Consider the following 56,104-nt stretch of genomic DNA (forward strand, 5'->3'; position numbering starts at 1 on the left):
TGTCGCGGGGCGTGGTCATCGGGCGGCCTCTTCCAGGTGGCGCTGGACGTAGTCGTCCAGGGCGTGGGTGGGGATGCGGCCTGCGCGGCCGTGTTCGGCACTCCGTTGGGCGCGGTGGGTGCCAGCACCGGCGATGAGCTGTACGAGCAGACCATCCGCGCCATACTCCGTGCCGAATTTGGCGTATGGCAGTAAGGTCCTCGTGCGTCGCAGCCGCTCCAGCAACAGCACGACATAACTCCCGTACCGCTGACGGCAGTATCGACGGCAACACCCACGGATTCCCCCGCACAGCCACGGACAACAGCGGACCCCACAACCGCCGTTGACCTGCGACCCCTGGACGGTATTTCGTTCACTGGGGGTCAAGGGGCCGCAGGTTCAAATCCTGTCGTCCCGACCAGCGTTTTCGCAGGTCGCAGGCGGTATCGGAGAAATCCGGTGCCGCCTTTCCGTGTTTCTTGAGGACCGATTGGGGACCAGCCGGTCCAGCGGGGTCCAGCGGCGGGGTCCTGGGGCGGGCTGGACAGCGAGGGTGATGGGTGCTCGGACGGGGTTGAGGTGTGCGGTGAGGGCGTTGCCGGCGTTGGTGATCCTGGCCGGGGCGACTTCGAGTGGCGGCTCGCCGATCGCGTGCGGGCCGGCGGCGAGGTTCATATCTCCGGGCAAGGTTCATATCCGTGAAAGATCAACACGGGTCAGCCCTTAGGGTGCATATCGAGGCGTGATTAATCCGTGGACGTGCTGGGGCCCGATCGGGCGGATCGTCTTGAATGGCGCGAGGGCGCCCGACGAGGAGAGACAGCGCATCGGGCCGAGGCCGTGATCCGGCCGTTCAGGACGGGCGGGCAGCGGCGGGAGATGCCGAGGGAGTTCGGCGCCTGGCCGACCGTCCACAACCGCGTCGGGGCGGAGAAAGGAGGAGGGGTTGTGTCTGGGGAGAGACCGTTCGGGGTTGTGCTGCGTGATCTGCGGCAGCAGGCTCGTTTGACGATGGAGGAGCTGGCCGAGGCGTCCGGTGTGAGTGGCCGGGCGATCGGCGATATGGAGCGGGGGCGCAGCCGGGTTCCGCAGCGGCGTTCGGTGGTGGCGCTGGCGGAGGGGCTGGGGCTGGCGGATACGGAGCGGGAGGCTCTGCTGGCGGCTGCGCGGGCGGGGCGTTCGACGGGTGAGGTGGCGGTGGCGGGGACGGCTGTGCCGCCGCGATCCGTGGGGGACTTCACGGGACGCCACCGTGAGCTCGCGCGGTTGCGGGAGGCAGCGGACCGGTCACGTAGCGGTGTGTCGGTGTCGGTCGTCTCGGGTCCTCCGGGGTGCGGGAAGACGACGCTGGCGCTGAAGGCGGCGGCGGACCTGGCAGGGGAGTTCCCTGACGGGTGTTTTGTGGTGGACCTGCACGGGGTGGAAGGCCCTGTGGACCCGGGTGAGGCGCTGCTGAAGCTGCTGAAGGCCCTGGGGGTGTCGGACCGCAGGCTGGCGCAGGAGGACGCGCAGGGTCGTGCGGGGTTGCTGCGGGCTCAGTTGGGTGAGCGCCGGTGCCTGGTGGTGTTGGACAACGCCCGCGACGAGGGGCAGGTACGTCCGCTGCTGCCTCCGGGCGGGCGGAGTCTGGTGCTGGTCACCAGCCGGCGGCCGTTGACCGGGCTGGAGGACGTCGACCGCCTGGCGCTGTCGGAGATGGCGCAGGCTGAAGCCGTCGAGCTGCTGAGCCGAATCCTGGGCAAGGAACGGGCCGAGGCGGAAACCGGGGCCGTGGCGCGGGTGGCGGAGCTGTGCGGACGTCTGCCGTTGGCCTTGCGGGTGGCGGGGAACTGGCTGACGGTCCGGTCGGGGTGGAGCGTGGAGCACCTGGTCCGCCGCCTGACCGACGAGGAACGCCGGCTGGGCGCCCTGGCCGCGGGTGACGTGCGGGTGGAGGCGGCGTTCGAGCTCTCCTACCGCCAGCTGACTTCCCAGGCCGCCCGGATGCTGCGGCTGCTGAGCCTGGTCCCGGGGCCGGACATGACCGCCGCCTATGGCGCCGCGCTGACCGCCACCGACGTCTTCGAGGCCGAGGACGTGATGGAGGATCTGGTGGAGGCCGGGCTGCTGCAGGCATCCTTCACCGGCCGGTATCAGCTGCACGACCTGCTGCGGCTGTTCGCGCGCACCCGCCTGTCGCGCGAGGAGGAGCCCGGCGAGCAGGAAGCGGCCGAGGAGCGGCTGCGCGCCTGGCTGCTGGAGACCGCAACCGTCGCCGGCCGCCGGGTGGACGGCGCACCGCCCGCGTCCTCGCAGAGCCTGGTCCCGCTGGAGAGCCCGGAGCAGGCCCGGGCCTGGCTTGAGAGTGAAGCCCCCGCCTGGTTCGCCGCACTGCGCGGCGCGGCCGCCCGTGGCGAGCACACCCGGGTGGTGGAGACCGCCGCTGCCATGGAATGGTTTGTCGGCCTGTGGGCCCTCTGGGGGCACTGGCCCGAGGTCTTCCGCCTGTCCAGCGAGGCCGCCGCCGCACTCGACGACCCGTACCTGCAGGCCGTCCACCTCAACCTCTACTCCTGGACCCTGGCCGACTGCGAGCAGCGCTACCGCGAGGCCATCGAACGAGCCGACGAAGCGCTGGAGTGCGCCCGCCGCGCCCAGGACGCCTCCCAGCAGGCCTGGGCACTGAACTACGCGGCACTGGCCCACTATTACCTCGGTGAGAGCCAGAAGGGCTTCGACAAGGTTCGCGCCGCCGTCGACCTGTTCGAAGCCGCCGGCGACCACGAGGCCTGGCTCGCAGCCATGACCTTCCAGCGGATCTTCCCGCGCGAACTCGGCCGCGCCGAGGAAGCCCTGGTCCTGCACGAGCGCATAATCGCCTTCCTGGATGCGCCCGACTGCCCGGTACGCGGGCACGTCGCCGACCGATGCCGTGCCAAGACGATCAGCGGCCTCGGTCGCGATTACGCCGCTCTGGGGCGGTGGCGCGAGGCAGCCGACCACTTTCGCAGTGGCCTGCTCCAGATGCGGCGTATCGGCGTTCCCGATGTGGAGGGCAGCCTGCTGCTGGATCTGGGTCAGGCCCTGATCGAGCTGGGAGAGACCGCTGAGGCCCGCTCCTGCCTCCGCCAGCTCCTTGCCCTCGGCGACACGGCGGACAGCAATGACCTGAAGGCCGCGCGGAAGCTCCTGGACTCGCTTCCCGGCGAGTGAGCGACGCCTGCCACTGAGCGGCCATCTTTACGCTGCGCGCGTGCGGGCCGCGCCCGCGGGACTGCTTGGTCGGCTCGGTCAACTACTCCAGCACGACCACGTGCACACCGTGCGGCCGCGACTCGTCGACCAGCATCAAGCCGGTCGGTCCGCCGCCGACCACGATCACGCCAATCATCAAAACGCCCGGCGGCGCGCACACCCGCACTTCCGCGCCTGAGGTCGCCCAAGGGCTGTCCGCAACACCTGGCCGCAGTCGAGATCTTTCGGCATTGCCCGCCTCCACGACCCGCTCCTCGAAGCTGAGATTCTGCAGGTAGTGGCGGCTGTGGTCGGACAGACGCCGGTGACGCGGACGCGGATCACCTCAGGGCTCGAACGAGTCCTCCGTGCTGGGACTTGGAGAGCGTTGGATGCCGCTGCATGCCAGGAGCTCGGTCCCGGTGGCGTCGAAGTAGAGTGTGAAGAGCGAGAGCCGGTCTGCCGCGACGATGGTGCCGGTACGCAGTTGCTTGCCGCGGTGCCGCGCGAGGATCTCAACGGTCTCGCCGAGGCCGAGGGTTGGCAGGCCGCGGTCCAACGACCGTCTCAGCCTCGTCGCGGCGATGCCGGCGACCATCCAGTGGGGCACCTCCCTGTCCGAGACCTGTACGTCGCCGCCGGCGGCGATGGCTTCGCGTGCTGCCTTGCACGCGTTCGTCTGGTCGGTGAGCATCGCGGCGATGTCGGGCCGGCTTGGGTGCTCGTCCTTGATGGCCATGGGGTGACTGTAGAGACTGAATGCGGACGTTGCTACAGGACCCGGCCTGGCCTGCGCGGGGCGTGCGATGGAGGACGGCGGCGAAGCGGATGTCTACCACAAGTCCCACGGCGATAAGGGGATGCCGTGCGTGACGGCGACGCACTTTGCCGGTGGCGCGATGCTCGGCGTGCTTGCCCGGCTGGCGGCAGCCCTCGGAGCCTCGATCGTCCCCCAAAACGGTGGGGCACTGATCTTCCACGAGGAGGAGCGCCGTCATCTTCCTGTGGAGCTTCAGGAGGACGCGGTTGTCATCGCTCCCACGGCGGACGCGTTGCAGGCGGCGTTCAACGCGCGCTGAGCGTTTCCGCCTCCGACCAGGTTGCCAGTCCTGTCCGCCGAGTCACGGGTGGAGCCATGGGCGGATGGTCGCTGTGGTGACGGTGCCGTGGAAGACATAGGCCCGTTTGCTGTAACGGCTCGCGACGGCGCGGGAGTTCTTGAGCCGGTTGATGTCCGTTCGGCCTTGTTGCGGCGCCGATGGTGCGCACGGTCGAAGCGTGTTTCAGGATCCCGTTGAGCACCGCGCGGTGGTTGCTCCACTGGCCTCCCCGACCGCCTGACGGCGGCAGACGCGGCTCCAGAAGCGACAACTAACGATTCGTCAGATCCCTCCGAGCCATGCCCGAAGCAACGAGCAACCGGCGTGAAAGCCACATGATCCGCCGGACAGGCCAGGCGGTCGTCGCGGTGGCGAATTGACGTCTCGACATATCCATGTTCCGCACTCCAATGGAGGATCATCCGGGACTCTTCGGGATCGTCAACTACATTGCACTGCCCGGCCGGTGGGTGATGCCCACGATGTGGACGGTGCGGAGGCCGGGCCGATCCGGCGCTGTCGCTGTGGCGACCGGCGCGTGCCGCAGGAGGGCGCCTGGCTCGCGACGCCTGGCACGGGCGCTCGCCGCGTGGTCTGAACGCCCGCATACTGGATGTATTCGGGCGTTCCGGCAACGTAGCGAGGCGCCGTAGCGTCGCGCGCGCCGGGATTACGGGACAGCCCTTACGCAGCGCTGTGTCGCGGCCCGGTGGTCGCCGGGCCGGGCCGAGGAGGCGATTTCGATGGCGAAGATCCTGTTTGTTGTCACGGGAGCGAGTTACTGGACATTGAAGGACGGCCACAGGCATCCGACGGGCTTCTGGGCCGAGGAGTTCGTGGCCCCGTACACAGCGTTCACGCAGGCCGGTTACGAGGTCACGGTGGCGGTGCCCGGCGGCGTGGTGCCGCGAGTCGACACCATGAGCCTGTGGCCCGAGATGGCCGGCAGTGCGGAGGTCTCCCGCGATGAGGAGATGGTGGTCGAGCGGGCCGACGAACTGCGGCGCCCGATGCCCTTGCAGGACGTCCGCGTCGAGGACTACGACGCGGTGTTTTATCCGGGCGGCCACGGTCCCATGGAGGACCTGGCCTTCGACAAGGACTCTGCCAGGATCCTGACGGAGGCCCTCGCCTCGGGCAAGCCGCTGGGCGTGGTCTGCCACGCGCCGGCCGCGATGCTGGCCACCAAGCGGGCCGACGGTACGTCTCCGTTCGACGGATATCGGGTCACCGGCTTCACCAACGACGAGGAAGAGGCGGTGGGCTTCCGGTCCAAGGCCAAGTGGACGATGGAGGACGAGGTCAGAAAGCTTCACGTGGATTTCTCCCGCGGCCCGCTCTGGGAGCCGTACACCGTCGTCGACCGCAATCTTCACACCGGCCAGAACCCGGCCTCGGCAGGACCGGCGTCCCGGGAAATCCTCGAAGTCCTCGCGAGGTGAACCCAGGGAACGCCCGAGATGACCCACTGGACGGCGTTGGGAGGTGCCGAACACAGTGCCGGGCCCGGCGCTCAGGACCACCACGCCGGGGCGCAGGCGTTGACCGCCTCGACCAACTCGTCCCGCGTGATGGTCTCATCCAGCAGCCATTGCTTGATCGCTCCGACAAAACCGTGCGAAAGGAACTGGGCCACGATCATGTGACTGCTCTCCGGCACCGGCAAAGGAGCCGATCGCTCGATGAAGGGCAGGCTGTATTCGGCGAAGTGGTCGGCCAACGCCGCATAGACACCCTGATCGGCCGGGTCAAGAAGGGCTCGGCGATAGATCTCGGCGAAACGCAGAACGTGGTCGGCGATGTCCTGAGTGGCCAGCCGAAGCGCCTCGTCCGCCTGAGTGCTTCCCGTCCTCCGGCGGGCTTCATCCTCGTGACGGGCGGAGTCCAAATCCCTTCTCAGGACATGGACCAAGACCTCAAGCGGTGTGCCGTACCGGTTGTAGACGGTGGCACGGCTGACGCCGGCCCTGTCGGCCAGCTCGGAGACGCTGATCCGAGACGCTGAGCGCTCGCCGGCAAGTGTGATCACCGCCGCCTCCAACGCATGTGCCGTGCGGCTGATTCGCGGATCCACCATGCCGCCACTCCTCGCTTCCCTCCCCTTCGCCGATGGTGTCACGCCGACCGCCTCCGGACGGACCAGGGGTGCGGACGCGGCCTGTCCTCGGTTGAGCACGGCCGGCGTCGCGAGGTAGTCTATTTGACAGATGTCAAATAGTTGGTCGCCCCAGCGCCGCTCAGGCGCCGGCGTCCCCGCCGCATTCGCTTCTCGTTTCGCCGCACGCTCGGAGAATCACCATGGGAATTCACCACACTCTCTCTCCTCAGGAAGGGGCCGACCGCCTCGCCATCCGTGAGCTCATCGACGCTTACGCACACTGCGCGGATCGGCGTGACGCGGAAGGCCAGATGGCGCTGTTCACCAAGGACACGAGTTTCGTCGTCCACATGGACAGCCGTTCCGCGGAGCCGTCACAGCGGCTGCGCGGGAGAGAGGCGCTCGCCCCTGTCTTCGACCATCTGAATACCTATGAGACCACCACCCATTTCAACGGCCAGAGCACCGTGGTCCTCGACGGCGAACAGGCCACCGGTGAGTCGTACTGCCTTGCACACCATGTGTGGACGCTCGACGGCAGGCGCACACTCATGGTGGCCTCCATCCGCTACCTCGACACATTCACCAAACTGGACGGTCGCTGGTTCTTCGCGGAGCGGAAGCTGATGGTCGACTGGACTGAGACACGTCCCGTGGCTTCCTGAGGCCGCAGCCGCTGAAGGGAAGAGCCGGCCGCCTGTCGCCGTGACGAGGCGGCTGGTATCAGGCCGATGCGGTGATGGTGGCGGTGTCGATGACGAAGCGGTAGCGCACATCGCCACGGTCGAGCCGGTCGAGGGCGGTGTTGACCTGGTCGGCAGCGACCGTTTCCGTCTCCGCGGTGATGCCGTGCCGGGCGCAGAAGTCCAGCATCTCCTGGCACTGCCCGACGCCGCCGTTCTTTGTGGAGGCGATGATCCGGCGTTTGTCGCCGAGGAGGGGTCCGTGGAAGTCGAGTGGTTCCGTGCTGACTCCCGCGTTGACCAGGACTCCGTCCAGGCGCAAGAGGTTGAGGTAGGCGTCGAGGCCGCCGCCGGCACCCACGGTGTTGACAACCAGGTCGAAGGATTCGGCGAGTTCGGTGAAGGTGGCGGAGTCGCTGGTGGCACGGTAGTCGTCGGCTCCGAAGCGCAGTCCGTCGTCGCGCTTGGCCAGGCTGCGGCCGAGCGCGGTCACCTCGGCGCCCATCGCGTGGGCGAGTTTGATCCCGACGTGGCCCAGGCCGCCCATGCCGATGACGGCGACCTTTGTGCCGGGTCCGGCGTTCCAGCGTCGCAGCGGGTTGTACATGGTGATGCCGGCGCACAGCAGCGGTGCGGCGCCCTGGAGCGACAGGGCGTCGGGGATGTGGAGCACGTAGTTCTCGTCGACGACGATCTGCCGGCTGTAGCCGCCGTACGTGGGCCGTCCCTGGTAGTCGACGCCGCCGTAGGTGAGGACCTCGCCCTTGAGGCAGTGCTGTTCCTGTCCGGCCAGGCACGCGCCGCACTCCCGGCAGGAGTCGACGTAGCAGCCCACGCCGACCCGGTCACCCACCGCGTGGCGGGACACGTCGGTGCCGACGGCGCTGACATGTCCGGCGATCTCATGGCCGGGCACCATCGGGAAGACCATGCCCGCGCCCCACTCCTCGTGCAGCAGCGCCAGGTCGGTGTGGCAGATCCCCGTGTAGGCGATGTCGATGACCACGTCGTGCGGACCGGGAGCGCGGCGCTCGATGGCCGTGGGCCGCAAGGGAGCCTTGGCGCTGGGCGCGGCAAGCGCGGGGACCTGGGTGGTCATGGTGATCTCCAAACGGATGGAACCAGGAAACGGACGGACGGGGCGGTACCGGTGTCACAGCGCGGGTGCCGCGATCGGGTCGCGGCCCGCCTCGTACGGGACGGCCGCGCCACTGCCCAGACGACCACGCCAGGCCAGGGCTTTGAAGAGGCAAGGTGATACCGCTGAGGGTGGTACCAGCGGAGCCAGGCCGGGCCACCGGCTGGCCGGGATCGCGCCTACGGTGGAGGTATGACCGACCGCCACCCACTGGGAGAGTTCCTGAGCTCGCGCCGTGCCGCTCTCGACCCGCAGCGCGCCGGACTGCCTGCCTCCTCGCTCGCCCGAAGGGTCGCGGGGCTGCGCCGGGAGGAGGTGGCCGCGCTGGCCGGCATCAGCGCTGCCTACTACACCAAGCTGGAGCAGGGCCGCGTCGGCCAGGTGTCGGACCAGGTCCTGCGCGCCGTCGAGGACGCCCTCCAGCTCGACGGCCTGGAGCGGGAGCACTTCCGTACGCTCGTCCGGGCCGCCGCAGGCCGGCCCTCACCCGGGCCGAGAGGCGGGCCGGCGACCGGGCCGGCATCGCGGCCCGTGTCCAAACCCCGGGCGGGGCTCGTCGCGATGGTCCACGCGCTGGACACGCCCGCACTGCTGCACGGCCCACGCCTGGATGTCCTGGCCGTCAATGACGCCGCGCGGCTCCTGATCGACGACTTCGACGCGCTGCCGCTCAGGGAGCGGAATCTCGCCCGCTGGACGTTCCTGAACCCACGCGCGAAGGTCGTCTATCCCCAGTGGACACAGATCGCGCCGCAGACCGCCGCGGCACTGCGTCATCTCACCGTCAGCAGGCAGGGAGACACACTGCTGGAGCAGCTCGTCGGCGAGATCATGATCGCCTCACCCGAGTTCGCCCGGTATTGGTCCGACTACCAGCTCTACGAGCACTCCTACGGAAGCAAGAAGTTCTTCAACGAGACCGTCGGAGAGCTGGATCTGCACTACGAGACGCTGTCCCTGACAGGGGACGACGGGCAGAGCGTCATCCTCTACACGGCGGACCGGAACTCACCTTCGGAGGACAAACTGCGCCTGTTGGCAAGCTGGAACGCTCCGAGTGACACCGCCGGAGAGCCGGGCCGCCTTCCGCGCCCCGGTGCGTCCTGAACCGGTCCGGCTTGGACAGGCAAGACAAGCCGAACAAGCAAGACAGGTGAGATGGAGGCGGCTGAGCATGAGTACCAACGAGAAGGTCTGGTTCATCACCGGTACCTCACGCGGCTTCGGCCGCGAGTGGGCCGAGGCCGCGCTGGAGCGTGGCGACAAGGTCGCCGCCACCGCCCGCGACACCGGCAGCCTTCAGCCGCTCACCGACAGGTACGGCGACCTGGTGCTGCTGCCACTGGAGCTTGACGTCACCAACAAGCCGGCGGTGGACTCGGCCGTGGCCCGCGCACACGAGCACTTCGGCGGCCTCGACGTCGTGGTCAACAACGCCGGTTACGGCCTGTTCGGCACTGTCGAAGAGATCTCCGAGACCGAGGCCCGCGCCCAGATCGAGACCAATCTCTTCGGTGCGCTGTGGGTGACCAAAGCGGCGCTGCCGATCTTCCGCGCGCAGGGCAGCGGCCACTTCCTCCAGGTGTCGTCGATCGGCGGTGTGATGGCCTTCGCGAACCTGAGCATGTACCACGTCTCGAAGTGGGGGCTGGAGGCGTTCAGCCAGTCGCTGGCCCAGGAGATGGAGCCCTTCGGTGTGCACGTCACCGTTGTCGAGCCGACCAACTACGGCACGGACTGGAGCGGCAGCTCCGCGGTCCACGCCACTCCGATCGATGTCTACGAGCCGGCCCGAGCCGCCCGCGCCGCGCGGATCAAGCCGGGCATGGTCGGCGATCCCGCCGCCACTCGCGGCCCCATTCTGGAGATCGTCGACTCCGAGCGGCCACCTCTGCGGTTCCTTCTCGGCCGGGGCCAGGTGGACCGGATCGCCGCCGAGTACGAGCAGCGCATGAAGTCTGGCGCGCCTGGGAGGAGCTCTCCGAGCAGGCCCATGGCGACCCGCGGCAGTAACAGGCGGACGAGTGTGGCGACGTCTGCCGCACTCCTCATGGCTGCTCCGGCTCCGCCCGGCTTTTCACGTGGTGTGTTCCGGAGCGTCGGCAGGTGGTGCCAGTCGGCAGGCGGTGTCGGTCAGCAGGTGGTGTCAGGGACGGCAGACGCGTTGGACGAGGTCCTGCCAGGTGCGGGCGAGCCGCTGTTCCACCTGGAGCGCGGTGCTGCTGAGTTCGGTCGCTGACATATAGAGCAGGAGTGGGCCTTCGAGGGCCGCGGTGAGCTGGATGGCGAGCAGCGCGACATCGGCGGGGCCGAGGTCGATCCCTGCGAGCAGCATCCGGATGTGGGTCTGCGATGTCTGGGAGCCGGCCGGGATGGGCTGGCGGCCGTCGAGTGCCGCGCGCGCGATCTCGCGATGCTCGACGAGAAAACGAACGCGGGCCTGCCCGTAGGCGATGAGGCGCTCAATGGGCGAAGCGCCGGGACCCAGCGGCGGCGGACCGGCAAGTACCTGCTCCTGCAAGGTGCGTTCGCCGTCGTCCAGCAGTGCCTGGAAGATTCCCGCGCGCGTGCGGAAGCGGCGGTAAACGGTCCCTTTGCCGAGTCCGGACCGTTCGGCAAGCGCGTCCATGGTGAGCCGGTCCGCCCCGAGCTCCGCGAGCATCTCGCGCGCCGTGGCCAGCAGGTGCTGCCGGTTGCGTGTCGCGTCAGCACGCTCGGTGGGCGACGACGCACCCCATGTCACGACTGGCCGGTTCATGGCCTCACTCTACCGTCCTGCTGGCTAAGCGGGGTAAAGTCCGTTTATGCTCGTCGGGACGCCGTCGAGGCTGCGGTCACACCGCGGCTTCGTACTGTCCGAGCGTCCCTGGTCGACGGCGCGGCGCCGCTGACCCGGCAAGACAAGAACGGAAAGCAAGGGGCTGGCAATGACCACAATCGACACGTCGGCGCGTTTCACGACGCTGCCCGACGACGCGACGCTGTCCGCCACGGTTGCCGCTCTGCAGGAGCGCGGGTTCGGCGTGGAGGTCGTCGATGACGTCCACGCGGCCCGCCGAGCCGCCTTGGCGCGTATCCCGCACGGTTCGTCGGTGATGACGAACGCGTCGGTGACGCTGCAGGAGACCGGGATCGACGACGCGGTCAACAAGGGCGACGCGTACGAGTCGGCGCGCAACAAGATGTTCGCGCTGGATTTCACAACGCAGGCACGGGAGATGAAGGTGATCGCCGGCCAGGCGGACTACGCCTTGGGCAGTGTGCAGGCGGTCACCCGGGACGGGTCGCTCGTCATCGCGTCGGCCTCCGGCAGCCAGCTCGCCGGCTACGCCTGGGGCGCGGCGAACGTGATCTTCGTTGTCGGCGCGCACAAGCTCGTGCCGACGCTGGAAGTGGCCCGTGAGCGGGTCTATCAGCACAGCCTCAAGCTTGAGGACGTCCGCGCGCAGGCGGCGTACGGGCAGCGCAGCAGCGTCGGAAAGGTCCTGGAGATCCACCAGGAGCAGCCGGGCCGTATTCACATCATCCTGATCCGGCAGCAGGTCGGGTTCTGACCGGGCGGCCGGCCGTGGTGATGGTGCGCGCGATCGCGGCGACCGCCTGGCGCGGAGTGGATGCCATCGAGGTCATGGAGGTGGCGTCCCGGCCGCCTGGGCGGGATGAGGTCGTGGTCGCCGTGCACGCGACGGCGATCAGCCCGTTCGACCTCAAGCGCGCCGCGGGGATGATGGGCCGCGACGAGCGCGTGCTCCCGCTGCGCCTCGGGAACGAGGCCGCCGGCGTTGTCACCGCTGTCGGCGCGGACGCGGTCGGTTTCGACGGCGTGCCGCTGGCGGTCGGTGACGAGGTGCTGGGGCACTGGCTGCCCGGAGCGCAGGCGGACGAGGTCACTCTGCCCGCGGGCGTGCTGCTGCGTAAGCCGTCCTCGCTCAGCTTCGCCGAGGCGGCCGGGCTGCTCGGCAGTGGCACCGCCGCCGTGCACACGCTGGAGGCGGCCCGTGTGCACGACGGAGACGTGGTCCTTGTGCACGGTGTGTCCGGAGCGGTCGGCGGCATGGTGGCTCAGCTCGCGAGGCTCCGCGGCGCCCGTGTGATCGGCACCGCCTCACCGGGCCGCCACCAGCGACTGCGCGCCATGGGAGTACAACCGGTCGGCTATGGCGACGGCCTGAGCGAACGCGTCCGGGCACTGGCTCCCGGTGGCGTCTCGGCGGCCATCGACACCGTCGGCACCAACGAGGCGATCGCGGTGTCCCTGGAGCTCGTGGCCGACCCCAGCCGTGTCGTGACCATCGCGAACTTCCAGGCGGCGCTCGCCGCGGGAGCTCAGGCGCTCGGTCCCGGACCGGACACCGAACGCATCCGCACCGCCGCCCGGCTGGATCTCGTACGACTGGCGGCGGCCGGCCGGCTCGTCGTCACCATCGCCGCGGAGTACCCGCTGGAGCGGGCTCGCGCCGCCTATGCCGTCCTGGCCGGTGGTCATCCGGGCGGCAAGCTCGTTCTCCGTCCGACGCCATCAACACCATCACGATCCATATGAGGTCCGCACGGACAAAATCGGAGGACACCATGGCTGATCAGTACGCGGACGCCAACGCCCGAGTGATCGAACAGTTCCGCGCCAACGGCGGCGAGGTCGGCGGCCCGTTCGAAGGAAAACAACTGGTGTTGCTGCACCATGTCGGCCGTGCCACCGGCCAGGCGCGGATCACACCACTGGTCGCCGCCGGCGACGGAGACGCCTACCTGGTGTGCGGGACGGCCGGAGGCGCACCGCGGGACCCCGCGTGGGTGGCCAACATCGAGGCCGGACCCGGCTGGACCACCGTGGAAACCGGCCGCGAGACGCTCCGCGCAACAGCCACCGTCGTCCGCGCCGCTTCGCCGGACTGGCGGCGGCTCTACGGCATCTGGTCGGCGTACTGGCCCGACAGCACACAGTACGAGACCCGCACCACCCGCAAATTCCCGGTCATCCGTCTCGAACCGCTCACGCGGTCGCGGTGAATGTCGTGCCGTCCGGCCCGGGCCGTGAGGGCTGTCCGGTAATCCCTGGTGGATCAGCGCGCGACGACGATTCGGACCGCACTCCTTCTGATGGCGGCGCACGCGTCACGGCGGGATCCGCTCACTCATGGGCCGAGGGCCGGGTTACCGCGTCCCATGAGGCCGCCTCGTCATTGCCCAACGAGCGCGAATTCCCTTTCCATCATCTCTTCTTGAGCATCATGTCTCCATTGGAGCAGTCATGTCCCAAGTGATAGCGATCTTCGGCGCCGGGACCGGTCTCGGAATGTCACTCGCCCACCGGTTCGGCAGAGAGGGTTACAGAGTCGCTCTGATCGGCCGCCGCGAGGAGCGACTGCGCGGTTTTGTGTCGGATCTGGCAGCCGACAGCATCGAGGCCGCGGCCTTCACCGCAGATCTCATCGACAGCGCGGCCGTGCCGGGCCTGATCGCCGCGATCCGCGAGCGCTTCGGCCGGATCGACGTCGTGGCATACGGACCGACCGCCACCGATACCGGGTTCACCTCCGCGACGCGACTGACCAGCGAAGCGCTCAGCGACCGGCTGAAGCTGTTCCTCCTCACACCGATCGAGGTGGTGCGGGCCGTCCTGCCGGAAATGATCGAACGCGGTGACGGCGCCATCCTCGCCACCCACGGAATCACCACCCTGCGGGCGCTGCCGCATCTGAGCGGACCTGGCACCGTCACGGCCGCGACCCGAAATTATCTGCATTCTCTCAACGCGGAGCTGTCGGACACGGGCGTGTACGTCGGGAACCTCATTGTCGGCGGCTACATCGCCCGTGGCGGGAAATATCAAGCAGCGGTGGCTTCCGGCAAGCCGTCCGGCATGGCTGCGCCTCCCAAGGGCATGGCGCTGCCTGTTTTCAACCCTGACGTTCTCGCCGAGTTGTACTGGGACATGAACAGCAAGCGTGATCGTGCCGAGGAAATCGTTCCGGCATCGGATTGACCGGTGCCGCCTCCTTCCTTTCCCTCGGCGGGAGGGCGCGGCACGGTCCGGCGTCCGATCCAAACCTTTATCGCGCGATATGCCCGGGTAGGACCCGAAGGGAGAGCGGCAGGACGCTCCGTCGGGGAACCAGGGAGCCGCAATGGATGAACATGCCGATGCCATGGGCGAGCCGGGCTTTTGCTTCCCGGCTCCCGCCGTCGCGGTGCTGGACGAACACGGCAGGATCGTGGAGTGGTCGGCCGAAGCGGAGCTCCTGGTCGGTATGACCTTCGCGGAAGTGGAGGGCCGGCCGTTCGACGATCTGCTGATCGCGCCGTCGGCGCGGAAGTCCCAGCCGGTGGGCGAGGCGCGCACCGAGCCGGCCTCGGGAGAGCTGGGTGCGGCCGGCACCGGTGGTACGCGCGCGGTCCTCGCGCGCTCCGCGTCGGGCAGGGACACGGATGTCTTCCTGTGGGCATCGCCACCGATCAGCCACGGGCGCCGGCTCGTATTGTTCGTTCCGTTCGGCCAGGCACTCGGATGGGGACATGGATTCTCCTTTCTGAACGCGGTATTCGGACAGGAAATGGTCGGCATGTCATTCCATGACACCGATCTCACTGTGGTGCGGACGAACATCACCCCGGACATGTTCGGCGGTCCACCGCTCACTCCCGGTGACCGGCTGGACGCCGTCATGCCGGTGGATGACGCGGCGGCGGTCGAGGCGGTGCTGCGGCGAGTCCTGAAAACGGGCGTCCCGATTTTCGGGTACGAGTCACAGATGCGTTCCCGGAAGCCCGGTGAGCGTCAGTGGACGCTGTCCCTGAGCGTGATGCGTATGGAGAACACCCGGGGGGAGCCGGCCGGGCTCATGGTGTCGGTCCATGACGTCACCGATCAGAGCAGGATCCGGCGTCACCGAGATCTGCTGCACCGGTCCGCCGGCCGGCTCGGGATGTCTCTCGACGTCACACGGACGGCGCGCGTCCTGACCGACATCGTCACACCGGAGCTGGCGAATATCGCCACGGTCGATCTGGCCCAGCCCATCCTGTCCGGCGGCGAACCGCCTCAGGTGATCGGTGCCGCTGAATCCGACCTGGTCCGTATCGCGGTCGCCTCGACCGACGGCCCGTGGCCCGCGGAACTGCTCCAGATCGGCGGCGTCTACACCGTTCCGCCGCTGAGCCCGCAGTTGCGCGTGCTGCAGAAGAACCGTTCCGTCCGGCTGAGCCGGGACGAGGTGACCCGTGCGCTGGGGGAGAGGGCCGCACTTTTCGTCCCTCCCGATGCCCACACCTTGGCCGTAACGCCGCTGCACGCCAGGGGCCGGCTGCTCGGCACGATCGCCGCGTGGCGCACCCGGCAGCCCGGAGCCTTCGACGACGCCGAGACGGAGCTGCTCGCGGAGATCGGTTCCCGGGCCGCGCTCGCCATTGACAACGCGCGCCGTTACGCCAGGGAGCACCGTACGGCGATGGCCTTGCAGCGACGACTCCTGCCATGGGCGACCACGGACACGCCGGCGGCCGAGACCGCCGCCATCTACCGGCCGGCCCACGGCGGACACGCCATCAGCGGAGACTGGTTCGACGCCATCCCGCTGCCGTCCCTGCGGGTGGCGCTGGTCGTCGGCGACGTCTTCGGACACGGCCTGATCGCCAGTGCCACGATGGGCCGGCTGCGCACGGCCATCCAGACCTTCGCCGATCTGGAACTGGAGCCCGCGGAGGTCCTCACGCACATCGACGACCTGGTCCACCGGCTCGCCGCCGAAGCGCCACCGGCCACACGCGACGTGGTGGGAGCCACCTGTCTGTACGCGGTCTACGACCCGATCACCCGCCGCTGCACTCTGGCCAGCGCGGGACAGCCACCGCCGGTGCTGATCGGTCCCGAAGGCACTCCCCGGCTGATCGATGTCAACGCCGGTCCGCCTCTCGGAGTCGGCGGCGTCCCCTACGAGTCCGTGACCGCGGAGATCGAACCGGGCAGCATCCTCGCTCTCTACACCGACGGCGTGCTCGGTCTGGAACCGTATGCCGACGGCGACGGAATGCGGCGTCTCCAGGACGAGATCGCCGTCCAGGCGCGTACGCACATGGCGCTGGACGACATCGGCCGGGCGGTTCTCGGCGACGCTCCGGGAGAACCGTCACGCGACGACGTCACCCTGCTGCTCTCCCGTATGCGAGAACTGCCGAGCGGCAATGTGCGGAGCTGGAAATTCCCGGCCGACCCGAACGCCGTCTCCGAGGCCCGCGCTGTGACCAGGCACCAGCTCCACGAATGGAACCTGGGCGATATCGCGTTCACCGCGGAACTCGTGGTGAGTGAACTCGTCACCAACGCCATCCGCTACGCGGGCGGCGGGCCGGTGGAACTGCGCCTGATCCGGGACGGGACGCTGATCTGCGAGGTCACCGATCCGAGCAATACGCAGCCTCGGCTGGTGAGGGCCGGCGACACCGACGAAGGCGGACGCGGACTGTTCATTGTGGCGCAGTGCACCACCCGCTGGGGCTGCCGCTACGGACGCAGAGGCAAGACCATCTGGACCGAGCTGCCACTTGTCGAGGACGCGACCGACCCGCGTGCCGCGTAGATCCTGCCGGACTGCCGGAGAGACGTCAGTAATCCGTTGCCCGGAGTCATGGCCGGAGGCGATGATCGTGGGATGGTCTCCCTCGCCCACGACGGCCGCGCCGGAATCGACGCCGCACTGGTGAAACGTCTGATCGCCGCGCAGTTCCCGCGCTGGAGCGGTCTGCCCGTCACTCCGGTGGAGGTCGACGGCTGGGACAACAGGACCTATCGCCTCGGCGACGACATGACGGTCCGTCTGCCCACCGCCGCCGGTTATGTCCCGGCGGTCGACAAGGAGAACCACTGGCTGCCCCGGCTGGCACCGTCGCTGCCGGTCGCCGTGCCACCGATCCTGGCCAAGGGCGCTCCGGGCGAGGGCTATGCCTTTCCGTGGTCCGTACGCGGCTGGCTGCACGGCGAGACGGCCGACCGAGGACGCGTCGAGGACATGCCGCGATTCGCGATCTCGGTGGCCGAGTTCCTTCTCGCTCTCCAGGGCTGTGAGGCCGTCGGCGGCCCGATCGCCGGAGAGCACAGTTGGTACCGGGGAGCGTCGCCGCGCCACTACGACGAGGAGACCCGCCGCTGTCTGGCCATGCTCAAGGGCCGTGTCGACACCGATCGGGCCGCCGCCGTCTGGGATGCCGCGCTCGCCGCCGAGTGGTCCGGAGCGCCCGTGTGGTTCCACGGCGACATCGCTTCCGGCAACCTGCTGGTCGCGGACGGGCAACTGACGGCTGTCATCGACTTCGGCACGTCGGGCGTCGGCGATCCCGCCTGCGATCTGGTGATCGCGTGGGGGATGTTCTCCGGCGACAGCAGGAAGGCGTTCCGGCACGCCGTCGGCCAGGACGACGGCACCTGGGCGCGCGCCCGGGGCTGGGCGCTGTGGAAATCCCTGCTGGTTCTCTCCGAGTGCACCGAAGCGGATCAGGAACGCGCCGCCCTCAACCGGCATGTGATCAGCGAAGTCCTGGCCGACCACGACCGCTTCGCATAGGCCGGCGGCGTCGGCCCGGTCAGTTCGCCGGAGGTGTGGACGCTGTCATGATGTGGCGCCAGATCTCCATGGACGTCGCGGCCGCCTGCGCGAGTTCGTCGCCGGCGGCACACGATGCCTGGTAGAAGCTGCGCTCGGTCATCCAGCACAGCGCGCGTGCGAGCGCCGGTGCGTCCGCGGGCCCGTGTCCGTCGGGCACGCCTGCCCTCAGCAGCAGGCCCGTCATCGTCTCGGCGAAGAAGCCGACGGTCTCGTTCCACGACCGGCCGATGGCAGGGTGCACCGCCGCGTAGTCGACAGCGGCGCGCATCACGGTGCCATGTTCGCGCCATGCCTTCTCGACTCGCCCGACCGCTTTCTCCATGGCGTCGAGCGGCGAGGACGCCAGGTCCTCGGCGGTGTTCGGTGCTTCCGCCCGGATGGCGGCCATCGTGCGGTCGACCAGCGCCGCGAGCACTTCCTGCTTGGATCCGAAGTAGAAGTACAGCGACCCACGGGAGATACCGGCGCCTTTGGCGATCGCGTCGACCGTCATCTTCTCCAGGCCGATGCGCTCAAGCAGTGTCTCCGCCGTGTCGAGCAGAGCCTGTTCCCGCTGATCGCCCTTGCTCGGAGCGCCGCTCCGTCTGCCCATCGCGCTTCCTCTCCTCGCCCGGCTCCTCGTCCGGCTCTCTGCCGAAGGCTACTGCCACTCACTGACAAATCTACTCCATGCTGGAAAAAATCTGCACTGTGTAGGCTGGAGAGATGTCGTCCCGCCTCGGCAACGAGTCGAGTGGCTTTCCACCGGGACGCACTGGACTCCGGACGAATCACAGGAGCACACATCTCATGAATGACGCGCCACGCAAGACATTTCTGATCACCGGCGTCAGCAGCGGGCTGGGCCGCGCCTTCGCCACCGCCGCACTGCGGGCCGGCCACACCGTCGTCGGCACGGTACGCAAGGAATCCGACGCCGAGACGTTCACCGCTCTCGACCCCGAACGCGCTCATGTACGTCTTCTCGACGTCACCGACGAGCAAGAGGTCTTCGCGGTGGTCCGGGAGGTCGAGGAGTCCGTCGGCGCCATCGACGTACTGATCGCCAACGCGGGCTACGGACTGGAAGGGACCTTCGAGGAGACCCCGATGGCCGCGCTGCGCGCCCAGTTCGAGGTCAACGTCTTCGGCGCCGCGACGACCGTGCAGGCCGTTCTGCCCTTTATGCGCGAACGGCGCCGTGGGCATATTCTGGCCGTCACCTCCATGGGTGGCCTGGCCGCCTTTCCCGGGGTCTCGGCCTACTGCGGCAGCAAGTACGCCCTGGAGGGCATCCTTGAGTCGGTGGGCAAGGAGGTCGCGGGATTCGGCATCCATGTGACCGCCCTTGAGCCGGGCTCCTTCCGTACCGACTGGGCGGGACGCTCCATGGTTCGCGCGCCGCGGACCATCGCCGCCTACGACGAACTGTTCGAACCGATCCGCGCCGCGCGCCGGACGGCCAGCGGACAGCAGCTCGGTGATCCCGCCAAGGCCGCCGCCGCCGTCCTGCACGTCCTCGACGTACCGCGTCCTCCCGCTCACCTGGTGCTCGGCTCCGACGCGCTGCGTCTGGTCCGGGCCGGACGTGAGGCCGTCGATCACGACCTCGACGCCTGGGAGGACCTCTCCCGCTCGACCGACTTTCCCGTGGGCGCCGAAATCAAGTAGCCGGTACGTCAGGCCAGCCGGACGGCGAGCAGTGCGATGTCGTCGTCCTGGTCCTCGCCGAAGGCCGGCAGCAGCGCGTCGCGGAGCTCCGTGAGCTCCGCCGGGCCGGCCGGCGCGGCGGCGCTGAACTCGGCGAGGCTGTGGTCGAGATGCTCGGTGCGCACCTCCACCAGCCCGTCGGTGATGAGGACAAGGCGGGTGCCAGGTGCGGTCTCGTGCACCGTCGCGACCGGATGCGGCAGGCCGAGACCCAGCAGTGGGCCATGGTCATGGAGGAAGCGGGCCTCGCCGTCCGGACCGAGCACCAGCGGCGGGATGTGGCCGGCGTTGGAGACATGGACGCGGTGCCCGTCCCGTCAGTGTCAGTGGCGGCTGGGATGCTGCCGGTATGGACGAGTTGATGCGGCGCCGGGTGTACGGCGCCGACCATGATGATCCGGACCCGGGACCTCAGCCGGGACATGTCTACCGGGAACTGGTGGGCGGGCCGCTCGACGGGCTGCTGCTGGACGTCACGGGCTGGACGGACCGGCGGCTGCGCGAAGGAGCCGCGCTGCTCACCGAGATCGGTTCGTACGGAGCCGGCGGTCACACGGAGTACGGGCCTCGCGACACCGATCCGCGTCGATGGGACTGGCGGGGCGACACTCCGTAGAGCGGTGGTCTGGGATGCGATGGAGCCGGGGTGACATCGCATCCCAGGAGTGGGGCCCGCCGTGGACGGCCAACTTCCGTGCGGACGAGGGGCATCGGAAGTCCGCTCCAGTGCCGCGCCGACAGCGCCGGAGAGTGCCGGAATGCCTCCGTTCCGGCGCGACGACGGCGACCGCGGGACGGCGCCCGAGGTGCGGGTGTTCGCGGCGGACAACAGCACCGCCGCATGGCCGAGCGACAGACGGTCGCGTCGCCGGTCGAGGGCATCACTCTGTCCACGGAGCAGGACTTCAGTCACATCCGATGGCACTCGGAACAATTCCGGGGACCTTCCCGAAAGCTCCCGGGAGCACCGGTCGTCACTGAGCGTGCCCGCTCCGCCGATATTGGACGAGAATCCGGCCCGAATAGAGCCGCCTGAGCACCGGGCGGTTTTCCTCCACGACGACGTGGACCTTTAGGAAAACACATTGACCGCGAGAACCCGGGGCGAGAAAGCGAAATGTCGGTCACATGCGACTTTCGCCTGAATACGGCCGAGGGCCGTGTCCTGTGTGAAGGGATCGCTCTGGTGGCCAGAAAGTACTTCCATGGACTGGCGCCCCATGCCGGGAAGAAGATGTATCCGAGAATTTCCGACGCGCAGGGCCGACCCACCAGGGATTACGGGACAGTCTTTAGTACCAGTTGTTTCGCTGCCAGAAGCTCCAGGCCCGGCAGGGAGTCTTGTACCGGGTCTTGATGTACTTCAGGCCCCACCTGATCTGCGTTCGAGGGTTGGTGCGCCAGTCCGGTCCGGCCGAGGCCATCTTGTGGGCGGGATACGCCTGAGGAATTCCGTACGCGCCGGACCTCGGGTTCCCGGCTCGATGGTTCCATCCGCTTTCGCGGGTCCAAAGACGGTTGAGGCACCGGTACTGCGCCGGCGAGAGCATGTTTGCGGCAATGGCGCGGTTGCTGCCGGAGACGGAAGGCGAGGCATTTGCCTGCGTGACGCACAGCGGGGTCGCCAGGAACAAGACGGTGACAGTGAGGACGGTGGCGGGACGCAGCGGGCGCCCGGGCATTTCGAGAATGCGTGGGGACACGTGGTGTCCTTTCTGCGGGAACAGGCCCACGGCTATCCGTGGGCTTTCCAGTTCCTACAACCGTAGGGTCCTCATAAATAGAGTGGGTTGTTTTGAGAGGCCGTGTGGGTCAACCACGCACCTTTCGTGTGGCTTGGGCCCCGGGGCCGTTAGCGCGCGGCGCGCCGGGGCCATGTCGTCACGAGCCGTCCCAAGGGCCGCCGGTCGTGTCGGGAGCCGGCTATCTCGATGACCGTCCGGGCGGCCGGATTCGGCTGCCGGTGGTGACGGTGCCGGGAGATCACCGGCAACCTCCCGCCGAGGACCGGAGCCTGCTCCGGCATCCGGTTCCGGACCGGCCAACTCTCCGCCGTCCCGGCCGGATTGACCGCGCGGCGAAGCGGCTGTGGAGCGGCCGGCGGCCCGCTCACCACGAGCCGTGACGGCCGTCTACGGTGGTCTCCGTGATTGATGCGAATGATGTCCGCCGTATCGCGATGTCCCTTCCCGAAACGGTGGAGAAGGAAGCGTGGAGCATGCCCACTTTCCGGGTCGCCGGAAAGATGTTCATCACCGTCCCGGACGACGAGACGTCGTTCGCCGTGCGGTGCCCGAGGCATGAGCGGGAGGAGCTGATCGCGGCGGAGCCGGAGAAGTTCTGGGTGCCGCCGCACGAGGCGAGTTCCGCGTGGGTACGGGTGCGGCTACGCGCTCTGGAGGACTTGGACGAGCTGCGCGACATCCTGGTGGACTCATGGACCCAGGCCGCTCCGGAACGCCTCGCGGAAGCCTTTCCCGCGCTGCGGCCCGGGGCGGGAAAGAGCGCCTGACCGACGGCGGCCCGGTCCCGTGCCGTCCCGGCCGCCCTCGCCCGTACGGCCGCGCCAGGACCGGGCGCGGCGCCCGGCCGCATCACTCCATCAGGTGATTGAGCTGGGAAAACGCCCTCTACTCGGATGGGATGCGAGATTCTCGTGGCCCATGCGACAGACCGATCTCGCGAGCCCTTGTCCGCCAGGCCCCGGCTCGCACGGGCGGTTTTGTCCGGCGGGCCGGCTCGCGAGATCCGGTCCGGAGGACGGACTCGGGGCGCGGAGCCCTTGGCCGGTCGCGACGGCGAGTAGAGGAGACCAAGGGCATGCATCTTTCGTGGAGGAGCGCTACGGCGTCCGTCTGTCTCGCACTGGCGCTGACGGCGTCCGGTGCCGCAGGGACATACGCGGCGCCCGCGACGAACAAATCGGCCACCGGTGAGACGCATCTGGCCGGTGTGGCGCCTCCGGCCGAGGACAGGACCTTCATCTCGACCACCGCCACAGCCACGTCGGAGACGACCCTGCGCGTGGTGCTGGACGCGAAGTCCCATGGCGTTCCGCTCAAGTTGACCCGCGCGGAGAGGGAGCGCATCGCGGCGATCGTCCACGGCCGGCCGGCCGGTCGGCGGACCGTCGCGCCAGAGGTCCTGTCCGGTGCCTGGCAGCCGGGCTCGGAGACCGGGCGGAAGAAAGGGCCAGGGACGCTCCGCTGCGACAAGAATCCGAGCTGGAGCGACGCGAACGGCACGCTGAGCGCTCGCTTCAACTGTCGGTACGGCACCATCAACTGGGGCTACAAGATCTCCACGAGGGTGAAGTCCTTTATCACCGGAAACGTCAATGAGCGAGGCGTCTCGTGGTGGAACAACGGTAAGAGGAAGCCGAAGAACGCCGGGCATGTGGTGGGTAAGAGCTACCATTTCCATGGCACTCTCAAGCCGGTCAAGCACGACGATCGTGTGCAATTCCAGGACTACATGACCTTCCGGGTCAATATCGGCGGAAGGACCGGCACCGGTTCGCTCACCTGGGCGGCGGATGTCAAGGCCAAGAAGTGACGAAGTGGCGTGATGAAACTGACCAGCGCCTCAGCCCTGCGATGGGCCCACATCATTCTGCGCCAGCTCGGCGATCCCGCCGGCCACACGCTCAACGCGACGGCGGTGGTCGCTGAGCGGGAGTCCGAGGCACCGGCCACGGAGAGCGCCTTTACCTCCCGTCTGCGTGTGGACGGAGAAGTGGAGCCCGGTGAACCGTCATCGGCGGAGGACCGTGAGGCGGTCCTGGTCACGCTCGCGTTCGACGACGACTCCTCCACCAGTGTGTTTCTGGAGGAGTCGCTGACCGAGGACGAAGCTGTGGCGCTGCTGGCCGAACAGCTTCAGGAAAGTGTGCTGGAGCACACCGGAGGCACTCCGGCGCCTCCCTGTCCGGGCCACAGCCACCCGGCTGTGCCCGAGGTGGTGGACGGCGTGGCCTCCTGGACATGCCCGGAGGACGGCAGTACGCGTCCGATCCTTCCGGTAACCGCCGGATAACCGACCGCCGTTCACCGTTTGTCGCGGCCCTGGAAGCGGGCCCCTGGGCGGGACACGACCGAGTCCGGTCTCGTCCCGCCCAGGGACTGTTCACCGGATGCCGAACGCGCGCATCACCGTCTGGGTCACCGCGTTGCCCGCCGTGTCCCGGGCGGTCGCCCGGAGCGAGACGAAACGGGCCTTCTTCGGCGGCTTCAGGCTGAAGTGCCCCGGGCGCTCACGGGACGCCGTCTGCCAGGTCTTCCCGTCGTCGTACGAGACCTTCAAGGTGACCGGTTCCACCTTGCCCGCACCGGACGCTCCCGGCAGATGGGCGGCGGAGACGGACAGTTCGGCCTTGCTCCCGACCTTGCCCGCGGCGTCGGTGTCGACCGCGTAGTCGAGCTGCAGAAGCGGCGGGACCTCGGTCTGCTCTCCGGCCGGTGCCTTTGAGCGGAAGTCCCACTCCGTCCGCGTTTTCGCGGAGTACGGAGTCACCGAGGCGTCCTGCTCGTTCTCCACGACCAGCCGGTAGGGAAGTGTTCCGGCTCCAGGTGCGTCGGCCGCGACGATGGTGCCCGTTCCCCGGGCCAGCTCGGTCGTGCCCTGAGAGAGAGCCAGGGTCTGCCGCATCCGCTGGTAGTCCATCGCCATCCCGACATGGTCGGAACTGCCCCAGCCGGGAATGTCGAAGCTCAGCCGCGCACCGCTTCTGGCGGGCAGCTTGAAGTTGTTGTTGAGATACGGGCGCTGGATCGGCTTGAACCACTCCACCCTGCTCGACCGACCCGCCTCATGACTGGTCCGGGGAGCGATCTCGTACATCAGCCCGTCGACGTACGCCTCCTGGCCCCAGCGGTACGAGCCGCCGGTGGAGACCCAGTCGGTGCGCTTGCCGTTCACCGGTACGCGCGTGGTGGTGCCGATGCCCCAGTCGGAGTACGACGGCCAGTCGAAGCGGAACTCACCGCCGCCCTGAGTCGGGTCCGGACTGTTGAAACCGACATCGACGCGGGCCAGGCTCGCCTTGGTCTCGCGCTGGATCAGATCCCGTGGGATCTTGTTGTGCTGCGTCTCGACGAGGTCGTAGACATAGTCGCTGACCGGCTGGGAGACCACACGCAGGGACGCATGGCCGCCTCGTGCCTGCCGGATGAGTTCCTCTCCCTCGTCCGTGCCCAGCAGCGCCACCTCGATCGGAGACGGCGTCTGGAAGTCGGCGTAGTAGTCGCGGACGGTGAGTCCGTCCTCGTTGTTCTGGACCAGAAGGAGGCCGGCGCCGGCCGTGGCCGCCGCGGCGGCCTGCCGGACGTCGGTGACCGAGGCGTTGCGCCGGACCACCACGGCCTTTCCTCGTACACGCAGATCCGCGTAGTCGGCGTCGGCGCCGTCACCGGCGAAGACCACGGGAAGAGTCTGGTGTCCCTTCGGCAACTGCGTCGTGCCCGACTGCCGCAGCAGATCGGTGAAGTCGGTCTTCCCGGTGGCGACGGTCAGCGCGGGCTGCTCCTTGCGCCAGCGGGCCGTGAGATAGAAGTCGCCGTACGCGACCTTCGCGTCGGTCGGCTGGGCCCAGAGGCTGTCATAGCGGTTCGTGGTCTCCAGGAAGGACCGCCAGGAGCCGCCGCCCATCGAGCGGAAGTACTCGAAACGCTGGTAGGTGGTGGCGGTCTCCTGCGGCGTGGTCGCGTCGACCCGACGGGCCGCCGAGGCGTCCAGTACGACCGTGGCGTCCTGGTCCAGAGCGATGTCAGGGTTTCCGAGCAGAGCCATACCGAGGGAGTGCGGGCCATGGACTCCTCGTACGTTCATGAAGCCCATCGCCGAGTAGTGGTCCTCGGGGAGATACAGGTCGGCCCGGCCCGTGTCACCGACCGAATAGAAGTCCGGCTGGTACTCGCCCGCGCGCAGAAGCTCCACCAGGCCGGAGGCCGGCGCACCCGTGGCGTCCTTGACGACGAGGGTCAGTTTGTGCGAGGCGGAGCCCAGAGCGACGGCGGTGTGTGCCAGCACCACCCCGTCCTGGCCGGTCGCCCGTATCTGACCGGAGTAGTGGTCGGAGGTCCCGGCCGGCGTCCGGTCGATGGTGACGGTGACGTCCGCGGTCCCGTGCGCCGGCACCACGACCTGACGCCGGGACAGTGTGAAGAGATCCGCCGGAGCGCCCTCGGCGTCCACGGTCAGATCCAGGGTGACCGGAGTGCCGGTGGTGTTGGTGTAGGTCACGGGCCGTTCGGCCGGCCCGCTGTCACCGGCCCCGGCCCGTGGCGCGGACACCGTCCCGGAGGCCAGCACCGTGGCGCGCACCGCGGCCGCGGCGTCCAGCCGGCCGTTGCCGCCCTGGTACGCGTCCCACGCCGGAGTGGGCTTGGAACTGCTGACCAGAGCGTCCTTGAGCTGACGTCCCGTCAATTCTGGGTGGGCGGCGGCCAGCAGGGCCGCCGCACCGGCGACATGCGGTGTGGCCATGGAGGTGCCACTGAGGCTCTGGTAGGAGCCCTCGCCCTCCGGCGCGTACTGCGACCGGGCCGCCAGCACCTCGACACCGGGCGCGGTGATCTCCGGCTTGATGCCTTCGTCACCCAGTCGCGGTCCCTGGCTGGAGAAGTCCGCGACGCTGTCGCCGGAGTCCACCGCGCCCACGGTCAGCGCCGCGTCCGCGGCGCCCGGTGCGCTGATGGAATGCGGTGAACCCGCGTTGCCCGCCGCGATGACGAACAGCGCACCGGTCTCGGCGCTGAGGTTGTCGACGGCCTGGCTCAGAGGATCCGAGCCATCGGTGGGATCGGCGCCGAGGCTCATGCTGATGATCTTGGCGTGCTGGTCCCGTGCTGCCCATTCCATCCCGGCCAGCACCCAGGAGTCCTGCCCCGAGCCCTCGTTGCCGAGGACCTTGCCGACCCGGAGCCGGGCGCCCGGCGCGACGCCCTTCTCCTTGCCGTCCGAGGCTGCGCCCGTGCCCGCGATGGTGGAGGCGACATGGGTGCCATGGCCGTTGCGGTCCGTGACGTCCTGGTCCGGTACGAAACTAGCCGTCGCGGCGAGGCGTCCGGCGAGGTCGGGATGGTCCGTGTCGACGCCCGTGTCCAGCACCGCGACATCCACGCCCGCGCCGGTGTCGCCGCCGGCCCAGACCTCGGGAGCGCCGATCTGCGCGGTGGTGTCCGCGAGGTCGGCCTTCACGCGGCCGTCCAGCCAGATCCGGGAGATACCGCCGCCGAAGGCCGGTGTGCCGGTGGATCTCGCGCCGTCCGGGATGCTGGTGACGGATTTCCAGAAGCCGGAGGACTTCCGCCGGTCCTGACTGAGCGCCGCGCCGTGCACGCTGCTCAGCTCCCGTACCTTTCTGGCGCCCTCCGGGAGCGCGGTGCCGCGCGAGCGCGCGGCGGCGTCCGTGTAGGAGACGATGAGTGGCAACTGGTCGCGGTGCGCGTCGTCGTAGCCGTCGGCGACCAGGCCGGTGACATCGAAGAGGCGCTTGTCCAGGGCGCCGGAGGCGATGTAGGGCAGTACGGTCGCCGGATAGACGTAGAGGTGTTCTCCGGACTCGATGACCCGTGCGTCGGAAGGAGAGCCGTCCGAGCGGCGCACCGACACGGTGCCGCCCTGCGCGCCGGACCGGCGTGTGGTGACGACATCGCCCGTGATCAAGGTGACGGAGTGTGTGCCGGTCGGGCCGGTGGTGGTCGCCGAGGAGGTGGCGCCGACAACTCCGGCGGTCGCTGACGCCGGCGAGAATTCCGCCAGCGCCAGGAGGACGGCGCCGGCGGTGGCCAGCACCGTCCAGCGAGTTCGTGATGACTTCAAGAGGTTTCCTTGTGGCCGGTGAAACAAGGTCGCTGGCTGTTTGCCAGGTCCGTGGCCACCCCGTCCCGGCTCGCTTCTCACGGCCGCGGCGGGGCGTGCCAGGGGCGACCATATGGCGGCCCGGCTGAAAAAGATCACGTGATCTTGGACACCCGTACGCGGCGCGCTCCGGGCCCACCGGGCCTGCCCGGCAGGCGAGTTCACCGCCGTGCGGCCCGCGAGGACGGCCCGGCCGCGCCCGGCGCGGTGCCCCGGCCAGGCCCTGTCTGACACATCCCGCCTGGCCTGCGACGCCTGGCACGCACGCTCACCGCGTTGTCGGAGTCATCCGAGTACGTCCAGTACACGGATGATCCTCCGCCTTGGGATCGCACGCACCAGACGTCGCAGGCCCCGCCCTCCGGGCGGACGGCGCCATGTGTCAGACACGTCCTACCAGCCTCGGCGGTAGTACGGTCCCGAGCGCGCCGGGGCCGGCAGATATCCGCTGCGCAGCCTCGCCACCAGTGCGCGCCGCAACTCCCGGTCCTCGTCCGTCTCCACCGCCGTGTCCAGTTGGACGATGTCCACTCCGGCGGCCCGCAGCCAGCCGATGCGTTCGGCGACGCTCTCCGGTGAACCGACGAACGCGGCGGCGAGCGCACGGCGCACATACGCGGTTGCCCGCTCCCGCTCATCGCCGGATCCGACGAGGCCACGCTCCCGGTCCCGGTCCAACTGGACCGCTTCCAGCCGGTGTCCACGGTCCGGGCCCGTCGTCAGCCGTACGACGTCCGAGGCGATACGCCGTGCGCGCTCCGCCGCCTCCTCGTCGGTCGCGGCCAGCACCAGCGTGACATGACGCCAGATCCGCAGAGTCCGGCCGTGTGCGGCGGCCGCCGCCCGAGCCCCGGCGATCCGCCGGCGGGTCGCGGACAACGGGCCCGGCGCGACCGCGTACACCTCCGCGAACCGAGCGGCCAGCTCGACGCCCTCGGAGGACGAGCCTCCGAACGACAGCAGCTCGGCGCGCGGTCGCGGTCGCAGGCCGGACCGGGCGCCGCGTACCGCGTAGAACTCGCCCTCGAAATCGAACTCCGCGCGCCCGGCCAGAGCCTTGGTGAACACCTCCAGATACTCGGCGGCCCGGCGGTAGCGTTCCGCCTTCGGCAGGCTGTCGCCGTCCCGTGCGACATCCGCGTCGCTCGAACCGATGATCACATGGGCCGACGCGCGCCCGCCGGACAGCCGGTCCAGCGTGGCGAGCGCGCGGGCCGCGGCGGTGGGCGCCGTCGTTCCCGCCCGGTGTGCCACCGATATCCGTAACCTGCTGGTGGCCGCCAGCGCCCAGGCGGCCACCAGCCAGGGATCCGGCCAGGAACTCGACTGCGTCACCAGCGCGCTGTCCAGCCCGTCCTCCTCGTTCTCCCGGGCGGTGCGCGCCACATGGTCCGGGTCCGCGTCACGTCCGGGCGGGTCCGGAGCGAACCGCAGCGCCTGCCGCTCGCGCGGCGTGCGGCCGAGGACCGGAGCGGCCCGTACGCCACCTCGCAGGTCGAGCTCCATACGCACTCCTCACGCATTCCTCCGGCGGACCGCACAGGCCCCGGATCACCGGGCGGCGGGCCCCAGCCTGGCCAGTGTGTCGAGCAGCCGTGCCCTGCTCACGAACACCTCGGGCGGCAGCGACACATAGAGCTGGACGGTGGTCACTCCGGGACGGTGATAGCTGAGGACGCGCTCACGGCACTCCTCGGGCGATCCGCTGATGAACAGCCCGTCGACCACTTCGTCCGGCAGTGCCTTCTGCGCCGCCTCGGGATCTCCGGCGGCCCACAACTCGTGTGTCTCCTTGAGCAGTTCGCCGTGTCCCAGCCATTCGTGGAACTTCCGGTACGGCTCGCGGTTGAGGATCCAGGCCAGGAACGGCCTGCTCGCGCGGTGCGCGTAATCGGTGTCCTCGGTGGGACACACGAACACCTTCACCACCAGCTCCTTGCCGGGAGGCTGCGGTCCGACGGCGTCGAGCACCTTCGGTACGTCCTCCGGAAAGAGGAGATTGGTGATCGCGCCGTCGCCTTCGGTGAAGCCCAGCCGCAGCATGCCGGGCCGCAGCGCGCCGAGGATCACCTTCACCGGGTCGGCCGGCGGATGCGGCAGCCGGTATCCGGTGATGGAGAAGGTGTCGAAGTCTCCGGCGATGTGCTCTCCGCGCAGCGCCCGGGTGACAAAGCGCAGGACGTCCCTGGTGCGTTTGAAGGGTTCGTCGAACGGAATGCCGTTGATGTCGGTGACATGCGCGGGCACCGAGGCGCCGAGGCCCAGCAGCAGCCGCCCGGGCGCGAGTTGGGCCAGGGTCGCGGCGGTCTGGGCCAGGACGGCGGGCCCGCGCGTGTGCACCGGCACGATCCCCGTCGCGATCCGCAGGGACGGCGACCAGGCGGCGGTCGCCGCGAGCGGTGTGAAGGCATCGGTGCCGCCGCCCTCCGCGCTCCAGACGTCGGTGTAGCCGAGGTCGGGCAGCCGTTCCACCAGGAAGCGGTGCCGGTCTATGGTCAGTCCCGGCAGGGGCAGTGTGACGCCCCACTTCAGCGCCGGCGCGACGGCGGGATGGTAGTGCGGCGAGTGCTCGGCGGTCATGGAACCGGCCGTCCTTTCGTGCGGTACGAGGGGATCGTGCGATGGGCTCATTCGCCGACGCGGACGGTGGTGAGGTCGAGGAACCAGGACTGTGGCTGTACGAGTCCGTGGACCGTGGGCGCGAGCGCCCGTGGATTGCGGTCGTTGACGACGAAGAGCCAGGGCGCGTCCTTGGTCACCAGTGAGAGCGCCTGCCGGTAGTCGGCCTGCCGCGCCTTCTGGTCCGGTGAGGCCGCCGCCGAGGCGAGCAGGGCGTCCACCTCCGGATTGCTGTACTGGCCGGTCCAGAACGGGCTTCCCGTGCCGATGAACAGCGGAAGCAGCGCCTCGGACTGGAAGAGCGTGGTGGACTGCGCGATGGCGTCCGAGCCGAGGGCGACGGAGCCCTTCGCCTCGGCGCTGATCAGCGTCGACCAGTCGGTGGTGCGGATCTCCGCCTTGATTCCCACGGCGGCCAGATCGCGCTGGAGCGCCTCGGTGATCGGGACCGGCAGCAGATTGCCGGAGCCACCGGTGGGGACGGTCACCGAGGTGCTGAAGCCGTCCGCGTATCCGGCCTCCGCGAGGAGCCGCTTGGCTTTGGCCGGGTCGTACGCGTAGGTGTCGCCGGCCTTGTCGTACGCGAGTGTGGCCCGTGGCGCGGCCTGGTAGGCCGGGTCCGCGGTGCCGTGCAGCAGCTTGTCGGCGATCGCCTCGCGGTTGATGGCGTAGTTGGCGGCCTGCCGGACCTTGAGCTCCTTCCAGGGGCCCTTCTTGGTGTCGAGGATCCAGTACCAGAGGTGGTCGTAGTTGTTGGTGACGACCTGCGCGCCGTCGGCCTTCAGCGTCTCGATGTCGTCCGGGTTCGGATATTCGATCCAGTTGACCGAGCCGGAGCGCAGTGCGGCGGTGCGGGCGGCGGCGTCGGGCAGGGCCTTGATCACCAGCTTGTCGAGCTTCGGAGCGCCTCGCCAGTAGGACCGGTTGGCGACCAGGTCGATCTGCTCGCCCGCTCGCTGCGACGCGAAGGAGAAGGGACCGGTCCCGACGGGATGTTCGGAGAAGTCGGCGGACCCGGTCGCGCGGACCGCGGCCGGGCTGGCGATCAGGACATGCGCGAGGTCCTCGGGAAAGTGGCCGTTGGGCGTTTTGGTGACCAACTCCACCTGGCCGTCGGCCAGTTCGCGGTAGCTGGTGATTCCGCCGGCGTATTCTCCGGCGGCGGCGCCCAGTGCGTCGGTGTAGTACTCGCTCTTCTTGTCGAGATAGCGGTCGAGGTTGAAGAGGACCGCGTCGGCGTTGAACGGTGTGCCGTCCTGGAACTTCACGCCTTCGCGCAGAGTGAACGTCCAGGTCTTGTGGTCGGCCGCGACCTTCCACGAGGTGGCGAGCGCACCGGTGACGGACGGCGGTGCGTCCGTCCTGGACAGGTCGTAGCGCGTGAGGCCCTCGTAGAGCTGAAAGCTGACCAGCCGCTTTCCCTCGAAACCGGCACCGCCGATCATGGTGTCGGTGTTCGGCAGCTTTCCGGTCGCTCCGATGACGAGAGTGCCGCCGCGGCCGGAGGTCTTCGTACCGGATCCGGCGGTGGAGCCGGGTGCGCAGCCGGCGGCGGTGAGCAGCAGAGCGGTCGCGGACAGCAGGGCGGCCGCTCTCGCACGGAAGCGGTGGTGAGGCTGGCGGTGCGTCATGTGGTTCCCTAAGAATGGTTGGCGGTCCGGGACGACCGGGTGTGGCTGATGAGGTTCTGCCGTTGATGGCTTCGGAGGAATGGCCGCCCGGTCCTTCGGGACGCTCCGACCACTGCCGGTGGCGGAAGAGCCGGCCCCGGCGGGCCCGGTGCCGGTCGCCGCGGCGAGCAGAGCCCGGGTGTACGGATGGCGGGGCGCGGTCCAGAGGGCCTCGGCCGGACCTTCCTCCACCACTCGGCCGTGCCGCAGCACCACCACGCGGTGCGCCAGCCGGCGGACCACCGCCAGATCGTGGGAGATGAAGAGATAGGCGAGCCCTCGGCGTTCCTGGAGCTCGGTGAACAGGTCGAGGATCCGGGCCTGCACCCGGCGGTCCAGCGCCGAGGTCGGTTCGTCGCAGACCACCAGCTCGGGACCGGTCGCCAGCGCGCGGGCGACCGCCACTCGCTGGAGCTGCCCGCCGGACAGCTCACGCGGATAGCGCCGCGCCAGCGCCGGGTCGAGGCCGACCTGCCGGAACAACTCCGCTGTCAGTTCGGGACGTTCGCGTCTTGGAGCGCCGTGTGTCCGCAAGGCGAAGGCCACCGCCTCGCCCGCCCGCAGAGCGGGATTGAGCGAGGCCCGCGGGTGCTGAGGGACGAACTGCAGGCGGGCGCGCACCGGACGGCCCGACCGGCCCCGCAGCCGGTACGGGTCGTGCCCGGCGAACCGTACGGCGCCGTGCGTGGGCCCGAGCAGGCCAAGGCTCAGCCGGGCGAGCGTGGACTTCCCGGAGCCCGACTCGCCGACCAGGCCGACCGTTTCTCCCGGAGCGACGGTCAGCGAGACCTGGTCCAGCGCGAACCGGCCGTCCGCGCCCGGATAGCGCTTGGACACACCGGTGAGCGAGAGCAGGGCGTCGGTCATGGGCGGCCTCCCGGCTCCGCGGCCACCAGCTCGGCCGCGTAAGGGTGTGCGGGCCGGGAGAGCACCTGGTCCGCGTCACCGGTCTCGATGATCCGGCCGTCCCGCATCACCGCGATCCGGCCGCCCATCCGCCGTGCCACGGCGAGATCGTGCGTGACCAGCAGCAGGGCGATGCCGTGTGCGGACCGCAGGGACTGGAACAGGTCGAGGACCTGTGACCGGACGACGGCGTCCAGTGCGGTGGTGGGTTCGTCCGCCACCAGAAGCCCGGGACCGCAGGAGACGGCCAGCGCGATGGCCGCACGCTGGCGCAGTCCTCCGGACAGTTCATGCGGAAAGCTGCGGGCGATCCGCTCGGGTTCGTCGATTCCGGCCCGTGCGAGCAGATCCGGTACGGCGGCCCGCGCCGCCCGGCGTCCGGCGCTGATCCGGTGGCGCAGCAGCACCTCGACGAGCTGAGGACCGATCCGGCGGAGCGGGTCCAGCGATCCGGTCGGATCCTGCGGTACGTAACCGATGCGCCGGCCACGTATCCGGGACAGCGCGCGCTCGTCCAGCGTGAGCAGATCGGTGCCGTCGAGCCGTACGCTCCCGGTCACCGCGGCGCCGCGGCCGGGCAGCCCGAGGACGGTCCTGGCGACGGTGGTCTTGCCGCTCCCGGATTCGCCCAGGAGGACCAGCGCACCGCCCCGCTCGACGCGCAACGACACACCGTCCAGGGCCCGTACGGGTCCATCGGGTCCTGGATGAGTGACCGTCAGATCCGTCACCGACAGTGCTTCGGCCGGCCCTCCGCGGCGGCTCATCGGACGGCCTCCGGGAGCAGCGCCCGGCTGTCGCCGATCCGCTTGCGCAGGGCCTCGCCGAGGGTGTTGAAGACCACCGAGACGAGAAGGATGGTGACCGCGGGCAGGATCGCGACGGCCGGATGGGTCAGCAGCGCGGGACGCAGTTCGTCCAGCATCGCGCCCCATTCGGCGGCGGGCGGTGCCACACCGAGCCCGAGGAAGGAGAGCCCGGCCGCGTAGACGATGGACAGGCCGACGAGGGACGAGCAGTAGACGAGAACGACGGGCGCCACGACCGGAGCCACCTGACGCAGCGCGACGGATGTCCGGCCCGCGCCGCTCACCCGGGCGGCCTCCAGATACTCGGCCGTATGGATCCGCCGCACCTCGGTGAAGGCGACCCGGGCCACGGCCGGTGTGAGGACGACGGACAGCGAGATCACGGTGGTGCCGAGCCCCGGCTCCAGCAGCGTGGCGACGGCGATGGCAAGCAGCACACCGGGGAAGGCGTACAGCACATCGAGCGTCCGGAGCAGGGCCTGCTCGGTGATCCGTCCGCCGAGACCGGCGGCCGTGCCCAGCAGCAGGCCCGCGGTGGCGGCGACCGCGACCGGCAGCAGCCCGCCGGCCAGGGACGGAAGAGTGGCCGCGATCAGCCGGCTGAGCACATCCCTGCCCTGCGTGTCGGTGCCCAGCGGATGGCCGGGACTCCAGAGGTCGAGCAGCCGGTCGTCCAGCGTTCCGGCGGCCGGGTCGTCCGGCGTGAGCAGCGGACCGGCGAGAGCGAGCAGCAGCAGGAGAGCGGCGCATCCGGCGGGCAGCAGCAGCCCGGGGCCGTATCCCTTGAGGCGGCTCATCGCGCGCTCCTGACCCGTGGATCGACCAGAGCGTGCGCCGCGTCCACGACGATATTGATGCCGACGAACGCGACCGCGACCACCAGCACTCCGCCCTGCACAAGAGGGAGGTCGCGGGCGGTCAGCGCGTCGTACAGCAGCCGTCCGACACCGGGCCAGGCGAAGAGCGTCTCCACGAACACCACGCCTTCGAGGAGATAGGCGAGCTGGAGCCCGCCGATGGTCAGCAGGGCCGGAGAGGCGTTGTGTACGCAGTGCCGCAGCACGGCCGTCCGGCTCAGCCCACGGGCCCGCAGACTGTCCGCGAGGTCCGAGGCGAGCACCGAGCCGAGAGCGGTCCCGAACACCCGGGCGGTGAGCCCCAGCGGGACCAGCGCGGCGGCGACGGCGGGCAGCACGAGATGGCGGGCCAGATCGAACGTACCGCCGCCGCCGAACACGTCGTGTGTGCCACCGGCGGGCAGCAGACGCCACCAGACGGCGAAAACGGCGATCAGCAGCAGCGCCACCGAATACTGCGGAGCGGACACCGAGAAGGTGGTCAGCGCGCTCGACAGCCGGCCCAGCGGTCCTCGCGGGCGCCGCGCGCCGAGCGCACCGAGCAGCGTGCCACCGGTGATGACCAGCAGAAACGCCACGGCCGTGAGGATCAGGGTCTGGCCGAGCGCGGGCAGCAGCAGTTCCGCCACCGGCCGCTGGGCGGAGATGGAGACTCCCAGATCGAAGTGGAGCGCGTGCCAGAGCCAGTTCGCGTACTGGACCGGGAGTGGCTCACCGAGCCCGAGCCGGTCGGCCAGCTCCTGCCGGGACTCGGGCGGCGCGCCGGGGCCGAGCAGGGCGCCGACCGGGTCGCCGGGGATCAGCGCGACCGTCGCGAAGACCACGACCGTCACTCCGAGCACGGTGGGCACGGCGAGCAGCAGCCGGCGCAGCAGGAATCCCCTCACCCTTCGGCCCGCCCGGGACGGACACCGGACGGGCCGGCGGCGGGCGGACGGGAGTGGCCGGACATGAGTGGTCCCTTCAGAAGGCGGATCGGTGGCGCGGCGCGGTGACGGGAACGGTCCTGGGACGAGGCACGGATCGCCGCCGGCATCCGTCACAGAGGGCCGGCCGAGTGGGACGCCGTCCCCGGTCCTCGACAGCCCGCGGGGCCCGGAGGGGGTGAGGCCCGCCGCGCCGACGGGCCGGACCGGCCGCTGAGTCGAACAATGAGGGATGTCAACAGCCCGCAGCCAGGCAGTGGTTCATACGGATACTCCGGGTCATAGGATCCGCCGGGCCCGGTAGGCGCGGTCCCGTGGCCGACGGTGCACTGGCCGACATTGACCGGCGCCGGGCCCCTCATTACGCTGTGGACATGGCCATCCCGCGAACCGACTTCACCTTGGTCGGTATCGGCGGCTCGTGGCACCGCAGGTGCTTCGACGAGCTCTGTAGCGCACGCGTCGGGCGCTGACCTCCGGCTCTTTTCCGGACAGTCGCGCCTCCTCCTCCGGCCGGGCCCGTCCCGTTCCCCGTGCGCAGGCTGGTGTCGGCCTGACCGCAGGTCAGGGGATACGCGGAGAGCTCCGGCATCACCGTCGTACCCGAGGGGAACGCACCGCGATGCCATACCTTTTCCGAGAACGTGAACCAAGAACGACCACCTCTCACCAAGGAGGTGGCGAGCCGTGGAGCTGCTGACCGATGTGGTGGACCCGGGCGCCGCGCGCGGCAGACGGCAGCCGGGCCGGCGCCAGCCGCGTACGCCGCTCAGACAGACCGGCGCCGAGGCACTGCACAACGAGATAGACAATCCGCTCGATCTGATCGCCGGCCATCAGCTCCTCGCCGACCCCGAGGACCGCAGGCCGGACCGGTCGGCCCGCGCACGGCTCAACCGCGCTTCCGCGGGCTGCGCCTGCGGACACCCGCTGTGCACCGAGTCCGCCCATGGCAGGGCGTCCGCCACCCGGCTGTTCCTGGTGGAACGCCATCCGGTGGCGAGTGCCGGGCTGCGCAGCGTCCTCGGTCCCGTGCCGGACATGGTGGTGGTCGGCAGCTCCGGCGACGCCGGCCGCGCTCTCGAAGCCGTACGGCGCGTACGCCCCGATGTGATCCTGCTGGGAGGCGGCGACACGCTCGGCGACGACCTGTCCGCCGTCGCGCGGCTGCGCGGCCAGGAAGGCGCCGCCGGTGTCCGGATCCTGCTGCTGCGCCGGGCCGAGTCCACCACGGAGGCGAGCCGGATGCTGCTCGCCGGAGCGAGCGGCTGCTTCCCTCTCGATCTGGCGGAGGACCGGATCATCGGAGCCGTCTCGATGGTGGCCGCGGGCGGGACGGTCTTTCTGCCGGCGCCACCGCCCGCCCGGGTCCATCCGGCCGGACTGGACCGGCACGCCACCGAACCACTGCCGCAGAACTGCGGGCTGACGGGCCGGGAGCGCGAGGTGCTGGCGCAGCTCGCGCGCGGTCTGAGCAACGCGGAGATCGGCCGTGAACTCGCCCTGGCCGAGGCGACGGTGAAGAAACATCTCACGCAGGCGATGCGAAAGACGGGCCAGCCCGACCGGCTGCGGGCGGCGCTCTACGCTCATCGGCACGGACTGGCCGGCTGACCGAGAAGACGCCCGCGCGGCGCGCGTGGCCGTGGAACACACCGCGGCCCTCACACCGTCCGGCACCGATCTCCGCCGGCGGTACACCAAGGGCGGGCCCCTCGACGGCGGCCCGCCCTTGGCTCTGTCCGCAACCGTGCCGTGCCGGTACGAGGTGCGCCGTCGGTACCGGGCCCCGCCGGTCCGGCCCGGTCCGGGCGACCTTCGGAGCATTCGCCGTGAGCCGATGGTCGCCGCCACCGACTCCGTTCGGGGCTTCTGGGCGGCCCGTCACCGTCCCTAGGTTTACCGGCGGACCAGGAGTTCCCGGTCCGTACCCACCTCGCCTAGGAGATCCCGATGAGCGATGCGCCCGAAGGAGCCATCGCCTGCGCCGGCTCACGCGACACCGCGGCGCAGGGTGCAGGTACACCGCCGGCCGGACCGGAGTCCGCCGAGAGCGGCAGAGCACGGACGACGGTGCTGCCCGGTCCTGGCAGCGACGGCGTCGCCGCGACGGACACCGTCGTACGGCCCGAGAAGTCCCGCAATCCGTACCGTTCCATGCCCGACGCGGAACGCTCCGCGCTCTGGCGCCAGCGGCTCCACGAGGCCGAGGCCGGCCTCACCGGGCTGCTCGCCTCACTCGGCGACGAGGTCCATCTGACCGACTGGTTCACGCTGCAGGCCGAGCTGTTCGCCGATCTGCCCGATTCGCTCACGGCCCCGGCGAGCGAATGGCAGCGCGTCTTCTTCCGGGACCAGGCGCTGATGGAACGCTTCCTCGTGGCCCGTTACGGCGAGGAGATCCTCGCCGACTGGGCCCGCGCCAACGCCGGGATACACCGGCAGGTCGAACCCGATCGCGGCCGGGGCGCCGCCGATCCCGTCCACCGCATCGCCCGCCAGGCCGAACTGTACGGATCCGACTACGAGTTCGACGACGACGCCGCGGCGACGGGCCCCGCGCACGCGGCCCTGACCATCACGCACTGCGCCATCTGGGACTACCGCGAAAAGGCCCGGCGCGGCGGTGTCCGGCTCACACTGGCCTCGCCCTGCACCTACTGCACCGAGGCCCTGACCGCCAATATCCGGGCCAAGGGCTATCTGCCCGCGCACCAGCTACGCAACGGGCCCACCGGCCACGGCTGCCGCTGGGAGGCCACCGCGCCCGCCGCCGCTCCCGGCTCCGCGCCCGCGGGCCCCGACGAACTCCAGGAGACCTGATGTGCGGAGTCACTGGATGGATCGACTGGGAGACCGATCTGCGCGCCGAGGAGGCGACCCTCCGGACGATGACCGAAACGCTCGCCTGCCGCGGCCCGGACGACTCCGGCGTCTGGCTCTCCCGGCACGCGGCACTCGGCCACCGCCGGCTCGCCGTCATCGCTCCCGACGGCGGCGCCCAGCCGATGGGCGAGACCGGCGCCGCCGGGCCCGGCGCCGTACTCTCCTACAACGGCGAGCTCTACAACTACCGTGAGCTGCGGCAGGAGTTGCGCTCCCTCGGCCATGACTTCCGCACCCGCTCCGACACGGAGGTCCTGCTCCGCGCCCATCTCCAGTGGGGCGCCGACGCGCCCCGTCACCTCAACGGCATCTTCGCCTACGCGCTGTGGGACGTCCGCCGCCAGGAACTCCTCCTGGTCCGTGACCACTTGGGCGTCAAGCCGCTGTACTGGCACGCGCACCGCAGCGGCGTGCTCTTCGGATCCGAGCCGAAGGCCGTACTGGCCAATCCGCTCTTCCGGGCCGAACTGGACGCCGAGGGCATCGCAGAACTGTTCGCCCTGCCCGCCGCTCCGACCGCCGGACACGGCATCTTCCGGGGCCTGCACGAGGTCCTGCCGGGCCAGGTGGTGACCGTGGGACGCGCCGCCACGCGTACCACCCGCTACTGGCGACCCACCTCCCACCTCCACTCCGACGACCCCGCGACCACCCGTGAGACCGTACGGGCGCTGCTCGCCGACACCGTGGAACGCCAGCTCCTCAGCGATGTACCGCTGTGCACACTGCTCTCCGGCGGCGTCGACTCCAGCGCCGTCACCGCGCTCGCGGCGGCCGCCCGGGAACGCTCCGGCCACTCCAAGGTGACCAGCTTCTCCGTGGACTTCCCGGGCAGCGCCGACCGCGCTCCGGACGCCTGGCGCACCAGCGCCGACGCGCCCTTCGTCCAGGCCGCCGCCGAACACATCGGCACCCTCCACACCTCGGTGCTGATCCCGGACGACGACCTCCTCGACGCCCGCGACGCCGTACTGCGCGCCAGGGACCGGCCGGGCTGGGGCGAGATGGACGCCTCGCTGCATCTGCTCTTCCGCGAGGTCAGAAAGCACTCCACGGTCGCACTCTCCGGCGAGGCCGCCGACGAGATCTTCGGCGGCTATCCCTACTTCCACGATCCCGCGGCGCTCGCCGCCGACACCTTTCCCTGGCTGCACGGCCGCACCACGCCGGCCGCGCTGCTCCGTCCCGAAGTGGCCGCGCGGGTACGGCCCGAGGAGTACACCGCCGAGCAGTACCGCCGCTCGCTCGCCGACGTCCCTCGACTGGACGGCGAGGAAGGCGCCGACCGCCGCATCCGCGAGGTCTTCCATCTCGCGCTCACCCGCTGGCTGCCGCCGCTCCTGGAACGGGTGGACCGGGTCAGCATGTCCGTCGGGCTGGAGGTCCGGGTGCCGTTCTGCGACCACCGCCTCGTGGAGTACGCGGCCAACGTGCCCTGGGCCGTGAAAACTCCCGGCGGCCGGTCCAAGGGCCTGCTGCGCGACGCCGTACGCGACCTGCTGCCGCCGCAGGTCACCGACCGGCCCAAGAGCGGATACCCCTCCACGCCCGCCGTGCGCTACACCGAAGTGCTCACCGCCCGCGCGCGGGACCTCCTCGCCGACTCCCAGGCGCCGGTCTTCGACCTGGTCGACCGCGACGCCGTCCGCCGTACCCTCGCCGAAGGCCGGCCCCTGCCCAGCCCGCGCACCGCACCGAACCCGGTCGGCGGCCTCGACCATCTCGTCCAGGTCGACGAGTGGCTGCGCGCCTACCGCGTGGGACTGCGATGAGCCCCGCACTGCGGCCCGCCAGGAGCGCCGAGGCGGAGTCGTACCGCGGTGCCGCCCGACGCTGGACCACCGGCGTCGCCGTCCTCACCGCGTGCTCCGGCGAGGAGGTCTTCGCCAAGACGGTCTCCTCGCTGTGCACGCTCTCCCTGGATCCACTGCTGATCAGCGTGGCCGTGGACGCCCACAGCCCGCTCGCCGCGGCCGTACGGGGCAGCGGACGGTACGCCGTGTCCGTACTCGGCGTGAACCAGGAGCCGCTCGCCCGGCGCTTCGCCGCTCCCGGCGCCGGCCGCGCCCTCGGCTTCTTCACCCACGCGCCGATGCGCGCCGAGGACACCGGCGCGCCCGTCCTGGAGGACAGCCTGGCCTGGTTCGACTGCCGGCTGCACAGCGTCCTGCCGGGCGGTGACCACGCCGTTCTCGTCGGCCGGGTGGTCGCGGCGGACGGCGGACCGGGCGAGCCGCTGCTGTACCACGACGGCCAGTACCGCACCCTCGACCGCCATCCCACGACGTCGACAGGAGCCCGCGCATGACCCGACTGGACACCTCCGCACCGGGACAGGGCCGGGGAGGAGGCCCGGGCAGGGGCCTGCTCACCGGAGACCGCTACCGGGCCGAACTCGACGACGGACGCGAGCTCTACCTGGACGGTCAACGCATCACCGACCCGGCCGCCCACCCGGCCTTCAAACCGGCCGTCGACGAACTCGCCCGGCTGATCGACCTCCAGCACGATCCCGACCACCATGAGCTGCTCACCTGGAAGGACCCGGAGACCGGGCAGCGGCTCGCCCGCGCCTACCAGCCGCCGCGCACTCTGGAGGAGCTACGCGTCCAGCGGCGCAGCGCCGAGTTCTGGCACGCCGAATCCCTTGGCCAGCACGGCCGTTCGCCCGCCTTCATGGCGTCCATCGCGGTCGGCGTCCATGACTTCCGCCATCAACTGGAGAGCTCTCACGCGGGCTTCGGCGCCAACGCCGACGCGTGGTACCGCCATTGCGCGACCAACGACCTGGTGCTGTCGCACGCGCTCGGCGATCCGCAGATCGACCGCTCCACCGATCCCGTCGACGATCCCGATCTCGCGCTGCGGGTCCTGGAGGAGAACGACCGGGGCATCGTCGTCCGCGGCGCCAAACAGCTCACCACTCTCGCGCCTCTCGCGCACGAGGTGCTCGTCTATCTCTCGGCGTCCTTCACGCAGCGGCGCGGTGAGCAGTTCGTGGTCTGGTTCGCGCTGCCACTGAACACACCGGGCCTGGTGACTCTGTGCCGCGAACCGCTCGGCGGCGCCTCCTGGGGCCACGCCCACCCGCTCGGCGCGCGCTTCGACGAGCAGGACGCCATGCTGTTCTTCGACGACGTGCTGGTGCCCTGGGACCGTGTGTTCCTGCTGCGCGACGGCGAACTGGCCCGGCGCGGACTGGGCCGGATCAACGCCTGGAGTGCCTATATCGGCCATGTGCGCTACCGGGAGCGGCTGCGCGCGCTGCTGGCGACCGCGACGCTCGTCGCCGAGAGCATCGGTGTGGAGGGCTTCCGCAATATCCAGGAGGACCTGGGCCGGCTCGCCGGATACGCGGAGCTCACCGAGCTCTTCCTGGACGCCGCGGAGGCCCGGGCCACGGTCACCGACAGCGGACTGCTGGCTCCCGGAGACACCGCCGCGAGCCGGGTCTGGTCCGCGGAGGTGGCCGAGAGCGCGGTCGACATCGTGCGCCGGATCGGCGCGTCCGGACTGCTGATGCAGCCCACCGAGAACGACCTCGCCCATCCCAGGCTGCGGCCTCATCTCGACCGGTACATGCGCGGCCGTGGCATCGACGCGGACCACAAGTCCCGGCTGTTCCGGCTCGCCTGGGAACTCACCGGCGACGCCTTCGGGCAGCGCCAGCACCTGTACGAGTACGTCCACCGGGGCGATCTCGCCCGCAACCGCATCAACCTCTACAAGCGCTACGACCAGAGCGCCGTCCGTGCGCGGCTGCGGCGGCTCATCAGTGAACCATCCGCACCATCCGCACCAGCCGCACCATCCGCACCGGCCGGCCCTCTCCAGGAGGTCAGTCCATGACCGCGTCCACCACCGAGATCCAGGCGCGCACCCTCGCCGGATACGCGCACGCCAGCGCGCTGCGGCAGATCCACGACCGGGACTGGGTGCTCGACCGGGTGACCGGAGCACCGGAGGTGCTGCTCGATCTCGGCAGCGGCATAGGCCAGTTGCTGCACGAGGCACTCGAAAGGCATCCCTCGCTACGGCTGGCCGTCGGCCTGGAGCGCTCCGAGCACCGTATCGCCGAGGCCGCGGAGCGGCTGCGGCCGTACGGTGAACGCGTCCGGCTGGTCCACGCCGATCTCACCGCACCGCCGGAGCTGCCGGAGCGGGCCGGCGTGGTGACGATGACCTCGGTGCTGCACTGGCTGTATCCGGCCGAGGAGACCGTCCTCCAGTGGATCAGCGAGCGGCTCTCGCCCGGCGGTGTCTTCCTGCTGACGACCTATCATCCGGAGCGCGACGCGGACGGCCTGGGCGGCGAGGACGAGATCGTCCGCGACGCGCTGGTGGCTCTCGGCACCGAACGGGCCTCCGTGGCACCGGTGTTCTCGGACGGCGAGGTCCTGCCCATCGCCGTCCGGACCAGGCCCGCCGACGAACTGGGCGCGCTGCTCGAACGGTTCTTCCACATCGAGTCGTACCGGGAGCGTGAGGCGGTCGTCACCGTCGAGGACGAGAGCCAGTACGAGCACTTCCACGCCGCCACCTTCGGCGACTACTACGCCCGGCTCGTGGACCCCGGGCAGCGCGCCGCGTTCTTCCGGGCGGTCGGAGAGAGCGCCTGGCGCCGGCAGCGCGAGCGGGGCCGGGTCAGCTCGATGCCGGTACGGCTGTGGCAGCTCACTCCGCGCCGGTGAGCACGCGGCTACGCTGAGCGCAGCCGTAGCGACGTAGCGACGTAGCGACGTAGCGACGTAGCGACGTAGCGACGTAGCGACGTACCGATCTGCCGACCGATCCGGCCGAGGAGCCACCACCGATGTCAACTCCCCTTCCCAGCACGGAACTCGGCGCGTTCCTCCGGGCCCACCGCGAGCTGCTCAAGCCCGCCGACGTGGGCCTGGTGGCAACCGCCCGGCGGCGCACTCCGGGGCTGCGCAGGGAGGAGGTGGCCTCGCTCTCCGGTGTCGGCCTGGCCTGGTACACCTGGCTGGAGCAAGGGAGGGTGACCGCCTCCCGGCAGGTGCTGGGGGCGGTCGCCCGGGCGCTGCGGCTGGACGCCGCCGGGCTGCGGCACGCGATGCGGCTGGCCGGCTATCACGAGCCCGCCGCCGCGGAGGACGACGGCGGCAGCGGTGAACTCGCCGCCGCCGTCCAGCCGGTGCTGGACTCCTGGCCCGCCAGCCCGGCCGCGCTGCTGGACCGGCATTTCGACCTCGTCGGCTGGAACGCCGCCTGGAGCGCGCTCTGGGGCAGTCCCGAGTCCGTGCCCGCCGACCGCCGCAATCTGATGTGGCTCATGGTGGCCGACACCCGGCTGCGGACGGTGCTGCACGACTGGGAGCCGCTCGCCATGAACGTCTTCCAGCACTTCCGCGCCCAGGCCGGGCCCGCCCTGGGAGACCCGCGGACCGACGAGGTCTACCGGCGGCTGGACGAGGACGCGCCGGAGCTCCGCCACTGGTGGGGATGCCACTCGGTGGCGGAGCTGACGGCTCGTACGGTCATCGTGGAACCGGTGGGAATCGGCAGGATCGAGCTGTCCCTCTCCTCATTCCATCCGGTGGACGACCCCAGTGCGCTGGTCCTTCTCTTCACACCGGCGTCCGCCGAGGACCACGCCGGAATGGGGGCCCTGGCCGGCCGGCCTCTGCGGGCCGTGGACTCCGGTGCGGGACGCCAGGCCGGCTGAACGCCCGGCCGGGTCGTATCTCAGGCGAGGTCCGGCGTACGGGCCTCGGCGTCCGACGGCTCGCCGGTCCGCCGCGCCGCCGCGCCGCGGCCTCCTCTGAGCGTCAGCGCTCCCAGCGCCGAGACCACGGCCAGACCGGCGCCGATCACCAGTGTGCCCGTCGCGACATCGGTGAACGATCCCACCGCCCAGGCGCCCACTCCGGTACCGGCGTACATCGTCGAGGTCAGCCAGGCGCTGGAGGTCGCCCGCAGCTCCGGGCTGACCGTGCCCGCCAGCGTCTGCTGATCGGTGACGAAACCACCGCTCGCCACGAACCACACCGCCACTCCGGCGAGCGCGAGCACCAGACCCGGGCCCCAGGCCGAGAGGGCGATGCCCACCGCGAGCAGGGCACCCCACACCGGGAGCAGCGGCACCTGGTCGCGTCCCGCGGCGCGGGCCCGGTCGCCCAGCCGGCCGCCGATCAGGGAACCGGCCACACTTCCCGCGCCGACCAGAATGCCGATCAGACCGAGCGTCGACACGGACAGTCCGAACCGCTGTACCAGCAGCGCGCCCAGGAATGTGTAGGCGCCCAGATTCGCCGCGTTGAACACGGTGTTGACCGTCAGCGCCTTGCGCAGCGTCGGATCACTCCACGCGGCGAGCACGGACCTGACCGCGCCGGCCGGAGCCCGCCGGCCGGCGCCCACAGGTAGCTGACGCAGCAGCAGCGGCACCGCGACCGCCGTCGCCACGGCCATGGCGAGAAACGCGGAGCGCCAGCCGGCCCAGCCGGCGAGGAGCGCGCCGAGCGGTACGCCGACGACCTGACCGCAGGAGAACAGCGCCATGCCCAGTCCGAGCGCCCGGCCGCGTACCCGGTCGGGCGCGGTCTCGGCGATATGCGCCCAGATCGCGGGTCCGGCAGCGGCTGCGGCGAGTCCCGCGACGGCCCGTGACACCACCAGCAGCGCGAGCCCGGTGGAGAGCGCGGCGATGGCGTTGGACGCGAGGAACAGCGCGGCGCCGGCCAACAGCGTCCGCCGCCGGCCGAAGCGGTCGCTGAGAAGACCGAGGAAGGGCGCGCAGATCGCGTACACGAGGACGTACGCGGTCACGCTGGAGGCCGCGGCGGCCTCGGTGACGTCGATGTCGTCCGCGATGGTCGGCAGCAGGGGCGAGACCAGGAAGGTCTCGGTACCGAAGAGGAACAACAGGGCGAAGACCCCCGCGTACCGCAGCCGGTTGAACGTCTCGGATGCGGATGGAGGGTCGTGCGCGTCCGGGAGAGCGCTCAAGGGGGATCACTGCCTTTCAACCGTCGGAGAGGAGCCGGAGTGGCCTTCGGCGGCCGACGGGATGGCGGTTCGCGGCTCCGGAGGATGGGGCCATCCGGCGCCATCGTGCGCGGAGCGCGCGCTCGCAACCAGGCAGGCGTTCATCCTGTGACCGGCGGTCACAGGCACCCGTACGGGACAGCACCTGAGCGGGGATCGTTACTCTGAGGGTATGGAACGGTTGGAGACCCGCGAGCTGGTGTACTTCGCCACGGTCGCCGAGGAACTGCACTTCACACGGGCCGCCGAGCGGCTGGGCATCGCGCCGCCTCCGCTGTCCCGCGCCATCAGCAGGCTTGAGCGCCGTATGCGCGTACGGCTCTTCGAGCGCACCAGCCGCCGGGTGTCGCTCACTCCGGCCGGAGAGGTCTTCCTCAAGGAGAGCCGCAAGGCGCTGGCCGCCATCGACGCCGCCGCGCGCCGAGCCCAGCAGGCCGGCCGGCGGCACCGGCTGGTGGTGGCCGCGCGGCCCGGTACCGGGTCCGGTCTGCTCGCCGACGTGCTGCGCGCCTACGGACAGGAGTCCGGCGCCGCGGAGGTGGAGATCGTCTTCACCCGCGATCAGCCCGCGGCGCTGCGCGACGGGACCGCCGGCATCGGGCTGATGTGCGGCGACGGCGATCTGGACGGTCTGGACACCGTGGAGCTGGCGCGGGAGCGGCCGGTGGCGCTGCTGCCCGCCACGCACCGGCTGGCGGGCCGCGGTGGTGTGACGGTCGCCGAACTCGAACGCGACGAGGCATACCGGGCCGTGTGTCCCGCCGAAGGGCTGAGCGAGATCGTCGATCTGGTCGCGTTGGGCCGGCTCGTGGTGGTCGTGGGAGCGAGCGTCTCGGACCGGCTCGGCAACGCGGTGGTGGCCGTACCCGTGCTGGATCTCCCGGTGACTCTGCTTCTGCTGGGATGGCCCCGGGGCGTCGAGGTCGCCGCACGCGGCGCGTTCGTCCGTACGGCGCGCGGCGTCGCCGCCGAGAGCGCGGCCCTGGACGAGGCGGGCTGACCTCGGCTGTCACTTCGCCGCCGGAGTGGCGGCCGGGTAGTCGGTGTAGCCCTCCGTGTGGCCGGCGTAGATGGTGGCCCGGTCGGCCTCGGCCAGCGGATGGCCCTCGGCGAACCGCTCGACCAGATCCGGATTGGCGATGAAGGGCGCGCCGAAGGAGACGGCGTCGGCCACGCCGTTCTCGATGATCTCGTTGCCGGTGTCCTGGGTGAAGCCGACGTTGGCGACGATCGGGCCGTCGTACAGCGCGCGGTAGCGGGCGAACGGCGCGAGGCGCTCCTCGGCCGTCCCGGCCACGGCCGTGGGCCCCATGAGATGGAGATAAGCCAGGCCGCCGCCGCCGAGTTTCTTGATCAACTGGTCGTAGTCGGTGAGCGTCTCCTCGTCCGCGGTGAACGCGGCTCCGCTGGTCCAGTACGGAGAGATCTTCACGCCCACCCGAGGGCTGTCCCACACACCATTGACGGCGTCGAGAACATCGAGGAGGAACTGGGCGCGCCGCTCGGGGCTGCCGCCGTAGGCGTCGGTGCGCTTATTGAGCCGGGGATTGAGGAACTGGCCGATGAGCTGAGGGCCCTGCGCATGGATCTCCAGACCGTCGAACCCGGCGCGGCGGGCGTTGACGGCCGCCGTACGGTAACCGGCGAGGGTGTCGCCGATCTCGGCGGCGGTGAACGCGCGCGGGGTGACGGTGTCCTTCATTCCGCTCGGGGCGAAGGACTTCTCGCCCGGGTTGACGGCCGACGGACCGGCCGGCAGCCGGCCGCCGAAGTGGTCCGGGTGTGAGACCGAGCCGACGTGACCGAGCTGCGAGACGATCCGTCCGCCGGCCGCGTGGACGGCCTCGGTCACCACCGTCCAGCCGGCGGTCTGCGCGTCGCTGTAGATGCCGGGCACGTTGATGAAGCCGATCGCTTCGTCGTTGACCCAGGTGCCCTCGGAAATGATCAGACCGGCGCCGGCGCGCTGCGCGTAGTAGGTGGCCTGCAGCTCGGTGGGTGCAAGGTCCGCGTTGTGAGCGCGGGCACGGGTCATGGGCGCCATGACGACACGGTTGGGCAGCTCCAGCGCGCCCAGGCGAACGGGCCGCAGCAGCGGCTGGGAGAGGTTCCGGGACTGGTTGGTCATCAGGTCTTCCTTGTACGGGACGGATGTCGGCGAGCGGAAACGCGGAGCGGAGGTCAGTCCTGTCTGAGGGCATGCAGGCCCGAGAGCGGCCCGCCCAGTTGCATGAGCCGGCCGCCGTCACGCAGGCCACCGACATCGACGGGAGCGAATCCGAAACCGGCGGTCAGTTCTCCGACGATGTCCTTGGCGGCGGCGTCCTCACCGGCGAGGAACAGGATCTGCCGACCCGCGTCGTGGCGCGGATCGGCGGCGATGTACTGGCCGTAGAGCGTGTTGAACGCCTTGACGACGCGGGCCCCGGGCAGCAGCGAGGCGATGTACTCGCTGCCGGTCAGCTCGCCCAGGTCGGCGATCTCGGCATGGGGCGGCAGCGAGGTGAACTGGTTGGTGGCGTCGATGACGATACGGCCGTCGAAGGCCGGCAGACCCGCCACCGCGTCCGGCACCTGGGTCCAGTTCACGGCGAGCAGTACGAGTTCCGCGGCTGCCGCCTCTTCGGCCGTGCCCGCACTGGCGAGTGGACCGAGGCCCTCGACAAGTCCGGCCAGGGAGGCTGGGCCGCGGCGGTTGCTCAGCACGACCTCGTGGCCGTGCCCGATCGCGTGCCGGGCGACGGCTTGGGCGACGATTCCCGCGCCGAGGGTTCCGATCTTCATGACACGTGCCTTTCGTGGTGCCGCGGGAACTCTTGTGGTGCGGCGGTGAGCGGGGTTCAGGAAGCCGGGCTGGTGAGAAGGACGGTTCCGTTTTTGCCGGGACGGCGTGCGTGGGTGATGGCCTCGGCGTAGTCGGCGAGGTCGTAGGTCCCGGCGACCTCGAACAGATCCGGGTCGGTCTCGGCGAGACGGGTGGCGAAGGCGACATCCTCGGCGCGCTCCTCGGCGGTGCGGGTCAGCCACCGGCCCACCGAGACGCCGCGTACGGTCAGCTCCCGAGACGTCAGCGCCAGCGATTCCAGCGCGGTGCTGCCGGATCCGAGTGCGCCGTAGCTGATCAGCGTGGCGCCGTCGGCCAGCAGCGCCACCAGATCGCCGGTGAGTGAGCCGCCGACCGCGTCCAGTACGGTCCCGGCGCCCCGGCCGCCGGTGGCGTCCCGGACCTGGCTCCGCCAGTCGGCATCAGCGGTGGAGATCACCGGCAGCTCGGGGAAGCGATTGCGCAACGCCTGCTTGCCGGCGCTGCCGCGCACCAGGTTGACCAGCGGGAAGCCGTGCCGCAGCGCGGCGGCGCCGACCAGCTTGCCTATCGAAGAACCGGCGGCCGTCTGCACGATCGGCCCGGCATCGCCGTGCCGGCTGTCCTCGACCGCCCGTAGCAGTGTGAGAAGCGTGAGGGGATTGACGAGCATGAGCGCCGCTGTCTCATCGCCGACTCCGTCCGGAACCGGGACGACCAGCCCGGCCGGCGCTGTGACGAACTCACTCCACGCGCCCGGCACCGGAAAGAACGCCACCCGCAGCCCGGGCCGCAGTTCTCCGGCGCCGTCGCCGACGGCCTCGATGACGCCCATGCCTTCCAGCCCGGGGCTCCGCGGCGAGGCAAACCGCTGCCCGGTGACGCCCGGGACCCCCTCCACACCGAGCAGGTCACCGGGATGGACCGGCCGCGACAGCACGCGGACCAGCACCTGGCCCGCGGCGGGCGCCGGCGGCTCGGACAGCTCGCGCAGGCTCAGGACCCGTACGGCTTCTCCCTGTCGTTCATGGGTGATGGCGCGCATGGCGGGCCTCATCTCGTGGAAGTATTAATGACGGTCATCATTGGAACTGCCCACTATGATGAGGTCCAACATTGAAAAAGGTCAAGCCGGGAGGACGGTCATGCCGCGGATCACCAAGGAAGACAAGGCGCGCAACCGGCAGAACATCGTCGAGGCCGCCGGCCGCATGTTCCGCTCCCAGGGCATCGACGCCGTGGGAATCGCGGACCTGATGAAGGCGGCCGGCCTGACCCACGGCGGCTTCTACAACCACTTTCAGTCCAAGAACGCGCTGGCCGTCGAGGTGTGCAACGCCTCCTTCGCCGCCTCGCTCGGCCTGCTGGCCCAGACGGTCAACGAGGGCCCCAACACGGGCGGTTCACCGCTTGAGCGCGTCGTCGCCGACTATCTGTCCACCGTCCATCGCGATGCCGAGGACGGCGGCTGCCCGTCCGCCTCCCTCGTCACCGACGCGGGACGGCAGAGCGAGGACGTACAGACCGCGTACGCCGAGGGCGTCGAGGGCTATCTCACCGGCTTCTCCGCGGAGATCATCCGGGAAGCGGAGGAGAAGGGAGAGCGGATCGATCCGGGCGAGGCGCGCCGACGGGCCGTCCGGCTGCTGAGCGAGATGGTGGGCTCGATGACGCTGGCCCGTGCCGTACGGCGGGTCGAGCCCGCGCTGTCCGACGAAATCCTGCGGACCAGCCGCGACGGCGTCCTCGGCTGAGCGGCTCGCGCGGTCCGGAGCGGGCCTGGGGCCCATCCCGCGCGGGAGCCGAAGACCAGGCGCTACGACATACCGCCGAGCCGGTCCAGCCACTCGCGCAGCAGGATCGCCTCGCCATCGCTGAGCGCCGACGACGGTTCGCTCGCGAGAGCCGTGGACAGCGCCACCGCCAGCGTGCCGATGCCGGGTGCCGCGTCCGTGCCCGCCTGACCGCCTTCATCGAGGGGCCGGTCCTCGCCGGTGAGATGGCTCTCGTCGATGAGGTCACGCAGCAGTGCGTCGCGCACGCGCCGTGACATCGGAGCGTCGGCCGTGGCGCCGGGCCGCGCGATCAGACTCAGGGTGACACCGACATTCGCCGCGGCGATCTCCTGTGCCGCCTCGGCCGGATCGACACGCAGGCCACCGGCCCGGGCCACTCTGGTGAGCAGCTCCAGCAGCATCGCCTCGGCCTGCCCGGTCAGTGTGCAGGGCACGCCCTGCTGGATCTGCCCGTAGAGCAGCACATAGAACGAAGGATGCTCAAGCCCGAAGCGGACATGGTCGTCCCAGCCGTGACGGATCCGCGCCACCGGATCGTCCCCGCCGCCGCCCGGGCGCTCTTCGTTTCTGGCCTCGACGTACTGTGTGAAGCCGTAGTTGACGACGGCGTCGAGCAGGCCCTGCTTGCTGCCGAAGTGGTGGTACAGAGTCGGCGCCTGGACTCCGGCGCGTTCACAGATGGCCCGAGTGGAGACACTTCCGCCGCCGGAAGCATGCATGAGTTCGGCGGCGGCCAGCAGAAGCCGGTCCCGGGTGACGCCGGACTTGGACGATGCTTTTTCTACGACGGGATGAGCCACGCCGTAAGGATAGCGCTACATAAGCTACAGTGAGCGCTGTAGCGTGCCGGGCCCGCCGGGTCCGCGGTGACCCGACAGGAACGCGTATGCCCACCGCCGACGAACTTCTCGGGCGCGGTGTCGCCCTGCGACTCATCGAGACGGTCGGCCGGGCCGCTCCCGGCCGCGAGCTGCGGTCGCTGAACGACGCGGCCGACGCCCTCGAAGGACTCAGTCTGCGGGAGCGCAGCGATCTCCTGGCCGATGCCCTGCTCAAGGACCTGCCCGAGGACTACTGGGCGCTGGACCGGATCTTCCGGTCCGCCCTCGACGACGAACTCTTCACCGGCTGGCTGATCTGGCCGGTCACGGAGGCTTCCGTCCGGGCCGCCCTCAGCGACGGCAGCACCACCACGTCGTTCGACGGTGCGCTCGACCTGCTCGCCGACCTCACACCGCGCCTGACGGGAGAGTTCGCCATCCGGCGCCTGCTGGAGACGGATCTGCCGCGAGCCCTCCCGCGCGTCCGCGCCTGGACCCGGCACACCGACGCTCATGTCCGTCGTCTCGCCAGCGAGGGGACGCGGCCGCATCTGCCGTGGGCGAAGAAGGTCAAGGCGATCCTCGCGGCGCCGGAGAGCACGATTCCGATCCTCGACGCTCTCTACCGGGACTCCAGCGAGTATGTGCGGCGCTCCGTCGCCAACCATCTCAATGACATCAGCCGGAACGAACCGGACCTGGTCGTCGCCACCGCCGCCCGGTGGCTGGAAAACCCGGACGCGCACACGCAATGGGTGGTGCGGCACGGTCTGCGCACGCTGGTCAAGCGAGCGCATCCGGGAGCCCTCGCGCTTCAGGGCTATCTGCCCGCACCGCTGGTGACGGTCACCGGCCCGGTCCTGGCCATGACCACCGTGGCGGTGGGCGAAGAACTCGCCTTCGAGGTCACTCTCACCAACACCGGCGCGGAAGCGGCCGCGCTGGCCGTCGACTATCTGGTCCATCACATGAAAGCCAACGGCGCTCTCCGTCCCAAGGTCTTCAAGCTCGCCACCCGCACTCTGGAGCCGGGACAGAGCGTCACGATCGCGCGTCGCCACTCCTTCAAGAAGATCAGCACGCGGACCTATTACGCCGGTGAGCACGCCATAGAGATCCAGGTCAACGGCAGCGTGGCCGGTCGCAGCCCGTTTCGGCTCGTCCTGGACGCCTGATCCTCCCGGCGCGTACGCGGAAGCGCGGTATCCGGTGCCGCGCCCGGAATCGCGCTCCACGCCGAGCCGTCAGGGAGCGATCTCAAGTTTCTTGATGAGCCCGTCCAGCAGGATGAAGCGGTACGTCAGATTCGCCGTACCGCCCGGGAAATTGCCTTCGAGACGGGCTCGGACGATATGGCCGTCCGGGCCGGCGGGCTCTGAGCTCAGCACCTCGACGGTGTACTCGTAAGCGGCGGCGGCGCCTTCCCGCCACTGACGGATCTCGGCGTGTCCTGTGTACGTACGGTCCTCGTCGGTCACCTCGGCATCCTGGCTGAAACAGCTCAGAAGAGCGTCCGAGTCGCGTTCCCTGTCGGCCTTCATATAGCCGGCGACGGCATCCGGGAGTTCGTTCGTCATGGTGTATGTCCATTCTCTGTTTTCAGGGCCACATGCGCGTGTCCGTATTGCGCAAGCACTTCGTTACAGTCGCTACATTCAGAACTGTAGCAAGTGTGGCAGTGTGGAGGGACGCGAGCGGCCGTCCTGGGCCGCCCGCATCCCTTCACACGTAACGGACAGGTCGATGTACACACCTCTGAACGAGTCCCTGACGGGCAAGCGAGCCCTGGTCACCGGCGGCACCAAGGGCATGGGCGCGGCAATCGCGCAGCGCCTGGCGCACGGCGGAGCCACCGTCCTGGTGAGCGCGCGCTCGCTGCCGGACGGCTGTCCGGCACCGGAGCTGTTCGTCCAGGCGGACGTGAGCACCGCCGAAGGCACGAGCAGGCTCGCGGCCCAGGCGCTGGAGCGGCTGGGCGGTGTGGATGTCCTGGTCAACAATGTCGGTGGCTCGGACGCGCCCTCCGGCGGATTCGCGGTGCTCGGCGACGAGGAGTGGGACAAGGCGCTGAGCGCGAATCTGCTGGCCGCCGTGCGGCTGGACCGCGCGCTGCTCCCGTCCATGATCGCGGCGGGCTCCGGCGCCGTCGTGCACATCTCGTCCATTCAGCGGCGCATGCCGCTGTACGAGGCCACGCTGGCCTACGCCGCCGCCAAGGCGGCTCTGACGACCTACAGCAAGGGGCTGTCCAACGAGGTCGCTCCGCGCGGTGTCCGGGTCAACGCCGTCTCACCCGGGTTCATCCGGACCAAGGCCGCGGACGCGCTTGTCGACCGCCTGGCCGAGGGGTCGGACACGGACCGCGAGGGGGCACTGAAGATCCTCATGGACTCTCTCGGTGGTATCCCGCTCGGCCGGCCCGGTCTGCCCGAGGAGGTCGCCGAACTGGTGGCGTTCCTCGTCTCCGACCGCGCGGCCTCCATTGTCGGCGTCGACTACGTCATCGACGGAGGCACCGTCAGCACGGTCTGAGCCGCTGCTCGGCGGTTCGATGACATGCCCTTTTTGGCGCCGGCGCCGGGCCTGCGGCACCGCGCGACCCGAACAGCGACGACGAGACGGACGACGTAGAGGAGATGCTCTTGCCAGCGCCTTCACACAGGACCGCGCCGACGCCTGGTTCGTGCGCATGCGCCGGGTCACCGACCAGGTCGACGACCCGCGCGAGAAGCTCCTCGCGATCTTCACGGCCGTCATCGAGGAGACCGTACAGCCCACCTTCCGCGGCTGCCCCATGCTCAACACCCATACCGAGTTCCCCGATCCGCAGCACCCCGCGAACCGTGTGGCGGTCACCCACGAGCAGCGGGTCCGCCAATTCATGCGTGACTTGGCGGCCGACGCCTGCGCGTCCGACCCCGAGCAGCTCGCCGACGATCTGGTCCTCGTCCTCAACGGTGTCTACGTCACCGCCACCGTCCTCGGCCCCGAGGGTCCCGCCCAGCGCACCGGTGAGCTCGCCCGTCGCCTCATCTGGACTGCCTGCGACGAACCTGGCCGCTCCTGAATCCGGCACCGTGCCTGACCGGCCGGGCGTCGCAGGGGTTGTCGGGGTCGATGCCCTGGTGGCGTGCCAGGGTGAACAGGACGCGCTCCATGCCGTCCGGGCGCTGGGCTGCTCGCCCGGGGCGCCGCCGGCGTCGGCCAGGGAGTCGATGTCGGAGAACGCGGTGTGCTGCTGCCGAGCCGGCTCTGAGGTCGTGACCGCATCGCCCTGCGCATCCACGACGGCACCTTCTCCGCGATAAACCTCACCGCCCGCCACCCGCGCACCGGAGAGTTGCTGTCCACCGTGACGTTCATGGCGCAGACCGTCGACGGCGCCCAGGACCTCCCAGCCGTCCCGGCCCGGCGCGAGGCCCGCCGCGAGTACGAGAACCGCGTCAGCACCCTCGCTCCAACCGGATCGTGATCCGAGTCAGCGGCTACCGCTGATTTCCGTCCGGATACTCCCCGAGGGCCGAAACACGGCGCGGGCGGGAGCCGTTTCCGGAACAGCGCTCAGCGCTGCGGTACCGGGAAGGACACCGGGCCGCGCAGGCCGGCCCGGTTCACCGCGCGGACGCCGAAGAAGACATTGTCCTTGGACAGGTCCACGGTGTGGCTCGTCGTGTCATCCGCCTTGATCACATGCGTCCACTCCGGCGCGGTCGTCTCGCGCCACACCACCTCGTGGCCGGCCAGACCTGGATCCGTACCGGGTTCCCACACCAGCTCGGTGGAGTTGGTCAGTGAGCTGGTGACGATCTTCACTCCGCGCGGCGCGGCCGGTGCCTGGGCCAGGGTCCACAGGGCCGCGCCGTTCACCCGGGCCACGCGGGCGATGTAACCGAAGTCGCAGAACTCGGGCAGGTCACCGTACTGCTGCCCGTCCTCCACCCGTACGTCCTGGTGCTGGTGGGCGAAGTCCTCGGTCGGCTCGGTGAAGCGGGCCGCGGCGTAACCGCGTTCGAGGAACGGGATGTGGTCGCCGCCGCGCAGATAGCGGTCCCGGCGGTAGACCACGCGGACGTTCATCCCGGTCGCGTCGTTGTCCGCGACGTCACGGACGAACCGCGCGAGCTGCCGGGTCGGCGAGTCGTTCTCGCCGCCGACCGAGCGGCGGGTGTCGGCCTGCTGCGGTGTCTCGGAGGTGGGCACTCCCTCGGCGAAGAGACGCACGCTGTACGGGTCGCGCGTGCCGTCGTCCGCCCTGGGACTGCCGACGATGTCATTGGTGAACATGGCCTGGACGTCCGCGCCCGCGGCCTTGAACCGCTCCGCCATATGGGTGGACCCGTACAGACCCTGCTCCTCACCGGCGACGGCGGCGAAGACGATGGTCGCGGCGGGACGTCGCTTCGCCATCACCCGGGCCAGTTCCATCGCCACCGCGACTCCGGAGGCGTCGTCGTCGGCGCCCGGTGCGTCGCTGACCGCGTCCATGACATCGGTGGCACGCGAGTCGTAGTGGCCGGAGACGACATGGACACGGTCGGGATCGACGGAACCGCGGAGTGTCGCGATGACATTGGTGATCCGTGTCGCCACCGGGATCCGCGAGGCGGGCTCCTGCACATACGACTGGAGCTCGACGGTCATCCGGCCGCCGGAAGCCGCGGCGTACCGCTTCAGCTCGGCGTGGATCCAGTCCCGGGCGGCGCCGATGCCGCGCTCCGGATCGTCCTGGGTGGACAGCGTGTGCCGGGTCCCGAACGCGGCGAGCCGGCGCACGGTCGCTTCGATCCGGTCGCGGTCGATCTCCTTGAGCAGTTCCCGCAGCTCCCGGCCGGGCGACTGGGCGGTGGCGGGACCGTCTCCGGACTTCCGCCCGGTGGAGGCGGTCGCGGAGGCCGCCTGGGCCACCGACGGCACGCTCACCACAGCGGTCGCGGCGGCGGCCGACAGGACAGTTCTTCGGGGCGTCCCTGCGGGGTGCTGCGGCATGGCGAGTCCCTTCCACGGCTGCGTCAGTGACATGGCGCTCCATAGTCATGGACAGATCAATGGCTCGCAAGGTCGCCCCACGGGCCACGCCTGCCCCGGCCCACCCGGACATGGCGGGAAGCCTCGACCACCTCCTCGGCGTTCAACTCGACTGACACCGTTCCCGGGGCGCCCTCCGGCACATAACACCTGATCCGAAGGACAATGACGACGTGACCGTGCCACCGGCGATCCCGAGCCTCTCCGGCCAGACCTCCTGCGGCGACGACATGCGGACCCCGCTGCGCGATTTCCTGCGTACGGAGACAGGCAGCGCCGCCGTCCTGCTGGTCGCGGCCCTGGCCGCGCTCGTCTGGGCCAACGCGGGTCCGGGGTCATACGCGTCGTTCTGGCACACGGAGCTCGCCGTCCGTATCGGTTCCACCGGTGTCTCGCTGGGCCTGCGCGAGTGGGTGAACAGCGGACTGATGACCCTGTTCTTCCTGGTCGTCGGCCTGGAGGCGCGCCGCGAGTTCGACATGGGCGAACTGCGCGAACGGAAGCGGGTCGCGCTTCCGCTGCTCGCGGGCATCAGCGGCATGGCCGTTCCCGTCGCGATCTATCTCGCCATCAACGCGGGCCACGACTCGGTGCACGGCTGGGGCGTCGCCATGTC

At 70.1% G+C, this 56,104-nt stretch carries 52 protein-coding genes and 2 pseudogenes (1 of these 54 cut by a window edge); 31 read left to right on the top strand and 23 right to left on the bottom strand.

Annotation, left to right across the window (positions count from 1 at the left end):
* Together PV679_RS25345 and PV679_RS25350 are read left to right on the top strand one after the other, a co-directional pair.
* Positions 1 to 195: hypothetical protein (locus PV679_RS25345; RefSeq protein WP_319682698.1), on the top strand; the 195-nt coding region annotated here is incomplete at its 5' end.
* A 762-nt stretch (positions 196 to 957) separates the two neighbouring features.
* Positions 958 to 3,174, top strand: coding sequence for a helix-turn-helix domain-containing protein (locus tag PV679_RS25350; RefSeq protein WP_319682699.1), 2,217 nt, complete (start codon positions 958 to 960; stop codon positions 3,172 to 3,174).
* A 13-nt stretch (positions 3,175 to 3,187) separates the two neighbouring features.
* Here the strand turns inward: PV679_RS25350 and PV679_RS25355 are convergent.
* Positions 3,188 to 3,352, bottom strand: a pseudogene (locus PV679_RS25355) (FAD-dependent monooxygenase); the annotation flags it as partial.
* A 189-nt stretch (positions 3,353 to 3,541) separates the two neighbouring features.
* On the bottom strand, positions 3,542 to 3,934 hold the full coding sequence (locus PV679_RS25360; protein WP_319682700.1) for a hypothetical protein: 393 nt from the start codon (positions 3,932 to 3,934) through the stop codon (positions 3,542 to 3,544).
* 67 nt (positions 3,935 to 4,001) lie between these two features.
* Here PV679_RS25360 and PV679_RS25365 point away from each other — a divergent pair, with 67 nt between their 5' ends.
* Positions 4,002 to 4,274 (top strand): hypothetical protein, encoded by a 273-nt coding sequence (locus PV679_RS25365; RefSeq protein ID WP_319682701.1) that lies wholly within the window; start codon positions 4,002 to 4,004, stop codon positions 4,272 to 4,274.
* A 42-nt stretch (positions 4,275 to 4,316) separates the two neighbouring features.
* Here PV679_RS25365 and PV679_RS25370 read toward each other — a convergent pair.
* A pseudogene (locus PV679_RS25370) lies at positions 4,317 to 4,474 on the bottom strand (IS5/IS1182 family transposase); the annotation flags it as partial.
* 564 nt (positions 4,475 to 5,038) lie between these two features.
* Here PV679_RS25370 and PV679_RS25375 point away from each other — a divergent pair.
* Positions 5,039 to 5,737 (top strand): type 1 glutamine amidotransferase domain-containing protein, encoded by a 699-nt coding sequence (locus PV679_RS25375; protein ID WP_319682702.1) that lies wholly within the window; start codon positions 5,039 to 5,041, stop codon positions 5,735 to 5,737.
* Between the two features lie 71 nt (positions 5,738 to 5,808).
* Here PV679_RS25375 and PV679_RS25380 read toward each other — a convergent pair whose 3' ends face one another.
* Positions 5,809 to 6,372, bottom strand: coding sequence for a TetR/AcrR family transcriptional regulator (locus PV679_RS25380; RefSeq protein ID WP_319682703.1), 564 nt, complete (start codon positions 6,370 to 6,372; stop codon positions 5,809 to 5,811).
* Positions 6,373 to 6,593: 221 nt separating this feature from the next.
* Here PV679_RS25380 and PV679_RS25385 point away from each other — a divergent pair, with 221 nt between their 5' ends.
* Positions 6,594 to 7,058, top strand: a complete 465-nt coding sequence (locus PV679_RS25385) for a nuclear transport factor 2 family protein (protein ID WP_319682704.1) — start codon at positions 6,594 to 6,596, stop codon at positions 7,056 to 7,058.
* 58 nt (positions 7,059 to 7,116) lie between these two features.
* Here PV679_RS25385 and PV679_RS25390 read toward each other — a convergent pair whose 3' ends face one another.
* Positions 7,117 to 8,175 carry an NAD(P)-dependent alcohol dehydrogenase gene (locus PV679_RS25390; RefSeq protein ID WP_319682705.1) on the bottom strand — a complete coding sequence of 353 codons (1,059 nt, stop codon included), beginning with the start codon at positions 8,173 to 8,175 and terminating at the stop codon, positions 7,117 to 7,119.
* A 231-nt stretch (positions 8,176 to 8,406) separates the two neighbouring features.
* On the opposite strand from PV679_RS25390, the gene PV679_RS25395 reads away from it, so the two are divergent.
* Positions 8,407 to 9,321: a helix-turn-helix transcriptional regulator gene (locus PV679_RS25395; RefSeq protein ID WP_319682706.1), complete on the top strand. Its 915-nt coding sequence runs from the start codon at positions 8,407 to 8,409 to the stop codon at positions 9,319 to 9,321.
* 67 nt (positions 9,322 to 9,388) lie between these two features.
* On the top strand, positions 9,389 to 10,453 hold the full coding sequence (locus PV679_RS25400) for an SDR family NAD(P)-dependent oxidoreductase (RefSeq protein ID WP_319682707.1): 1,065 nt from the start codon (positions 9,389 to 9,391) through the stop codon (positions 10,451 to 10,453).
* On the opposite strand, the gene PV679_RS25405 is transcribed toward PV679_RS25400, so the two are convergent.
* On the bottom strand, positions 10,361 to 10,972 hold the full coding sequence (locus tag PV679_RS25405; protein ID WP_319682708.1) for a helix-turn-helix domain-containing protein: 612 nt from the start codon (positions 10,970 to 10,972) through the stop codon (positions 10,361 to 10,363). The two genes, PV679_RS25400 and PV679_RS25405, sit on opposite strands and share 93 nt — an antisense overlap.
* A 169-nt stretch (positions 10,973 to 11,141) precedes the next feature.
* Between PV679_RS25405 and PV679_RS25410 the strand changes: the two genes are divergently transcribed.
* From PV679_RS25410 to PV679_RS25435, 6 genes are all read left to right on the top strand, one after another.
* Positions 11,142 to 11,768 (top strand): LUD domain-containing protein, encoded by a 627-nt coding sequence (locus PV679_RS25410; RefSeq protein ID WP_319682709.1) that lies wholly within the window; start codon positions 11,142 to 11,144, stop codon positions 11,766 to 11,768.
* Positions 11,769 to 11,788: 20 nt separating this feature from the next.
* Positions 11,789 to 12,757: an NADP-dependent oxidoreductase gene (locus PV679_RS25415; RefSeq protein WP_319682780.1), complete on the top strand. Its 969-nt coding sequence runs from the start codon at positions 11,789 to 11,791 to the stop codon at positions 12,755 to 12,757.
* A gap of 29 nt (positions 12,758 to 12,786) precedes the next feature.
* A complete protein-coding gene (locus PV679_RS25420; protein WP_319682710.1) occupies positions 12,787 to 13,224 on the top strand; it encodes a nitroreductase/quinone reductase family protein in 438 nt (145 codons plus the stop codon).
* 286 nt (positions 13,225 to 13,510) lie between these two features.
* Positions 13,511 to 14,200 carry an SDR family NAD(P)-dependent oxidoreductase gene (locus tag PV679_RS25425; RefSeq protein WP_416069800.1) on the top strand — a complete coding sequence of 230 codons (690 nt, stop codon included), beginning with the start codon at positions 13,511 to 13,513 and terminating at the stop codon, positions 14,198 to 14,200.
* Positions 14,201 to 14,342: 142 nt separating this feature from the next.
* Positions 14,343 to 16,790 (top strand): SpoIIE family protein phosphatase, encoded by a 2,448-nt coding sequence (locus PV679_RS25430; RefSeq protein WP_319682712.1) that lies wholly within the window; start codon positions 14,343 to 14,345, stop codon positions 16,788 to 16,790.
* Between the two features lie 72 nt (positions 16,791 to 16,862).
* Positions 16,863 to 17,771: an aminoglycoside phosphotransferase family protein gene (locus tag PV679_RS25435; protein ID WP_319682713.1), complete on the top strand. Its 909-nt coding sequence runs from the start codon at positions 16,863 to 16,865 to the stop codon at positions 17,769 to 17,771.
* Positions 17,772 to 17,790: 19 nt separating this feature from the next.
* Here PV679_RS25435 and PV679_RS25440 read toward each other — a convergent pair whose 3' ends face one another.
* Positions 17,791 to 18,405, bottom strand: a complete 615-nt coding sequence (locus PV679_RS25440; RefSeq protein ID WP_319682714.1) for a TetR/AcrR family transcriptional regulator — start codon at positions 18,403 to 18,405, stop codon at positions 17,791 to 17,793.
* A gap of 197 nt (positions 18,406 to 18,602) precedes the next feature.
* Between PV679_RS25440 and PV679_RS25445 the strand changes: the two genes are divergently transcribed.
* The gene (locus tag PV679_RS25445; RefSeq protein ID WP_319682715.1) at positions 18,603 to 19,463 is read left to right on the top strand and encodes an oxidoreductase; all 861 of its coding nucleotides are present in this window, start codon (positions 18,603 to 18,605) and stop codon (positions 19,461 to 19,463) included.
* 8 nt (positions 19,464 to 19,471) lie between these two features.
* On the opposite strand, the gene PV679_RS25450 is transcribed toward PV679_RS25445, so the two are convergent.
* Entirely contained in the window at positions 19,472 to 19,768 is a 297-nt protein-coding gene (locus PV679_RS25450) for a SpoIIE family protein phosphatase (RefSeq protein WP_319682716.1), read from the bottom strand.
* Between the two features lie 83 nt (positions 19,769 to 19,851).
* Here PV679_RS25450 and PV679_RS25455 point away from each other — a divergent pair, with 83 nt between their 5' ends.
* Positions 19,852 to 20,118, top strand: coding sequence for a hypothetical protein (locus PV679_RS25455; RefSeq protein WP_319682717.1), 267 nt, complete (start codon positions 19,852 to 19,854; stop codon positions 20,116 to 20,118).
* Positions 20,119 to 20,794: 676 nt separating this feature from the next.
* Here the strand turns inward: PV679_RS25455 and PV679_RS25460 are convergent.
* The gene (locus PV679_RS25460) at positions 20,795 to 21,184 is read right to left on the bottom strand and encodes a transglycosylase SLT domain-containing protein (protein ID WP_319682781.1); all 390 of its coding nucleotides are present in this window, start codon (positions 21,182 to 21,184) and stop codon (positions 20,795 to 20,797) included.
* A gap of 497 nt (positions 21,185 to 21,681) precedes the next feature.
* Between PV679_RS25460 and PV679_RS25465 the strand changes: the two genes are divergently transcribed.
* From PV679_RS25465 to PV679_RS25475, 3 genes are all read left to right on the top strand, one after another.
* On the top strand, positions 21,682 to 22,014 hold the full coding sequence (locus PV679_RS25465; RefSeq protein ID WP_416069803.1) for an MmcQ/YjbR family DNA-binding protein: 333 nt from the start codon (positions 21,682 to 21,684) through the stop codon (positions 22,012 to 22,014).
* A 308-nt stretch (positions 22,015 to 22,322) separates the two neighbouring features.
* Entirely contained in the window at positions 22,323 to 23,057 is a 735-nt protein-coding gene (locus PV679_RS25470; RefSeq protein ID WP_319682719.1) for a hypothetical protein, read from the top strand.
* Between the two features lie 12 nt (positions 23,058 to 23,069).
* Positions 23,070 to 23,537, top strand: coding sequence for a hypothetical protein (locus PV679_RS25475; protein ID WP_319682720.1), 468 nt, complete (start codon positions 23,070 to 23,072; stop codon positions 23,535 to 23,537).
* Between the two features lie 90 nt (positions 23,538 to 23,627).
* On the opposite strand, the gene PV679_RS25480 is transcribed toward PV679_RS25475, so the two are convergent.
* The 7 genes from PV679_RS25480 to PV679_RS25510 form a co-directional block, all read right to left on the bottom strand.
* Positions 23,628 to 27,323, bottom strand: coding sequence for a S8 family peptidase (locus PV679_RS25480; RefSeq protein WP_319682721.1), 3,696 nt, complete (start codon positions 27,321 to 27,323; stop codon positions 23,628 to 23,630).
* Positions 27,324 to 27,755: 432 nt separating this feature from the next.
* On the bottom strand, positions 27,756 to 28,868 hold the full coding sequence (locus PV679_RS25485; protein WP_319682722.1) for an LLM class flavin-dependent oxidoreductase: 1,113 nt from the start codon (positions 28,866 to 28,868) through the stop codon (positions 27,756 to 27,758).
* A gap of 45 nt (positions 28,869 to 28,913) precedes the next feature.
* Positions 28,914 to 29,942 (bottom strand): LLM class F420-dependent oxidoreductase, encoded by a 1,029-nt coding sequence (locus tag PV679_RS25490; RefSeq protein ID WP_319682723.1) that lies wholly within the window; start codon positions 29,940 to 29,942, stop codon positions 28,914 to 28,916.
* Positions 29,943 to 29,989: 47 nt separating this feature from the next.
* Complete coding sequence (locus tag PV679_RS25495) at positions 29,990 to 32,518, bottom strand: ABC transporter substrate-binding protein (RefSeq protein ID WP_319682724.1); 2,529 nt, start codon at positions 32,516 to 32,518, stop codon at positions 29,990 to 29,992.
* On the bottom strand, positions 32,515 to 33,324 hold the full coding sequence (locus PV679_RS25500; protein ID WP_319682725.1) for an ABC transporter ATP-binding protein: 810 nt from the start codon (positions 33,322 to 33,324) through the stop codon (positions 32,515 to 32,517). Before PV679_RS25500 ends, PV679_RS25495 begins: the two co-directional genes overlap by 4 nt.
* Entirely contained in the window at positions 33,321 to 34,163 is an 843-nt protein-coding gene (locus tag PV679_RS25505; RefSeq protein WP_319682726.1) for an ABC transporter permease, read from the bottom strand. The genes PV679_RS25500 and PV679_RS25505 overlap by 4 nt, the downstream gene beginning before the upstream one ends.
* Entirely contained in the window at positions 34,160 to 35,110 is a 951-nt protein-coding gene (locus PV679_RS25510) for an ABC transporter permease (protein ID WP_319682727.1), read from the bottom strand. The genes PV679_RS25505 and PV679_RS25510 overlap by 4 nt, the downstream gene beginning before the upstream one ends.
* Before the next feature lie 726 nt (positions 35,111 to 35,836).
* Here PV679_RS25510 and PV679_RS25515 point away from each other — a divergent pair.
* The 7 genes from PV679_RS25515 (at position 35,837) to PV679_RS25545 (ending at position 43,721) form a co-directional block, all read left to right on the top strand.
* Positions 35,837 to 36,763, top strand: a complete 927-nt coding sequence (locus tag PV679_RS25515) for a response regulator transcription factor (protein WP_319682728.1) — start codon at positions 35,837 to 35,839, stop codon at positions 36,761 to 36,763.
* A gap of 339 nt (positions 36,764 to 37,102) precedes the next feature.
* The gene (locus tag PV679_RS25520) at positions 37,103 to 37,972 is read left to right on the top strand and encodes a hypothetical protein (protein ID WP_319682729.1); all 870 of its coding nucleotides are present in this window, start codon (positions 37,103 to 37,105) and stop codon (positions 37,970 to 37,972) included.
* A complete protein-coding gene (asnB, locus tag PV679_RS25525; protein WP_319682730.1) occupies positions 37,972 to 39,807 on the top strand; it encodes an asparagine synthase (glutamine-hydrolyzing) in 1,836 nt (611 codons plus the stop codon). The genes PV679_RS25520 and asnB overlap by 1 nt, the downstream gene beginning before the upstream one ends.
* Entirely contained in the window at positions 39,804 to 40,343 is a 540-nt protein-coding gene (locus tag PV679_RS25530) for a flavin reductase family protein (protein ID WP_319682731.1), read from the top strand. Before asnB ends, PV679_RS25530 begins: the two co-directional genes overlap by 4 nt.
* Entirely contained in the window at positions 40,340 to 41,884 is a 1,545-nt protein-coding gene (locus tag PV679_RS25535; protein WP_319682732.1) for a 4-hydroxyphenylacetate 3-hydroxylase family protein, read from the top strand. The genes PV679_RS25530 and PV679_RS25535 overlap by 4 nt, the downstream gene beginning before the upstream one ends.
* Positions 41,881 to 42,726, top strand: coding sequence for a class I SAM-dependent methyltransferase (locus tag PV679_RS25540; protein WP_319682733.1), 846 nt, complete (start codon positions 41,881 to 41,883; stop codon positions 42,724 to 42,726). Before PV679_RS25535 ends, PV679_RS25540 begins: the two co-directional genes overlap by 4 nt.
* Positions 42,727 to 42,848: 122 nt before the next feature.
* Positions 42,849 to 43,721 carry a helix-turn-helix transcriptional regulator gene (locus PV679_RS25545; protein WP_319682734.1) on the top strand — a complete coding sequence of 291 codons (873 nt, stop codon included), beginning with the start codon at positions 42,849 to 42,851 and terminating at the stop codon, positions 43,719 to 43,721.
* Between the two features lie 20 nt (positions 43,722 to 43,741).
* Here the strand turns inward: PV679_RS25545 and PV679_RS25550 are convergent, their stop codons facing one another.
* Positions 43,742 to 45,004 (bottom strand): MFS transporter, encoded by a 1,263-nt coding sequence (locus PV679_RS25550; protein ID WP_319682735.1) that lies wholly within the window; start codon positions 45,002 to 45,004, stop codon positions 43,742 to 43,744.
* Positions 45,005 to 45,215: 211 nt separating this feature from the next.
* Between PV679_RS25550 and PV679_RS25555 the strand changes: the two genes are divergently transcribed.
* Positions 45,216 to 46,043 (top strand): LysR family transcriptional regulator, encoded by an 828-nt coding sequence (locus PV679_RS25555; protein ID WP_319682736.1) that lies wholly within the window; start codon positions 45,216 to 45,218, stop codon positions 46,041 to 46,043.
* A 9-nt stretch (positions 46,044 to 46,052) separates the two neighbouring features.
* Here the strand turns inward: PV679_RS25555 and PV679_RS25560 are convergent, their stop codons facing one another.
* The 3 genes from PV679_RS25560 to PV679_RS25570 are packed head-to-tail and all read right to left on the bottom strand — an operon-like array spanning position 46,053 to position 48,891.
* Positions 46,053 to 47,171 (bottom strand): alkene reductase, encoded by a 1,119-nt coding sequence (locus PV679_RS25560; RefSeq protein ID WP_319682737.1) that lies wholly within the window; start codon positions 47,169 to 47,171, stop codon positions 46,053 to 46,055.
* 53 nt (positions 47,172 to 47,224) lie between these two features.
* On the bottom strand, positions 47,225 to 47,827 hold the full coding sequence (locus PV679_RS25565) for an NADPH-dependent F420 reductase (RefSeq protein ID WP_319682738.1): 603 nt from the start codon (positions 47,825 to 47,827) through the stop codon (positions 47,225 to 47,227).
* A gap of 56 nt (positions 47,828 to 47,883) precedes the next feature.
* Positions 47,884 to 48,891 carry a zinc-binding dehydrogenase gene (locus PV679_RS25570; protein ID WP_319682739.1) on the bottom strand — a complete coding sequence of 336 codons (1,008 nt, stop codon included), beginning with the start codon at positions 48,889 to 48,891 and terminating at the stop codon, positions 47,884 to 47,886.
* Between the two features lie 100 nt (positions 48,892 to 48,991).
* Here PV679_RS25570 and PV679_RS25575 point away from each other — a divergent pair, with 100 nt between their 5' ends.
* The gene (locus PV679_RS25575) at positions 48,992 to 49,600 is read left to right on the top strand and encodes a TetR/AcrR family transcriptional regulator (RefSeq protein ID WP_319682740.1); all 609 of its coding nucleotides are present in this window, start codon (positions 48,992 to 48,994) and stop codon (positions 49,598 to 49,600) included.
* Between the two features lie 62 nt (positions 49,601 to 49,662).
* On the opposite strand, the gene PV679_RS25580 is transcribed toward PV679_RS25575, so the two are convergent.
* On the bottom strand, positions 49,663 to 50,442 hold the full coding sequence (locus PV679_RS25580) for a TetR/AcrR family transcriptional regulator (RefSeq protein WP_319682741.1): 780 nt from the start codon (positions 50,440 to 50,442) through the stop codon (positions 49,663 to 49,665).
* An 86-nt stretch (positions 50,443 to 50,528) separates the two neighbouring features.
* Between PV679_RS25580 and PV679_RS25585 the strand changes: the two genes are divergently transcribed.
* A complete protein-coding gene (locus PV679_RS25585) occupies positions 50,529 to 51,638 on the top strand; it encodes a DNA alkylation repair protein (RefSeq protein WP_319682742.1) in 1,110 nt (369 codons plus the stop codon).
* 69 nt (positions 51,639 to 51,707) lie between these two features.
* On the opposite strand, the gene PV679_RS25590 is transcribed toward PV679_RS25585, so the two are convergent.
* Positions 51,708 to 52,040, bottom strand: a complete 333-nt coding sequence (locus PV679_RS25590; RefSeq protein ID WP_319682743.1) for a nuclear transport factor 2 family protein — start codon at positions 52,038 to 52,040, stop codon at positions 51,708 to 51,710.
* Between the two features lie 166 nt (positions 52,041 to 52,206).
* Between PV679_RS25590 and PV679_RS25595 the strand changes: the two genes are divergently transcribed.
* Together PV679_RS25595 and PV679_RS25600 are read left to right on the top strand one after the other, a co-directional pair.
* Entirely contained in the window at positions 52,207 to 52,995 is a 789-nt protein-coding gene (locus PV679_RS25595) for an SDR family oxidoreductase (protein WP_319682744.1), read from the top strand.
* 157 nt (positions 52,996 to 53,152) lie between these two features.
* Entirely contained in the window at positions 53,153 to 53,530 is a 378-nt protein-coding gene (locus tag PV679_RS25600; RefSeq protein ID WP_319682745.1) for a TetR family transcriptional regulator C-terminal domain-containing protein, read from the top strand.
* Between the two features lie 494 nt (positions 53,531 to 54,024).
* Here the strand turns inward: PV679_RS25600 and PV679_RS25605 are convergent, their stop codons facing one another.
* Complete coding sequence (locus PV679_RS25605; RefSeq protein WP_319682746.1) at positions 54,025 to 55,482, bottom strand: M28 family metallopeptidase; 1,458 nt, start codon at positions 55,480 to 55,482, stop codon at positions 54,025 to 54,027.
* 236 nt (positions 55,483 to 55,718) lie between these two features.
* Here PV679_RS25605 and nhaA point away from each other — a divergent pair, with 236 nt between their 5' ends.
* On the top strand, positions 55,719 to 56,104 hold the beginning of the coding sequence (nhaA, locus tag PV679_RS25610; protein WP_319682782.1) for a Na+/H+ antiporter NhaA. 1,444 nt of this gene lie beyond the right edge of the window; 386 of the gene's 1,830 nt are visible here — the first part of the coding sequence; the start codon lies at positions 55,719 to 55,721; its stop codon lies beyond the right edge, outside the window.

Origin of the sequence: Streptomyces sp. AK02-01A (genome assembly GCF_033795305.1) — a bacterium.
Lineage (GTDB): Bacteria > Actinomycetota > Actinomycetes > Streptomycetales > Streptomycetaceae > Streptomyces.

Coding starts and splice junctions, on each gene's coding strand:
- PV679_RS25375 (WP_319682702.1), top strand. CDS start 5,039: ATGGCGAAGATCCTGTTTGTTGTCACGGGAGCGAGTTACTGGACATTG.
- PV679_RS25460 (WP_319682781.1), bottom strand. CDS start 21,184: ATGCCCGGGCGCCCGCTGCGTCCCGCCACCGTCCTCACTGTCACCGTC.
- PV679_RS25490 (WP_319682723.1), bottom strand. CDS start 29,942: ATGACCGCCGAGCACTCGCCGCACTACCATCCCGCCGTCGCGCCGGCG.
- PV679_RS25495 (WP_319682724.1), bottom strand. CDS start 32,518: ATGACCGACGCCCTGCTCTCGCTCACCGGTGTGTCCAAGCGCTATCCG.
- PV679_RS25400 (WP_319682707.1), top strand. CDS start 9,389: ATGAGTACCAACGAGAAGGTCTGGTTCATCACCGGTACCTCACGCGGC.
- PV679_RS25360 (WP_319682700.1), bottom strand. CDS start 3,934: ATGGCCATCAAGGACGAGCACCCAAGCCGGCCCGACATCGCCGCGATG.
- PV679_RS25570 (WP_319682739.1), bottom strand. CDS start 48,891: ATGCGCGCCATCACCCATGAACGACAGGGAGAAGCCGTACGGGTCCTG.
- PV679_RS25590 (WP_319682743.1), bottom strand. CDS start 52,040: ATGACGAACGAACTCCCGGATGCCGTCGCCGGCTATATGAAGGCCGAC.
- PV679_RS25555 (WP_319682736.1), top strand. CDS start 45,216: ATGGAACGGTTGGAGACCCGCGAGCTGGTGTACTTCGCCACGGTCGCC.
- PV679_RS25430 (WP_319682712.1), top strand. CDS start 14,343: ATGGATGAACATGCCGATGCCATGGGCGAGCCGGGCTTTTGCTTCCCG.
- PV679_RS25575 (WP_319682740.1), top strand. CDS start 48,992: ATGCCGCGGATCACCAAGGAAGACAAGGCGCGCAACCGGCAGAACATC.
- PV679_RS25405 (WP_319682708.1), bottom strand. CDS start 10,972: ATGAACCGGCCAGTCGTGACATGGGGTGCGTCGTCGCCCACCGAGCGT.
- PV679_RS25540 (WP_319682733.1), top strand. CDS start 41,881: ATGACCGCGTCCACCACCGAGATCCAGGCGCGCACCCTCGCCGGATAC.
- PV679_RS25385 (WP_319682704.1), top strand. CDS start 6,594: ATGGGAATTCACCACACTCTCTCTCCTCAGGAAGGGGCCGACCGCCTC.
- PV679_RS25535 (WP_319682732.1), top strand. CDS start 40,340: ATGACCCGACTGGACACCTCCGCACCGGGACAGGGCCGGGGAGGAGGC.
- PV679_RS25520 (WP_319682729.1), top strand. CDS start 37,103: ATGAGCGATGCGCCCGAAGGAGCCATCGCCTGCGCCGGCTCACGCGAC.
- PV679_RS25420 (WP_319682710.1), top strand. CDS start 12,787: ATGGCTGATCAGTACGCGGACGCCAACGCCCGAGTGATCGAACAGTTC.
- PV679_RS25565 (WP_319682738.1), bottom strand. CDS start 47,827: ATGAAGATCGGAACCCTCGGCGCGGGAATCGTCGCCCAAGCCGTCGCC.
- PV679_RS25380 (WP_319682703.1), bottom strand. CDS start 6,372: ATGGTGGATCCGCGAATCAGCCGCACGGCACATGCGTTGGAGGCGGCG.
- PV679_RS25500 (WP_319682725.1), bottom strand. CDS start 33,324: ATGAGCCGCCGCGGAGGGCCGGCCGAAGCACTGTCGGTGACGGATCTG.
- PV679_RS25455 (WP_319682717.1), top strand. CDS start 19,852: ATGGACGAGTTGATGCGGCGCCGGGTGTACGGCGCCGACCATGATGAT.
- PV679_RS25415 (WP_319682780.1), top strand. CDS start 11,789: ATGGTGCGCGCGATCGCGGCGACCGCCTGGCGCGGAGTGGATGCCATC.
- PV679_RS25475 (WP_319682720.1), top strand. CDS start 23,070: ATGAAACTGACCAGCGCCTCAGCCCTGCGATGGGCCCACATCATTCTG.
- asnB (WP_319682730.1), top strand. CDS start 37,972: ATGTGCGGAGTCACTGGATGGATCGACTGGGAGACCGATCTGCGCGCC.
- PV679_RS25395 (WP_319682706.1), top strand. CDS start 8,407: ATGACCGACCGCCACCCACTGGGAGAGTTCCTGAGCTCGCGCCGTGCC.
- PV679_RS25485 (WP_319682722.1), bottom strand. CDS start 28,868: ATGGAGCTCGACCTGCGAGGTGGCGTACGGGCCGCTCCGGTCCTCGGC.
- PV679_RS25435 (WP_319682713.1), top strand. CDS start 16,863: ATGGTCTCCCTCGCCCACGACGGCCGCGCCGGAATCGACGCCGCACTG.
- PV679_RS25505 (WP_319682726.1), bottom strand. CDS start 34,163: ATGAGCCGCCTCAAGGGATACGGCCCCGGGCTGCTGCTGCCCGCCGGA.
- PV679_RS25605 (WP_319682746.1), bottom strand. CDS start 55,482: ATGTCACTGACGCAGCCGTGGAAGGGACTCGCCATGCCGCAGCACCCC.
- PV679_RS25600 (WP_319682745.1), top strand. CDS start 53,153: ATGCGCCGGGTCACCGACCAGGTCGACGACCCGCGCGAGAAGCTCCTC.
- PV679_RS25465 (WP_416069803.1), top strand. CDS start 21,682: ATGTCCCTTCCCGAAACGGTGGAGAAGGAAGCGTGGAGCATGCCCACT.
- PV679_RS25440 (WP_319682714.1), bottom strand. CDS start 18,405: ATGGGCAGACGGAGCGGCGCTCCGAGCAAGGGCGATCAGCGGGAACAG.
- PV679_RS25445 (WP_319682715.1), top strand. CDS start 18,603: ATGAATGACGCGCCACGCAAGACATTTCTGATCACCGGCGTCAGCAGC.
- PV679_RS25425 (WP_416069800.1), top strand. CDS start 13,511: ATGTCACTCGCCCACCGGTTCGGCAGAGAGGGTTACAGAGTCGCTCTG.
- PV679_RS25530 (WP_319682731.1), top strand. CDS start 39,804: ATGAGCCCCGCACTGCGGCCCGCCAGGAGCGCCGAGGCGGAGTCGTAC.
- PV679_RS25585 (WP_319682742.1), top strand. CDS start 50,529: ATGCCCACCGCCGACGAACTTCTCGGGCGCGGTGTCGCCCTGCGACTC.
- PV679_RS25390 (WP_319682705.1), bottom strand. CDS start 8,175: ATGACCACCCAGGTCCCCGCGCTTGCCGCGCCCAGCGCCAAGGCTCCC.
- PV679_RS25595 (WP_319682744.1), top strand. CDS start 52,207: ATGTACACACCTCTGAACGAGTCCCTGACGGGCAAGCGAGCCCTGGTC.
- PV679_RS25560 (WP_319682737.1), bottom strand. CDS start 47,171: ATGACCAACCAGTCCCGGAACCTCTCCCAGCCGCTGCTGCGGCCCGTT.
- PV679_RS25545 (WP_319682734.1), top strand. CDS start 42,849: ATGTCAACTCCCCTTCCCAGCACGGAACTCGGCGCGTTCCTCCGGGCC.
- PV679_RS25410 (WP_319682709.1), top strand. CDS start 11,142: ATGACCACAATCGACACGTCGGCGCGTTTCACGACGCTGCCCGACGAC.
- PV679_RS25470 (WP_319682719.1), top strand. CDS start 22,323: ATGCATCTTTCGTGGAGGAGCGCTACGGCGTCCGTCTGTCTCGCACTG.
- PV679_RS25365 (WP_319682701.1), top strand. CDS start 4,002: ATGGAGGACGGCGGCGAAGCGGATGTCTACCACAAGTCCCACGGCGAT.